General features: G+C 63.2%; 48 protein-coding genes and 1 pseudogene. 26 read left to right on the forward strand and 23 right to left on the reverse strand.

The annotated features are described in order from the left end of the window. Positions 1-456, reverse strand: a pseudogene (locus MAXJ12_RS15435) (bifunctional proline dehydrogenase/L-glutamate gamma-semialdehyde dehydrogenase); the annotation flags it as partial. Between the two features lie 148 nt (positions 457-604). Here MAXJ12_RS15435 and MAXJ12_RS15440 point away from each other — a divergent pair. Next, on the forward strand, positions 605-1057 hold the full coding sequence (locus MAXJ12_RS15440; RefSeq protein ID WP_008836845.1) for an Lrp/AsnC family transcriptional regulator: 453 nt from the start codon (positions 605-607) through the stop codon (positions 1055-1057). Between the two features lie 4 nt (positions 1058-1061). Here the strand turns inward: MAXJ12_RS15440 and MAXJ12_RS15445 are convergent, their stop codons facing one another. Together MAXJ12_RS15445 and MAXJ12_RS15450 are read right to left on the reverse strand one after the other, a co-directional pair. Then, positions 1062-2267: a cytochrome-c peroxidase gene (locus MAXJ12_RS15445; protein ID WP_040586395.1), complete on the reverse strand. Its 1206-nt coding sequence runs from the start codon at positions 2265-2267 to the stop codon at positions 1062-1064. A 7-nt stretch (positions 2268-2274) separates the two neighbouring features. Continuing rightward, positions 2275-2715: a FixH family protein gene (locus MAXJ12_RS15450; RefSeq protein ID WP_040586415.1), complete on the reverse strand. Its 441-nt coding sequence runs from the start codon at positions 2713-2715 to the stop codon at positions 2275-2277. 142 nt (positions 2716-2857) lie between these two features. Here MAXJ12_RS15450 and MAXJ12_RS15455 point away from each other — a divergent pair, with 142 nt between their 5' ends. Next, on the forward strand, positions 2858-3778 hold the full coding sequence (locus MAXJ12_RS15455; RefSeq protein WP_008836848.1) for a sugar kinase: 921 nt from the start codon (positions 2858-2860) through the stop codon (positions 3776-3778). A 13-nt stretch (positions 3779-3791) separates the two neighbouring features. Here the strand turns inward: MAXJ12_RS15455 and MAXJ12_RS15460 are convergent, their stop codons facing one another. From MAXJ12_RS15460 to MAXJ12_RS15470, 3 genes are all read right to left on the reverse strand, one after another. After that, positions 3792-4811 (reverse strand): aldose epimerase family protein, encoded by a 1020-nt coding sequence (locus MAXJ12_RS15460; RefSeq protein WP_008836849.1) that lies wholly within the window; start codon positions 4809-4811, stop codon positions 3792-3794. Positions 4812-4849: 38 nt separating this feature from the next. Continuing rightward, a complete protein-coding gene (locus tag MAXJ12_RS15465) occupies positions 4850-6307 on the reverse strand; it encodes an NAD-dependent succinate-semialdehyde dehydrogenase (RefSeq protein ID WP_008836850.1) in 1458 nt (485 codons plus the stop codon). 173 nt (positions 6308-6480) lie between these two features. Then, entirely contained in the window at positions 6481-7425 is a 945-nt protein-coding gene (locus MAXJ12_RS15470) for an AEC family transporter (RefSeq protein ID WP_008836851.1), read from the reverse strand. A gap of 103 nt (positions 7426-7528) precedes the next feature. Between MAXJ12_RS15470 and MAXJ12_RS15475 the strand changes: the two genes are divergently transcribed. From MAXJ12_RS15475 to MAXJ12_RS15505, 7 genes are all read left to right on the forward strand, one after another. Beyond that, entirely contained in the window at positions 7529-8083 is a 555-nt protein-coding gene (locus tag MAXJ12_RS15475; RefSeq protein ID WP_040586397.1) for a histidine phosphatase family protein, read from the forward strand. Positions 8084-8194: 111 nt separating this feature from the next. Next, complete coding sequence (locus MAXJ12_RS15480; protein ID WP_008836853.1) at positions 8195-8479, forward strand: acyl carrier protein; 285 nt, start codon at positions 8195-8197, stop codon at positions 8477-8479. A 43-nt stretch (positions 8480-8522) separates the two neighbouring features. Further along, positions 8523-9713 carry a beta-ketoacyl-ACP synthase gene (locus tag MAXJ12_RS15485; protein WP_008836854.1) on the forward strand — a complete coding sequence of 397 codons (1191 nt, stop codon included), beginning with the start codon at positions 8523-8525 and terminating at the stop codon, positions 9711-9713. Between the two features lie 17 nt (positions 9714-9730). Further along, the gene (locus MAXJ12_RS15490) at positions 9731-11002 is read left to right on the forward strand and encodes a beta-ketoacyl-ACP synthase (RefSeq protein WP_008836855.1); all 1272 of its coding nucleotides are present in this window, start codon (positions 9731-9733) and stop codon (positions 11000-11002) included. 157 nt (positions 11003-11159) lie between these two features. Then, positions 11160-12188, forward strand: coding sequence for a zinc-binding dehydrogenase (locus MAXJ12_RS15495; protein WP_008836856.1), 1029 nt, complete (start codon positions 11160-11162; stop codon positions 12186-12188). A 6-nt stretch (positions 12189-12194) separates the two neighbouring features. Next, entirely contained in the window at positions 12195-13169 is a 975-nt protein-coding gene (locus MAXJ12_RS15500; RefSeq protein ID WP_008836857.1) for a lipid A biosynthesis lauroyl acyltransferase, read from the forward strand. Positions 13170-13272: 103 nt separating this feature from the next. Beyond that, entirely contained in the window at positions 13273-13464 is a 192-nt protein-coding gene (locus MAXJ12_RS15505) for a hypothetical protein (protein WP_008836858.1), read from the forward strand. Between the two features lie 4 nt (positions 13465-13468). Here the strand turns inward: MAXJ12_RS15505 and MAXJ12_RS15510 are convergent, their stop codons facing one another. The 4 genes from MAXJ12_RS15510 to MAXJ12_RS15525 all read right to left on the reverse strand — a co-directional run bounded on the left by MAXJ12_RS15510 (position 13469) and on the right by MAXJ12_RS15525 (position 18579). Then, entirely contained in the window at positions 13469-14395 is a 927-nt protein-coding gene (locus tag MAXJ12_RS15510) for a dimethyl sulfoxide reductase anchor subunit family protein (protein WP_008836859.1), read from the reverse strand. A 3-nt stretch (positions 14396-14398) separates the two neighbouring features. Further along, positions 14399-15166: a 4Fe-4S dicluster domain-containing protein gene (locus tag MAXJ12_RS15515; RefSeq protein WP_040586419.1), complete on the reverse strand. Its 768-nt coding sequence runs from the start codon at positions 15164-15166 to the stop codon at positions 14399-14401. Then, on the reverse strand, positions 15163-18006 hold the full coding sequence (locus MAXJ12_RS15520) for a molybdopterin oxidoreductase family protein (protein WP_008836861.1): 2844 nt from the start codon (positions 18004-18006) through the stop codon (positions 15163-15165). The genes MAXJ12_RS15515 and MAXJ12_RS15520 overlap by 4 nt, the downstream gene beginning before the upstream one ends. Positions 18007-18147: 141 nt before the next feature. Then, a complete protein-coding gene (locus tag MAXJ12_RS15525; protein WP_008836862.1) occupies positions 18148-18579 on the reverse strand; it encodes a L,D-transpeptidase in 432 nt (143 codons plus the stop codon). 201 nt (positions 18580-18780) lie between these two features. On the opposite strand from MAXJ12_RS15525, the gene MAXJ12_RS15530 reads away from it, so the two are divergent. The 5 genes from MAXJ12_RS15530 (at position 18781) to MAXJ12_RS15550 (ending at position 25157) form a co-directional block, all read left to right on the forward strand. Beyond that, positions 18781-20061, forward strand: a complete 1281-nt coding sequence (locus MAXJ12_RS15530; protein ID WP_008836863.1) for an acetylornithine deacetylase/succinyl-diaminopimelate desuccinylase family protein — start codon at positions 18781-18783, stop codon at positions 20059-20061. A 126-nt stretch (positions 20062-20187) separates the two neighbouring features. Beyond that, positions 20188-21669, forward strand: coding sequence for an ABC transporter substrate-binding protein (locus tag MAXJ12_RS15535; protein WP_008836864.1), 1482 nt, complete (start codon positions 20188-20190; stop codon positions 21667-21669). Positions 21670-21715: 46 nt separating this feature from the next. Beyond that, entirely contained in the window at positions 21716-22663 is a 948-nt protein-coding gene (locus MAXJ12_RS15540; RefSeq protein WP_008836865.1) for an ABC transporter permease, read from the forward strand. Continuing rightward, positions 22660-23532, forward strand: coding sequence for an ABC transporter permease (locus MAXJ12_RS15545; RefSeq protein WP_008836866.1), 873 nt, complete (start codon positions 22660-22662; stop codon positions 23530-23532). Before MAXJ12_RS15540 ends, MAXJ12_RS15545 begins: the two co-directional genes overlap by 4 nt. Then, complete coding sequence (locus MAXJ12_RS15550) at positions 23529-25157, forward strand: ABC transporter ATP-binding protein (RefSeq protein ID WP_008836867.1); 1629 nt, start codon at positions 23529-23531, stop codon at positions 25155-25157. Before MAXJ12_RS15545 ends, MAXJ12_RS15550 begins: the two co-directional genes overlap by 4 nt. Here the strand turns inward: MAXJ12_RS15550 and MAXJ12_RS15555 are convergent. Further along, positions 25154-25585 (reverse strand): tellurite resistance TerB family protein, encoded by a 432-nt coding sequence (locus MAXJ12_RS15555; protein ID WP_040586421.1) that lies wholly within the window; start codon positions 25583-25585, stop codon positions 25154-25156. The genes MAXJ12_RS15550 and MAXJ12_RS15555 overlap by 4 nt on opposite strands. A gap of 125 nt (positions 25586-25710) precedes the next feature. Here MAXJ12_RS15555 and MAXJ12_RS15560 point away from each other — a divergent pair, with 125 nt between their 5' ends. The 4 genes from MAXJ12_RS15560 to MAXJ12_RS15575 all read left to right on the forward strand — a co-directional run bounded on the left by MAXJ12_RS15560 (position 25711) and on the right by MAXJ12_RS15575 (position 28312). Beyond that, positions 25711-26496, forward strand: a complete 786-nt coding sequence (locus tag MAXJ12_RS15560; RefSeq protein ID WP_008836869.1) for a TSUP family transporter — start codon at positions 25711-25713, stop codon at positions 26494-26496. Between the two features lie 46 nt (positions 26497-26542). Next, positions 26543-27379, forward strand: coding sequence for a helix-turn-helix domain-containing protein (locus tag MAXJ12_RS15565; RefSeq protein ID WP_050898833.1), 837 nt, complete (start codon positions 26543-26545; stop codon positions 27377-27379). A gap of 83 nt (positions 27380-27462) precedes the next feature. Continuing rightward, positions 27463-27891: a VOC family protein gene (locus tag MAXJ12_RS15570; RefSeq protein ID WP_040586427.1), complete on the forward strand. Its 429-nt coding sequence runs from the start codon at positions 27463-27465 to the stop codon at positions 27889-27891. 10 nt (positions 27892-27901) lie between these two features. Continuing rightward, positions 27902-28312: a cupin domain-containing protein gene (locus MAXJ12_RS15575; RefSeq protein WP_008836872.1), complete on the forward strand. Its 411-nt coding sequence runs from the start codon at positions 27902-27904 to the stop codon at positions 28310-28312. Positions 28313-28325: 13 nt separating this feature from the next. Here the strand turns inward: MAXJ12_RS15575 and MAXJ12_RS15580 are convergent, their stop codons facing one another. Together MAXJ12_RS15580 and MAXJ12_RS15585 are read right to left on the reverse strand one after the other, a co-directional pair. Further along, entirely contained in the window at positions 28326-29795 is a 1470-nt protein-coding gene (locus MAXJ12_RS15580) for a cobyric acid synthase (RefSeq protein ID WP_008836873.1), read from the reverse strand. A gap of 2 nt (positions 29796-29797) precedes the next feature. Beyond that, positions 29798-30412 (reverse strand): dimethylsulfonioproprionate lyase family protein, encoded by a 615-nt coding sequence (locus tag MAXJ12_RS15585; protein ID WP_008836874.1) that lies wholly within the window; start codon positions 30410-30412, stop codon positions 29798-29800. A gap of 117 nt (positions 30413-30529) precedes the next feature. Here MAXJ12_RS15585 and MAXJ12_RS15590 point away from each other — a divergent pair, with 117 nt between their 5' ends. After that, complete coding sequence (locus MAXJ12_RS15590; RefSeq protein ID WP_008836875.1) at positions 30530-31705, forward strand: isobutyryl-CoA dehydrogenase; 1176 nt, start codon at positions 30530-30532, stop codon at positions 31703-31705. 24 nt (positions 31706-31729) lie between these two features. Next, positions 31730-32614: a 3-hydroxyisobutyrate dehydrogenase gene (gene mmsB / locus MAXJ12_RS15595; protein WP_008836876.1), complete on the forward strand. Its 885-nt coding sequence runs from the start codon at positions 31730-31732 to the stop codon at positions 32612-32614. 294 nt (positions 32615-32908) lie between these two features. On the opposite strand, the gene MAXJ12_RS15600 is transcribed toward mmsB, so the two are convergent. The 5 genes from MAXJ12_RS15600 to solA all read right to left on the reverse strand — a co-directional run bounded on the left by MAXJ12_RS15600 (position 32909) and on the right by solA (position 37724). After that, positions 32909-33553, reverse strand: a complete 645-nt coding sequence (locus MAXJ12_RS15600) for a cytochrome c oxidase assembly factor Coa1 family protein (protein WP_008836877.1) — start codon at positions 33551-33553, stop codon at positions 32909-32911. Between the two features lie 111 nt (positions 33554-33664). Beyond that, the gene (locus tag MAXJ12_RS15605; RefSeq protein ID WP_008836878.1) at positions 33665-34075 is read right to left on the reverse strand and encodes a carboxymuconolactone decarboxylase family protein; all 411 of its coding nucleotides are present in this window, start codon (positions 34073-34075) and stop codon (positions 33665-33667) included. Positions 34076-34137: 62 nt separating this feature from the next. Further along, on the reverse strand, positions 34138-35520 hold the full coding sequence (locus tag MAXJ12_RS15610) for an aspartate aminotransferase family protein (protein ID WP_008836879.1): 1383 nt from the start codon (positions 35518-35520) through the stop codon (positions 34138-34140). A gap of 232 nt (positions 35521-35752) precedes the next feature. Further along, positions 35753-36514: a DUF72 domain-containing protein gene (locus MAXJ12_RS15620; protein WP_008836881.1), complete on the reverse strand. Its 762-nt coding sequence runs from the start codon at positions 36512-36514 to the stop codon at positions 35753-35755. A 40-nt stretch (positions 36515-36554) separates the two neighbouring features. Further along, on the reverse strand, positions 36555-37724 hold the full coding sequence (solA, locus tag MAXJ12_RS15625) for an N-methyl-L-tryptophan oxidase (RefSeq protein WP_008836882.1): 1170 nt from the start codon (positions 37722-37724) through the stop codon (positions 36555-36557). Positions 37725-37821: 97 nt separating this feature from the next. Between solA and MAXJ12_RS15630 the strand changes: the two genes are divergently transcribed. From MAXJ12_RS15630 to MAXJ12_RS15645, 4 genes are read left to right on the forward strand one after another with little or no spacing between them, the layout of a single operon-like run. Then, entirely contained in the window at positions 37822-39396 is a 1575-nt protein-coding gene (locus MAXJ12_RS15630) for a trimethylamine methyltransferase family protein (RefSeq protein WP_008836883.1), read from the forward strand. An 8-nt stretch (positions 39397-39404) separates the two neighbouring features. Beyond that, positions 39405-39788 carry a RidA family protein gene (locus MAXJ12_RS15635; RefSeq protein ID WP_008836884.1) on the forward strand — a complete coding sequence of 128 codons (384 nt, stop codon included), beginning with the start codon at positions 39405-39407 and terminating at the stop codon, positions 39786-39788. A 48-nt stretch (positions 39789-39836) separates the two neighbouring features. Further along, positions 39837-42407 carry a GcvT family protein gene (locus MAXJ12_RS15640; protein WP_008836885.1) on the forward strand — a complete coding sequence of 857 codons (2571 nt, stop codon included), beginning with the start codon at positions 39837-39839 and terminating at the stop codon, positions 42405-42407. A gap of 35 nt (positions 42408-42442) precedes the next feature. Next, positions 42443-43798 (forward strand): M24 family metallopeptidase, encoded by a 1356-nt coding sequence (locus MAXJ12_RS15645; RefSeq protein ID WP_008836886.1) that lies wholly within the window; start codon positions 42443-42445, stop codon positions 43796-43798. On the opposite strand, the gene MAXJ12_RS15650 is transcribed toward MAXJ12_RS15645, so the two are convergent. Next, positions 43765-44598, reverse strand: coding sequence for a PhnD/SsuA/transferrin family substrate-binding protein (locus MAXJ12_RS15650; protein ID WP_008836887.1), 834 nt, complete (start codon positions 44596-44598; stop codon positions 43765-43767). The genes MAXJ12_RS15645 and MAXJ12_RS15650 overlap by 34 nt on opposite strands. A 46-nt stretch (positions 44599-44644) precedes the next feature. Then, positions 44645-45658 carry a fatty acid desaturase gene (locus tag MAXJ12_RS15655; protein ID WP_040586432.1) on the reverse strand — a complete coding sequence of 338 codons (1014 nt, stop codon included), beginning with the start codon at positions 45656-45658 and terminating at the stop codon, positions 44645-44647. Between the two features lie 221 nt (positions 45659-45879). Between MAXJ12_RS15655 and MAXJ12_RS15660 the strand changes: the two genes are divergently transcribed. Further along, positions 45880-46731 (forward strand): helix-turn-helix domain-containing protein, encoded by an 852-nt coding sequence (locus MAXJ12_RS15660; RefSeq protein ID WP_040586413.1) that lies wholly within the window; start codon positions 45880-45882, stop codon positions 46729-46731. An 81-nt stretch (positions 46732-46812) separates the two neighbouring features. Beyond that, positions 46813-47835, forward strand: a complete 1023-nt coding sequence (gene bmt, locus MAXJ12_RS15665) for a betaine--homocysteine S-methyltransferase (protein ID WP_008836890.1) — start codon at positions 46813-46815, stop codon at positions 47833-47835. Positions 47836-47863: 28 nt separating this feature from the next. On the opposite strand, the gene MAXJ12_RS15670 is transcribed toward bmt, so the two are convergent. The 3 genes from MAXJ12_RS15670 to MAXJ12_RS15680 form a co-directional block, all read right to left on the reverse strand. Beyond that, positions 47864-48310 (reverse strand): hypothetical protein, encoded by a 447-nt coding sequence (locus MAXJ12_RS15670; protein WP_008836891.1) that lies wholly within the window; start codon positions 48308-48310, stop codon positions 47864-47866. Between the two features lie 325 nt (positions 48311-48635). After that, positions 48636-50651: a vWA domain-containing protein gene (locus MAXJ12_RS15675; RefSeq protein WP_008836892.1), complete on the reverse strand. Its 2016-nt coding sequence runs from the start codon at positions 50649-50651 to the stop codon at positions 48636-48638. 2 nt (positions 50652-50653) lie between these two features. Then, positions 50654-51217 carry an RNA polymerase sigma factor gene (locus MAXJ12_RS15680; protein WP_040586434.1) on the reverse strand — a complete coding sequence of 188 codons (564 nt, stop codon included), beginning with the start codon at positions 51215-51217 and terminating at the stop codon, positions 50654-50656. Positions 51218-51727 lie beyond the last annotated feature (510 nt).

Consider the following 51727-nt stretch of genomic DNA (forward strand, 5'->3'; position numbering starts at 1 on the left):
ACGGCGGACCATCGAGCGCAGCGTGCCGGCAATGCCTTCGTCCTCTTCGTCATCCAGCACGCGGCCGGTGAGCATAAGCGCCCAGGTCGACGCGTTCACAAAGATCGAGCTCGACCCTCCCGAATGCGCCGACCAGTCATGCGGCGCGATCTTGTCCTGGATCAGGTCGTCCATCGTCTCGGCGTCGGGCACGCGCAGCAGTGCTTCGGCCAGGCACATCAGCGCCACACCTTCCTTGGTCGACAGTCCGTAGGCCGAGAGAAACACTTCCATCAGGCGCGGATCGGACGAGCCCCTCACCGCCTTGACCAGCTTGACCGCCCGCGCCGAAATGGCCTGGCGCTCATCGGCCGAAAGATCGGCGGCGGCGATGAGACGGGCCAGCGCCTCCCCCTCGTCCGGCAGATAATTGGCGCGGATGGCGTTGCGGATGGCGTCAAGCGGGTGCGCGGTCATGGCGATCCTGTCGGAGCATTCAAGCGGATGGAGATGATCGGCTCAAGCTATCACAAACGGAAATGCGATTTGGACCGAAAAGCTGGACCATACAGGCCATTCGACCTATTAATGGACCCAGCATAACCGCAGCTGCGCTTGTCATTCCATGAACGAAGATCAATTGGACCGCATCGACCGCAACATCATGGCCGCGCTGTCGCGCGATGGCCGCCTCTCGATGGCGGAACTGGCGGCGAAGGTTGGCCTGTCGAAGACCCCAGTGCAGGCGCGGGTGCGACGTCTTGAAAACGCTGGCTTCATCCGCGGCTATTCGGCGGTCATCGATCGCGAGCGCATGGGTGAAGGCCATGTCGCCTTCGTGCAGGTCACCCTATCCGATACCCGCTCCGCCGCGCTCGACGCCTTCAACCGCGCCGTACAGGGAGTTCCGGAGATCGAGCAATGCCACATGATGGCGGCGAGTTTCGATTATCTGCTGAAGGTGCGCACCAAGGACATCGCCGCATACCGGCGCGTTCTGGGTGAGCGGATTTCGGCGCTGCCGCACGTTTCGCAGACATCGACCTTCGTTGCGATGGAAACGGTCAAGGACAGGTGATCCCCTACTCCGCCAGCGTCTTTAAGAACGCCACCAGAGCCGCCTGCTCCCGTTCCGACAGACCGAGCCGATGCAGTTCGGTCGTGCCGCGGGGACTGCCCGGCGCGGTGTTGTAGTGGTCCACCACATCGCCAAGCGTCGCGATCTGGCCGGAATGCATATAGGGCGGGCGGGTGGCCGCGCCCCGCAGCGACGGCGTCTTGTAGGCTCGCTTCAGCGCCTCGCCCGACTTGACCATGAAGCGCAACTCGCCGCAGGCCTCCTCGTCGCCATCGCGGAATGCGCCAAGGCAGTTGAACGGATCGGCTGCGACCTGCGCAACAGCCGTCTCGCGGCCGCGGTCTTCCGGCAGTCCCTTCACGGGCGAAACGCCGGTATTGTGAAAGTGATCGTCGGTGAAACGCGGGCCGTTGTGGCAGGTCACGCAATTCGCCTTGCCGATGAATAGTTTAAGCCCGTGGATTTCTTCGTCGGATAAAGTCGCCTCGCCTTCAGGCTCGCGCCCGGCCGCCACAGCATCGGCGAAGCGGTCAAAACGCGTCGGCTCATGCACGATCGACCGCTCAAAAGCCGCTATTGCCTTGCCGAGATTGGCAAATGCCTCGTCGATCGAGGCGCGCTGCTCCGCGCTCATACCTTTCCAGGCTGCCTTTTCAGTTTCGGTTCCCAGAGGGCCCGCATTCTTTGGCAGTCCGGAAAGATCCGGCAGCGGCCCGAAAATCCGCTCGTAACGGTCGGCGAATTCCTTTCCGATGAAATGCGCGTAGGCGGTGCGATTTCCGGCATGTTCCCGCGCGTCCTCCAGCGGCCCGAGCGCCTGCGACCACAGGCTGTCCTTGCGCCCATCCCAGAAGAACCAGGGGCTGCGCGCCACCCCGGCCAGCGGCATGGTGCGCCGGTTAGTGGTCGCGACGCCGACGGCGAGCGGACGATCGTCCTGGAACTGGCGGTCACTGGGGTGGCAGGTGGCGCAGGAGACATTGCCGTCGCGGCTGAGCCGCTGCTCGAAGAACAGCGTTGCCCCGAAGGCCGCCGCGGCAGGCAAATCCGCATAGCGGTTCGTCGGGTCCGGCGGCAGCGGCGGCAATGCCGAAAGCGATAGCGAGGCTATCATCGCCTTTTCGGCTTCGGTGAAGTCGGGTTCGTCGCAGCCACCTAGCGTCAGGGCTGCAATCAGTCCAAACGCCACTCCTGCCAGCGGCCCTCGCATCACCCGCTCACAGCGTCAGGTTGAACACGGCTTCGTCGGCGCCGGCTGGCGACGAAATGGCGAAGCGCAAGACCCACCAGCCGCCCATGTTGAACTTCACGCCCTCGACGCGGTAGCGGCCTTCGCCGATATGGGCGGTGACCTTCGGGCTGGTCGGCAGGCCGTGATTGTGGTCGGGCATGCCGCCATCGACCGCGATGCTGGCATCTTCCACCGGCGTCCCGTCCGGCTTTTTGACGGTCAGCACCCATGAATGCAATTCGCCCTGCCTGAATGATCCGGCTTCCGGCTCGACGGAGACGAGGAATACGTCCTTTTCCGATGACTTTGAGCGCGAGAGATCGAGGTCGGCTGGAGGAGCCGACGAGCCGTGCATGGCCATCATCCCGCCGGCCGCGATCAGGCCGACGACAAGAGCAGCGGCGGCATAGCGCCATATCCGGGTCAATTCTATCTCCACCACGATTCCGAGCGTTGCAAAGTAGTCGCTTCGAACAGGAACGAAAAGCCGCAACATGCCATTCCGGGGTAGTGGCAAGTCCGCTTTCGATTGGCTAAAGAACGGGCGGCGACAGCGAAGGAGGAATTGCATGGCGCATGGCATCGCGGCAGTCGGCGAGTGCATGATCGAACTGTCGAGCCAAGGCAGCAGCCTCTGGCGAATGGCCTATGCCGGCGACACGTTTAACACGCTCTGGGCCATGCGCGCGCTGATGCCCGGCCACCATGTCGACTATGTCTCGGCCTTCGGCGACGACCCGTTCTCCCATGGCCAGATCGAATTCTTCAAATCCCACGACATCGGCATCGCGAACAGTCCGATCCTGCCGGGAGCACGGCCGGGCCTCTACGCGATCACGCTCACCGGCGCGGAGCGGGCCTTTACCTACTGGCGCAACGACGCCGCCGCGCGCCGGCTCGTTGACGACCCCGCCGCATTGGCGAAAAGCCTTGAAAACCGGGAGCTTATCTACTTTTCCGGAATCACTTTGGCAATTCTGGCGGAACCGGCGCGGCGTACACTTCTTGATGCCTTGGCCAACGCGCGCGAGCATGGCGCCCACATAGCTTTCGATCCCAATTACAGGCCGAAACTGTGGCCGGACATTTCCGTTGCGCGCACGGCGATCGGCGAAGCGCTGGCCGTCACCGACATTGCACTGCCGACATTTCCGGATGAGGAGATGCTGTTCGGGGATTCTTCCCTGGAGGCGACGGCAAGGCGGATAGAGCATGCCGGGGCGGCCGAAGTCGTCGTCAAGAACGGAGAGCAGCCTGCTCTGATCCTGCATTACGGCGACACGTTCGAATCGCCTGCCATTCACGTGGCGAGCCCGGTCGACACCACCGGCGCGGGCGACAGCTTCAACGGCGCCTATCTCGCGGCCCGCCTGCTCGGTCTCGCCCCCGCCGATGCTGCCAAGCGCGCGCACCGCGTTGCGGCGACGGTGGTTCAGGTGCGCGGGGCGCTGGCGCCATTCGAATTGTTGAAAATGGCTTTCGACAGGTAGACCTTTCAGCCAGTCAGACCTGCCGGAACCGGTATTCCGTCGTCTGGCGATAAGTTTCACCCGGAAGCAGCGTCGCTTGCGGGAAATACGGCCGGTTGGGCGAATCCGGCCAGGTCTGCGGCTCCAGGCAAAAGCCTGAAAACTTCTGATAGCGCCGGCCGTCGAGCCCTGCAGCATCGGGCTTCAGGTGCTGACCGATGTAGAATTGCAGGCCGGGTTCGGTCGACCAGACTTCCATCTCGACGCCGGACGACGCGCCCTGAATCCAGGCCGCCTGCCTGAGCGGGCCGCGCGCGGCCGCCAGACAGAAATTGTGGTCGTACTCGAGTTGCTCGCCCTCGCTTTCCATGCGGATGGTGCGGGCCAGGCGGAAATCGAACGGCGTCGCATCCACAGGCTTCACCACTCCCGTCGGGATCAACGATTCGTCCACCGGCAGGTATGCCGAGGCGTTGACCGTCATCCGGTGGTCGAGAATGTCGCCGCTGCCGCCGTCGTCGAGATTGAAATAGGAATGGTGGGCAAGGTTGCAGAGCGTCGGCGCATCCGTCGTCGCGGTGAGTTCGATGGACAGCACGCCCGGATTTCGTAGCCGGTAAGTGCAGCGGACGTCGACCGCGCCGGGAAATCCCATCGAGCCGTCGGGATCGTGCAGCGACAGAGTGACGAAATCCGCTCCGGCTTTCTCCAGCGTCCACAGGCGCCTGAAATAACCATCGGAACCTCCGTGCAGTCCGTGCTTTTCAGGATGCTCGCCGTCGATCTGGCAGTGCTGGCCTGCGAGGGTGAAACGCCCGTTGCGAATGCGATTGGCATGACGGCCGACCATCGCGCCGAAATAGGGTGAGTACGCCGGATAGTCTTCGAACCTGTCGAACCCGAGCACCAGGGGGGCGTCGTGGCCGGAGAGCCGCAGATCCTGCACCATAGCGCCCCAGTTGAGAATCCCCGCCGAAAGCCCTCCGCCAATTATCGAAATTCGCTGAACGGCTTCGCCGCCATCCGTAGTGCCGAAGACTTCGTCGTCCGCCATTGCGCCCTCCCGTCGGATTGCGTTGAAGTCGAGCAGCCTCAGAGGCCGAGGCCGCCGATGCAGACATATTTGGTGTCTAGATAGTCTTCGATGCCCTGATGGCCGCCTTCCTTGCCGAGGCCCGATTCCTTGACGCCGCCAAACGGCGCCTCGACTGTGGTGATCAGGCCTTCATTGACCCCGACCATGCCGTATTTCAGCCCTTCCATGACGCGGAACGCCCGGCCGAGATCGCCGGTGTAGAAATAACAGGCTAGGCCGAATTCGGTGTCGTTGGCCAGCCTGACGGCCTCTTCCTCAGTGTCGAACTTGAAGACAGGTGCGACCGGCCCGAAAATCTCTTCCTTCATGAAACGCATCTTCGGCGTGGCGCCGGAGATCACGGTCGGCTCGAAGAACGAACCGCCAAGCGCATGCCTTTTGCCGCCGGAAACGACCTTGCCGCCATGGGACTTGGCGTCGTCTATGAATTCCTCGACCTTGGCGACAGCCTTGTCGTCGATCAACGGCCCCTGAGTGGTGCCCTCTTCAAGACCGGGGCCGACCTTGAGCTTCGCGGTGGCAGCGGCGAATTTTTCCACAAACGTGTCATAGACGCCGGCCTGCACGAAGAAGCGATTGGTGCAGACGCAGGTTTGGCCGGAATTCCTGTATTTGGCGATGATCGCCCCCTCGACCGCACGGTCGATATCGGCGTCGTCGAAGACAAGGAACGGAGCATTGCCGCCGAGTTCCATCGATACCTTCTTGACGGTCGAGGCGCATTTCTGGATCAGGATCTTGCCGATTTCGGTCGAGCCGGTGAAGGTCAGCTTGCGCACGAGCGGATTGGCGCAGATTTCGTCGCCGATCTCGCCGGCCGAACCGGTGACGATGTTGACGACGCCCTCGGGGAAGCCGACCTCTTCGCAGAGAGCGCCCCAGGCAAGGCCCGAATAGGGCGTCTGCGAAGCTGGCTTGACGACGGCGGTGCAGCCGGCAGCCAAGGCCGGTCCGATCTTTCGCGCCAGCATCGAGGATGGAAAATTCCACGGCGTGATCGCAGCTATGACGCCGACGGGCTGCTTGGTGACGATGATGCGGCGGTCGGCCCATGGCGACGGAACGACATCGCCATAGGTGCGGCGGCCCTCCTCCGCGAACCAAAGGATATAGGCGGCCGAAATCGCGACTTCGCCTTTGGCCTCGAACAGCGCCTTGCCCTGCTCCATGGTCAGCAGTTCGGCCAGCGAATCCTGGTTGTCCATGATCGCATCGTGCAGCTTGCGCAGCAGTTTCGAACGTTCCAGCGCCGAGGTCTTGCGCCAGCCTTGGAACGCCTCGTCGGCCGCCTCGATAGCGCGCCGAGTCTCCGCGGCGCCGGATTTCGGCACGGTGCCGAGCTTCTGGCCGTTGGCCGGATTGATCACGTCGATCGTCACGCCGGAATCGGCCTGAACCCATTTGCCGCCGATGAGGTTTGCCTGGCGCATGTAATGGCTGGTTTTCTGGAGCATTGGTCGCCTCTCATCAGCGCGCTGTGGCACTGTTCCGGAATTGTGGACGAATGGCGGCTCCTGCGGTCGGACCCGTTTTCAGAACCGACCATCCGCCGTTCGCGTGCGCAAACTCTTACTCCAGCGCCCGCCGCGCGATCAATCGCAATGGTCCGCCGCTTGCTGGTCCAGTCCTAGCCGAAAACCGCCTGCGCGACGGTCAGCCAGAAAGCCATGGTCACGGCCGCACAGGCCGTGGCGATCGTCAACTGGTTGGAGGCCAGCCCCTGCCCCGTGCCGAATTGCATCGCGATGAGGTAGGAATTGACGCCGGACGGCAGCGCGGCCGCAGCGACCGCGACCTTCGCCGAAAGCGGCGGCAGGCCAAGCAGCATCGCCATGCCTAGCGCCACTGCCGGCATCAGGAAGAGCTTCAGCACGGTGAGCGCCAGCGCCGGCCGAATATTGCCCGACAATCCGAATTTGCGCAGTCCGAACCCCATGGCGAATAGCGCCACCGGGCCGGCAATGTCTGCCAGCGCATCGACCAGCCGAGCAGCAAGTCCGGGCAGCGCCAAGCCCGTCACGCGCCACAACAGGCCGGCCAGGATGCCGATTACAAGCGGGTTTACGAAAATCTTGCGCAGGAATTCCCTGACGATCTGGATAGGATGGACACCGCCCCCGCGCCCGAAAACCTCGAAAAGAATGATCGACGCCATCAGCATCGCCGGCAGATGCACCGACAGGATAAGTGAGAGGATCTCGAAGCCTGCCTGCCCGAAGACGCCGAGCATGAAGGGAGCGCCGAGCAATAGAAGGTTGGAAAAGGAAGCTGCGACGCCGCCGACGACTCCCGCCTGCGCCTCGCGCCCGAAAACGCGGGTGGTTACGAGATGACCGCAGGTCCAGACCACGGCCACCGCGACAAAATAGGTCGCCCAGAGCGACCAGGGAGCCGCGCCATGGAAGTCTGCCTCTACCATCGTGCGGAACAGCAACAGCGGCAGCGCCACGCCGACGGCGAATTGCGACAGCGCGTCCCCGGTTTCGGCCTTGAGATAGCCGGTCAGCCCGGCAAGATAGCCGAGCGCGACGAGCGCGAAGACGAAGAGCACGGTTTCTGTGAGCGGAGACATGTCGCCTGATAGGCGAGTGGAGAAAGCGGCGCAACTGCCTGTCAAAGCTTGTCTTTCAATCGACTTTCGCGTCCCTATATCCATCTAGCGCCAAGGATCCTGTATGCGTCGAGCTTTGATTGTCCTTCTTTCGCTGCTCGCCTTCGCCCAAGCCGAAGCCACCGAGGCCGGCTGGGCGTTGCTGCGCGAGGGCGAGCAGGTGGTGTTGCTGCGCCATGCAATTGCGCCTGGAGCGGCCGAGCCGGCACGCTTCAACATTGAGGATTGCGGTACGCAGCGAAACCTTTCGGATCGCGGCCAGCAGCAGGCGCGCAAGATCGGTTCGCTTTTTTCCGCTCGAGCGGCCCCGACCGAACGCGTTCTTTCAAGCCGTTATTGCCGCGCGCTCGAAACAGGCAGCATCGCGTTTCGCGACGGAGAGGTAGAGCCCTTTGAGGCGCTCGACCTCTTGAGCCCGGGCGAAGAGGCAGCGGCCGCCCAAAATGAAGCCGTGATGGCCGAAATCCGCGCCTATTCCGGCTCTGGCAATCTCGTCATGATCACCCACGAGGAGAACATCAAGGCGCTTACCGGCGTCTCGGCCCGCGAGGGCGAGGCGATCATCGTGCGGCCTACCGAGCAGGGGCTGCATGTGCTTGGCCGCGTCGTCTTCAACTAATGCCTGCAGACTTCGCCGCACGGATTGGGTCTTTTCCTGCCGGGAAAAACCGATTAGAGAGCCGGACCAAACACGCGCGGAGTCTCCCGCCTGCAAATCGAAGGAAAAGCCGTGTCAACGACATTCGACAAAGTCGCTAACATCATCGCCGAAACGAGCGAGATTGACCGCGATACAATCACCCCTGACAGCCACACAATCGACGATCTGGGAATAGACAGCCTCGATTTCCTCGACATCGTCTTTGCGATCGACAAGGAATTCGGCATCAAGGTGCCGCTCGAAAAGTGGACGCAGGACGTGAATGACGGCAAGGCGTCGACTGACGAGTATTTCCTGATGAAGAACCTGTGCGCGAAGATCGACGGTCTCGTCGCGGCGAAAGCCGCCGCCTGATCTCTCCGACGGAACAGAGCGCCTGAACCCGAAACGATCGCCAATGAGCCCCAACGACGTCGTTATAACAGGCATCGGCCTCGTTTCGTCGCTGGGCGAAGGCGCCGACGCGCACTGGCAAAAGCTGACCGCCGGGCGGCCCCAACCGGTCACCGACGCCGAGCGCTATCCGCCCTACGTCATCCATCCCTTGCCCGAGATCGATTGGGGCCTGCAGATCGCCAAGCGCGGTGACCAGCGCCAGATGGAGACGTGGCAGCGCCTCGGCACCTACACCGCCGGGCTGGCGCTCGACGATGCCGGCATCAAGGGCGACGAAGCACTCTGCGCGACCATGGACATGGTGGTTGCAGCCGGCGGCGGCGAGCGCGACGAGGCTGTGGATTCCGGCATTCTCGCCGCATCCGAAAGCCGCTCCGACCGTGACGTGCTGCTCAACGAGAAGCTGACGACCGAGCTTCGCCCTACCCTCTTCCTGGCGCAGCTGTCCAACCTGCTCGCCGGCAACATCTCGATCGTGCACAAGGTCACCGGCTCCTCGCGCACCTTCATGGGTGAGGAAGGCGCCGGCGTCTCGGCCGTGGAGACCGCCGCAGCGCGCATCCGCTCGGGCCAGGCCTCGCATGTTCTGGTCGGCGGCGCTTTTCAGACCGAGCATCCCGACATGCTCCTGGGCTACGAACTCGGCGGCTATTTGCACCGTGGGCCCTGGAAGCCGGTCTGGCAGCGGCAGGGCGCCGAAGGCGGCGGCGTGATCACCGGATCGGGCGCGGCCTTTCTTGTACTGGAATCGCGCGAGCACGCTGCAGCACGCGGCCGGCATGTTTATGCGCAGCTGGAAGCCGTCGTATCCGGCCGCTCGCGGCGCAGAAACGGAGATTTCGATAGCTCGGTGGCAAGACTGATCGACAAGGCTGCCGCTCCCGCCGACCGCCCGCTGCTCGCAATGTCTGGTGCATCCGGTGCGCATACCGCCACGAAGGCCGAAAAATCTGCGCTGGATAGCAACAATTCAATCGCCTCCCGCGGCATCGCCACCCTGACCGGCCACATGAAGGAAGCGCAGTTTCCCTTCGCCGTTGCGCTGGCGGCGCTCGCTGTCGACAGGAAAGCCGGCTATCCCCCCTTCGACGAAGCTTCCGAAAAGCCGTTTGAGGGAATTCCGCAATCGGTGCTGGCGACCGCTGTTGGTTATCACTATTTCGAAGGCATGGCGCTCGTCGCAGCCGACTGAACTGCCGGAGAACCAGAATGGCAAGATACACGGACCATCTCGGCAGGCCGGTCGTGGCCGTCACCGGCATCGGCGTAGTGACTTCGCTCGGTGTCGGCAAGGCCGATAACTGGAACGCTTTGACATCGGGCAAGTCGGGCATCCACCCGATAGTCCGTTTTCCCGTCGATCACTTGAACACGCGCATTGCCGGCACGGTGGATTTCCTGGCCTCGAGCCAGAAAGGCGCCAGCGCACTTACCTACGAACTCGCGGAAACGGCCGCACAGGAGGCGGTCGCCGAGGCGGGTGTCGATGCCGGGGATTTCGGCGGCCCCCTGTTCTTGGCGTCGCCGCCGATGGAACTCGACTGGAGCGAGCGCTTCTCGCTCTACAATGCCGGCAAGGAAGGCAGCGCCGCGGATCGGCTTCTGACGGTGGCGCGAGGTTTGAATTCGCTCGACATCTTCGATACCTCGCAATTCGGCTCGATCGCCGACCGCCTGGCCGACCGTTTCGGCACACGGGGCCTGCCGATCACGCTCTCGACCGCCTGCGCCTCGGGCGCCACTGCGATCCAGCTCGGCGTTGAGGCAATCAGGCGCGGAGAATGCGAGCGCGCACTTTCGATCGGCGCCGACGGTTCGGCGACCGCCGAGGCGCTGATCCGCTTCTCGTTGCTCTCGGCGCTTTCGACGCATAACGACATACCCGAAAAGGCGTCGAAGCCTTTCTCCAAGGACCGCGACGGCTTCGTGCTCGCCGAGGGCTCGGCAGCGCTGGTTCTGGAATCCCTGGAAAGCGCGCTTGCGCGTGGCGCGAAGGTGCTCGGCATTTTGCGCGGCTGCGGCGAAAAGGCCGACGATTTCCACCGCACGCGCTCAAAGCCCGACGGCTCGCCGGCCATCGCTGCGGTGAAGGCCGCGCTCGACGATGCCGGCCTCGGCGTCGACGGCATTACCTATGTCAACGCCCACGGCACCTCGACACCCGAAAACGACAAGATGGAGCACATGTCGCTCTCGACCGTCTTCGGCGAGCGCATTCGCTCAATGCCGATATCGTCGAACAAGTCGATGATCGGCCACACGCTTTCGGCTGCTGGCGCGATCGAGGCCGCCTTCTCGCTGATGACCATGTCCGAAAGCGTCATTCCGCCGACGATAAACTACGACAATCCCGATCCGGCGATCGAGTTGGACGTGGTGCCGAACACCAAGCGCAGCGCCGAGGTGGCGACGGTGCTTTCCAATTCGTTCGGCTTCGGTGGACAGAACACCTGCCTTGTCATGGCCCGGGATCCCGTCTAGTAGCGGCCACCGGCCCTTTTTAGCACGTGCGTCCTTCGAGGCTCGCTTCGCTCGCACCTCAGGATGAGGACAGCGGGCGCAAACCTCCCTCATCCTGAGGTGCGAGCGAAGCGAGCCTCGAAGGACGCACCATCCTAGTTCCTAATCACAGGCACCTATGCGCGCACTGCAACTCATCGAAGACCGCAAGCTCGAAACAGTCGAGATCGCGCCGCCGCAGCCGCCCGCACTCGGCGAAGTGACGCTGCGTATCAAGGCTGTCGCGCTAAACCACATCGACGTCTGGGGCTGGCGCGGCATGGCATTCGCCAAGCGCAAGCTGCCGCTGGTTGTGGGCGCAGAGGCCTCCGGCGAGGTCGAGGCCGTTGGGCCGGGCGTCGCCGGGCTCCTGCCGGGGCAGCTCGTTTCCATCTACGGTGCACGCACCTGCGGGCTCTGCCGTGCCTGCCGCGAAGGCCGCGACAATCTTTGCGACCACGTTTCGGGCGTGCACGGTTTCCATCTCGACGGCTTCGCACAGGAGAAGATCAACCTGCCGGCGCGGCTTCTGGTTCCTGCCCCTCCCGGCGTGACCGACATCGGCGCGGCCGTTGCGCCTGTAACGTTCGGCACCGTCGAGCACATGCTGTTCGACAATGCCAGGCTTGAGCCCGGGGAGACAATCCTCGTCCAGGCTGGCGGCTCGGGCATTGGCACCGCCGCTATCCAGCTTGCCAAGAAGATGGGCTGCACTGTCATCACGACGGTCGGTTCTAACGACAAGATCGACAAGGCCAAGGCGCTCGGGGCCGACCATGTCATCAATTACCGCGAGGATCGCTTCGAAGGCGTCGTGCGCAAGCTGACCAGGAAGAAGGGCGTCGACGTGGTGTTCGAACATGTCGGCGTGGACACCTGGGCCGGTTCGATGCTGTCGATGAAGCGCGGCGGACGCCTTGTGACTTGCGGTTCGACATCCGGCGTCTCGACGCAGATGAACCTGATGCAGCTTTTCCAGCAGCAGCTCAAGATTCTCGGCTCCTTCGGCTGCCGCATGGAGAATATGGCCGACGCGATGCAGAAGATGGCGGCCGGCATCGTTGCTCCGGTGATCGATACCGAAGTCGATTTCGACTCTATAGACGCTGCGCTGAAGCGCATGGAAGGCCGCGACGTGTTCGGCAAGATCATTCTTCGCGTGAGCTAGTCTGCGGTGAAGGCCCTAGTCTACCGTCTGGCCCAGGCGCTGAAGCAGGCCAATTACTGGCTGACCGCGCAGGTCGCGCTTTTGGCCCTACGCCTGCTTCGCCTATTACCGACCGATCGAGCGCTGGATTTTGTCGACCGCGCTGCAAGGCGCGTAGGACCATGGGTCGGACGCCACCGCGTCGCGCTCGACAATCTGCGCAAGGCCTTCCCTGAAAAGACCGAGGATGAAATTCAGACCATCGCCTCAGACATGTGGGGCAATATGGCCCGCCTCGGGGCTGAGTATATCTTTCTCGACGCGCTGTTCGATTACGACGACCAGAATCCCGATGCATCCAGCCGCATTGAGGTCGACGGCCTCGATCACTTCAAGCGCATTGCCCAGGAGGATAGGCCCCACATCCTGTTCACAGCCCATCTTGGCAATTTCGAGCTTTTGCCGATTGCCGGCGCCGCCTACGGCATGAAAGTCACGGCTTTGTTCCGCCCGCCCAACAATCCCTACATCGCCGACTACATTCTTTCGACGCGGCGCTCGTCGATGGGCGAGTTGCTCGCCTCGAGAACCGGCGCGGCCTTCGCGCTGGCGCGAATATTGGAGGCGAACGGGACGATCGGCGTTCTGGTCGACCAGAAGTTCCGCTATGGGATCAGGACGCAATTTTTCGGCCGCGAATGCGAAACCAGCCCGCTTCTGCCGAAGCTTGCGCGCCAGTATGATTGCGACGTCTATCCCGCCCGCTGTGTGCGGCTGCCCGGCAACCGTTTTCGGCTCGAAATTGAAGAGAAGGTCGATCTGCCGCGGGATGCCGAGGGCCGCGTCAAGGTGACGGCGACTGCACAACTGCTCAATGACGTTGTCGAGCGATGGGTTCGCGAGGATCCGGGCCAGTGGATGTGGTTCCACAAGCGCTGGGGCCTTTCCAAGCGGGAGCGACGGCGGCGCAAGAAGCCTAAGGCCAATTCCGAGCAGCCCTGACCATCATTTTTTCTCGAACATTTGATCGCTGCCGCAACAAAAACAGATTTCACTCGTTTACTTATCGTGATCATATATTGTCGTGATCACGCGAGGCGAGTGCATGACCGAAAATATCGAAATCAAGCCGAGGGGCGCTAGCGCGCCGCTCTGGACGCCGTGGGGCATCCAGCGCCGCTCCGAGCGCGACGCCCAGAAGATTGCGATCCACAGGCTGGTCAGGGAGGTCGAGGAAACTCACTTCCAGAGGTCAGCCGACCATGCCGAAACTAAAGTCGAGCCGCAGAAGCGTTGAACAGTCAACCCCCGTAGTAATTCGTTACCGAATGGCGCGCCTCGGCGAAAAACAGCCAGCGCTCCATCAACACGCCCGCCGCATGGCAGCATGCGGCCAGTAGCGCGATCAACGAAGCGGACGGGCCGGCGCCCACCCCGGCCAAGGGCAGCACAAGGAGCAGCAGCACAGGCACTGCTCCCCCAAGCAAGAAGGCGATCGCCGACAGTTTGGCCGCATGCTTGCGGGCTATTTTGAAGCCCATTTCGCTTGTCAGGTAGTTTTCATTAATATGCGGCCGCTCGAACAGGCGGACGCGGCCGATCCGGCCGAGCCCCGTAGCAGTTTCCGGCGTCGAAATCGGCCGCAGCGTGCGCATGCGGTGCCGCCAGAACAGCTTTGCGATCCAGGCGGCGGCCGTGAATGTCGCCGCGAGCGCCGGCGCCAGCACCGTCGAACCCGCGCCGGCGAAGCCGAAGAAGCTCGCCAGCACAAGCCCGCCCGCCGCTGAAAACATGAGATAACAGAGCGGCGTCAGCGGCGTGTGCCACGCCTGCACCGATCTGAGCGAGGCATAGATCATCGCTGTGCAATAGACAGTGACGGCGCAAAGCAAGGTGCCGACAAGGCCCGGCAGGGCAAGGTAACGTCCGTCGAAGAGCGATGCCCATGCCGACCATGCCAACGGCACGAAGGTGATCAGCGCCATCACGCCCTCTCGCGACAGCCAGCTCGAACGCCACTGCGACAATGCCCGCCAGGCGCGCTGCGGATTGCCGAGATGCAGCGTCGAGGACAACAACCCGGTTGCGATCAGCGCCAGCGCCAGCAGATGGGCGATCTTGGTTGCCGTCGCGGCAGGGTCGAGCAGGCCGAGCCCAAGAACTGCCGCCAGTCCGTACCCGAGGCCGGACAGGGTCGTGAAAATGACGATCGAAAATGCCGGGTGCATGTATCAGATGCGCTCCAGCACGCCGTCGAGCCAGCCGAAGAAGCCTTTGGCTCCGTCCGTATTCTCGGCCAGAGGCAGCGAATGCGCGCTGTCGGCGAGCGGCTTGCGAGGCCGTGGCGGCAGGTATTTGTTGACGGGCAGCGTCCCTTGTTCCGGCATCAAATCCATGCCGCCGCGTTCCGCGACCAAGATGGACACTGCGGAAGTCGGGTCCGCCAAGTCGCCATAGTGCCGGGCATTGGCGGGACAGGTCCGCACACAGGAAGGCACCCGGTCGACCTCTTCAATCGTCTCGTTGTAGATGCGGTCGATGCACAGCGTGCATTTCTTCATCACGCCGGCCGCCAGATCCATCTCGCGCGCACCGTACGGGCAGGCCCATGCGCACAGCCCGCAGCCGATGCACATATTCTCGTCGACCAGCACGATGCCGTCCTCTGCCCGCTTGTAGGACGCGCCGGTCGGGCAAACGGTAACACAGGGCGCATCCTCGCAGTGGAGGCAGGATTTCGGGAAATGCACGATCCGTGCTTCGCCGGCCTCGCCGACGATTTCGCCACCCTCGGGGATCACTTCAAATGTATGGACCCGGTTCAGCCAGGCGCCGGAAACGTCCGCGCCGTAAGGATCCTGATCCGACAGGGCGGACCCGTAGCCGCCGGTGTTCCATTCCTTGCAGCTGACCACGCAGGCGTGGCAGCCGACGCAGACGTCGAGATCGATGACGAGGCCGAGCTTCTTCGGCGTTGGCTGAGCGGGAAGAAGCGTCACTTCGCCCACTCCTGTCCGTAGCGCAGTTCCTTTGGTCCCGAATGCCCTTCCGAGGAGACCGGCGCAAAGCGCGGTTCGCTCGCTGCGGCCGGCTCGGCCTTCTCGATACGCACACGAAGGTCGTACCAGGCCGCCTGCCCAGTAACCGGATCGGAGTTCGACCAGCGCAGGCCGTCGCCTTTCGGCGGTAGAAGTTCGTTGATCAAGTGATTCATCAGAAAGCCTTTTCTGGCTTCCGGCGCGTCGCGGTCCAGTGCCCAGGCCCCCTCCCGCTTGCCGATCGCATTCCAGGTCCAGATCGTCGAGGAATTGACGGCCTCCATACGCGCGATCTCGACCTTGATGCGGCCGTGGTGAGAAGTCAGGAAAACCCAGTCGCCGTCGATGAGACCGAGTTCGTCGCAAATGGGTCCCGGCACATAGAGCGGATTCTTCGTGTGGATCTGGCGCAACCAGGCATTCATGGAGCCCCAGGAATGGTACATCGCCGCCGGCCGCTGCGTGATCGCTTGGTAGGGATAGGTCTGGCGATCGACGATTTCTTCCTCGAAGGGCCGATACCAGAACGGCAGCGGGTCGAACGTGTCGAGGATGCGCCGGCGATGGGTTTCGGGCGCGAACGGCTCGCGCAGCCCTTCCGCCGACAGCCGGAACTTCTGCAGCGTCTCCTGATAGAGCTGGAAGGTGACCGGCTGCGGCGTATCGAAGAAGCCCATGCGGACGGCGAAGTCCTGGTACGCCCTGTTTGCATGCTTATAAAACTGCGCCTCGAGCGGGATATGCGCCGAGAAGAAGGAGCCGTTCTCGATATAGCGCTTGAGCTGGTCGGGATTGGCGGCCCCGCGGCCGACGCGATCACCGTTCGGCCCGCGAAAACCGGCCAGCGGGCCGATGCCCGGCCGGCGCTCATGGCGCACGATATAGTCGGCGTAGTCGCTGTAGAGCGCGCGGCCGTGATGATCGACGAAGCCCGGCAGCTTCAGACGCACGCCGAGATCGAGCAGTACGGTCTGGAAGCCGCGCACGTCTCGGTCGGGCTCGACCACCGGCCAGCGGATCGCATCCTGCACGGCGTCCGGCTCCGAGATCGGCCTGTCGAGCATGGAGATGCAGTCGTGGCGCTCCAGATAGGTCGTGTCAGGAAGCACCAGATCGGCATAGGCGACCATCTCGGACGCGTATGCGTCCGAATAGATGATCTTAGGGATGCGGTATTCGCCGGTCTTGGGGTCTTTGTCCTCCAGCATTTTTATCACGCCGGCCGTATTCATCGACGAGTTCCAGGCCATGTTGGCCATGTAGAGGAACAGCACATCGATCGGATAAGGGTCGCCGGCATGCGCATTGGAGATGACCATGTGCATCAGGCCGTGCACCGAGACCGGCGCGTCCCACGAGAACGCCTTGTCGAGCCGCGTCGGCTTGCCGTCGGCATCGATGAGCAGATCTTCCGGCCCGCGCGGAAAACCGAGATGCGGACCAGACAGGGGTTTGTTCGAGCCGAAATGCTCGGCCTTTCCATGCGGCGTCGGATGCGCTTCGACCGGCTTCGGATAGGGTGGCTCGAAGCGGAAGGCGCCGGGGCAATCGACCGCGCCGATCAGCACCTGCAGCATGTGCAACGCGCGCGCCGTCTGGAAGCCGTTGGAATGGGCCGACAGGCCGCGCATGGCGTGGAAAGACACCGGCCGACCGACAAAGCTGTCGTGGCGCTCGCCATTCATGTCTGTCCAGGGCTGGTCGATCGAAATGGCTTCGTCGAAGGCGACGCGGGCGATCTCGGCGGCCAGTCCGCGAATGACATCGACGGCAACGCCCGTCTCGCCGGCCACGGCCTCCGGCGCGTATTTCGGATCGAGGTATTTTTCGGCGACGAGTTGGAACGAGGGTACGGCGAAGCGACCGTCCTCGAGCGTATAGCGTCCGGACAGCGCCGGCCTTGCACCGGTCGTGCCCCGTGGAACGATGCGCTCTGTGACAGTTTCGAAAACCAACTCCCTGCCCTCCGCGTCGCGTGCGAAAAGCCCGTGTTCGGCGGTTCCCGGCGCATCGACGACCAGCCAAGGCGCGTTGGAATAGCGCATCAAGTAATCGACATCGATTTTCCGTGCCTTCAACAGCTCGTGCGCGACCGCCAGGATCAGCAGCCCGTCCGTGCCGGGGCGGATGCCGATCCAGTTGTCGGCTACCGCCGAATATCCGGTCCGGACGGGATTGACCGAGACGAACCGCGCGCCGTTCTTCTTGACCTTGGCGATGCCCATCTTGAGCGGGTTGGAATCATGGTCCTCGGCGACGCCGAACATGATGAACAGCTTCGTCCGATCCCAGTCCGGCGCGCCGAACTCCCAGAACGCGCCGCCGATGGTCATGATGCCCGCCGCCGCCATATTGACCGAGCAGAAGCCGCCATGGGCGGCGTAGTTGGGCGTGCCGAACTGTTGTGCCCAAAAGCCGGTCAGCGACTGCGACTGATCGCGGCCGGTGAAGAAGGCGAGCTTCTTCGGATCGGACTGGCGCACGCCGTCGAGCCAGCCGGTCGCAATGCCCAATGCCTCGTCCCACGAGATTTCCTGGAACTCGCCCGAGCCCCGCGGCCCCACCCGCTTGAGCGGCGCCCTGAGCCGCGCCGGCGCGTAGTGTTGCATGATGCCGGCCGAGCCCTTGGCGCATAGCACCCCGCGATTGACCGGGTGGTCGCGATTGCCTTCGATGTAGCGGATCTTGCCGTCCTTGATGTGCACATCGATGCCGCAGCGGCACGCGCACATGTAGCAGGTCGTCTTGCGTACTTCGTCGCCGACGGGCTCGGACAGCGCGACACGCGGAGTGGAATTCATTGGCGGAGCTCCTCCGCCAATGTCTACAGACGCCCTACCCCAAATGAAATGCCCGAAAACGCCATTTCAGGGGAAAATTTGTATAGACATAAGTTGCCGCAACGGATTCGTTTTTCGGCAGTGGTCGCGTATCGCTGCCAGTCAGTTTGTGACGACGATACGCGTATTGCCCGGTCCGATCTGCTTGACCAGCGAATAGAATTTCGCGGCGTTCGCGGTCGCGAGCCTCACGCAGCCATGCGAAGCCGGCCGGCCGAGGTTCTTGACGTAGTTCGTGCCGTGGATGGCGTAGCCGCCGTGGTAGAATACCGAATAGGGCATGGGCGACATATCGTATTTGCGCGAATGCCACATTTTGTGCATGCGTTTCGGCCGCCAGGTGCCCCGTGGCGTGATGTAGCCCTTGCGCGCCGTCGAGACCTTCCAGGTGTGGATGACGCGGCCGTGCTTCACAACGGTCATGGTCTGGGCGGACACATTGATGTTCGCCACCAAACTGGCCGCATGGCCTTGCGCCGAAGCGCCAAGCAGCAGCCCTGCAAATGCAAGCGCGAGAAGAATTCTGTTGTTCATTTTCGATCCCCCAAAATACCAAAAGCCTAGCGCCCCCTTCGCAATCGGTATGTGAAGAAGGTTACACCAACTTCCTAAGAATTTCCAAAACCGTGCCGACTGCCGATCCCAACAATTCCCGTGAAGGTTGCACAAGCTGGCCCACGCGCGGGCTCGCATTGCGGCTTGCCAAAGCGGGCCCAACCCTGCTCAATTTCACGCATGTATGAAAAGCTTCTCGAAACGATCGACGAGCGGGTCGACGACCTGGTCACTCTCACTACCGACCTGATCCGTTTTCCAACGATCAATCCGCCCGGCGACGCATACCGGCCCTGCGCCGAATATATCGGCGCGCGCCTGAAGAAGCGCGGCTTTGGTGTCGAATACATTCGCGCGGAAGGTTCGCCGGGCGACACGGACCGCTATCCGCGGATGAATGTCGTCGCGCGTTTCGACGGCCGCACGCCCGGGCCGACCGTTCATTTCAATTCCCATATCGATGTCGTCGAGGCAGGCGAAGGCTGGACGGTCGCCCCGTTCGCCGGCGTGGTGAAGGACGGCAGGGTCTATGGCCGCGGCGCCTGCGACATGAAGGGCGGACTTGCCGCGTCCATCACCGCCGCCGAGGCGTTCATGGATGTCTATCCGGATTTTCCAGGCGCGATCGAGATTTCCGGCACTGCCGATGAGGAATCCGGCGGCTTCGGCGGCGTCGCCTATTTGGCCGGCAAAGGCTACTTCTCCAAGCCGAAGGTCGACCACGTCATCATCCCGGAACCGCTGAACAAGGACCGCATCTGCCTCGGCCACCGCGGCGTCTGGTGGGCCGAAATCGAGACCAAGGGCGAGATCGCGCATGGCTCGATGCCGTTCCTTGGCGACTGCGCCGTGCGCCACATGGGTGCGGTGCTCGAAGCCTTCGAGAAGGACCTGTTTCCCGCGCTCGACGCCAAGCAGACGCGCATGCCCGTGGTGCCGGACGGCGCGCGCCGCTCGACCATGAACATCAACTCCATCCATGGCGGCCAGACCGACGACTTCCGGCCCGGCCTGCCCTCGCCCAACGTGCCGGACTGGTGCCGGCTGACGATCGACCGGCGTTTCCTGCTTGAAGAGAAGATCGGCGAGGTCAAAAGTGAAGTAACGGCCATTCTCGACCGGCTGAAGCGCGACCGGCCGAAATTCGACTACGACATCCGCGACATCATGGAGGTGCAGCCACTGATGACCGAGCGCGACGCGCCGGTTGTCTCGGCGGTGGCGCAGGGCATCCGCGAGGTCTTCGACCGGGAGCCCGACTATGTCATTTCGCCGGGCACCTACGACCAGAAACACGTGTCGCGCATCGGCCATTTGCACGACTGCATCGCTTATGGGCCGGGCATACTGGACCTGGCGCACCGACCGGACGAATGGGTGGGCATCGCCGACATGGTGGAATCGGCCAAGGTCATGGCCATCGGGCTGAACCTGCTGCTGCGGGGGCCGTCCGCGCGATGATCGCCCGGCCCTGTGGCTGGCGCGGAAAGATTCGGCCGCAGGCGTACCGATTGCAACAAACGCGATTTACTCCGGCTGCAAATAACGCTTCTATCCAGCCGGAATTCGGGAACGGGAGTAGATTCAATGAAAGTTTGGAAATCGATCCTCGCGGCAAGCATGCTGGCGCTGGCGACGAGCAGCGCGGCGTTGGCTGCACGAACCGACCTGGTGCTGGGCATCCCGCTGGAGCCGCCGCATCTCGATCCGACGGCGGGCGCTGCCGCCGCCATTGATGAAGTTCTCTACGCCAACGTTTTCGAAGGGCTTACCCGCATAGGCCCGAGCGGCGAAGTTCTGCCGGCGCTGGCCGAAAGCTGGACCGTTTCCGACGACGGCAAGGTCTACACCTTCAAGCTCCGCACCGGCGTCAAATATCATGACGGCAGCGACTTCAACGCCGACGACGTGAAGTTCTCGCTCGACCGCGCGCGCGCCGAAGATTCCACCAACGCGCAGAAGGCGCTGTTTGCCGCGATCGATACCGTCGAGGCGGTCAATCCGGGCACGGTGAAAGTCACGCTGAAGAATCCGCAGGGCTCTTTCCTTTACAATATGGGCTGGGGCGATGCGGTGATCGTCGCGCCGGAATCGGCCGAGACCAACAAGGAAAAGCCGATCGGCACCGGGCCATTTAAATTCCAGAACTGGGCCAAGGGTTCAGCCATCACGCTGGTCAAGGCGGACGGCTACTGGGGCGATCCGATCGCGCTCGACAAGGCCGAGTTCCGCATCATTCCGGATGCCGCCGCGGCCATTCCGGCGCTGCTTTCGGGTGACGTGCAGGCGCTGCCGAACTATCAGCTCGGCGACGCCCTGCCGCAGATCCAGGCCGATCCGCGTTTCAAGGTGGTGATCGGCTCGACCGAAGGCGAGACGGTGCTGTCGACCAACAACAAGAAGCCGCCATTCGACAATCTGAAAGTGCGGCAGGCCATCGCCCACGCGATCGACCGCAAGGCGATCATCGACGGCGCTTCCGGCGGCTTCGGCGTGCCGATCGGTTCGCACTTCGCCCCGCACAATCCGGCCTATGTCGACCTTACCGGCACCTATCCGCACGACGTCGAAAAAGCGAAGGCGCTCTTGAAGGAAGCCGGCTTCGAGAACGGCATCGAGGCAACCCTGAAGCTTCCGCCGGTCGGCTATGCGCGTGACGGCGGCCAGATCGTCGCCTCGCAGTTGCGCGATGTCGGCATCGAGCTCGAGATCATCCCGGTCGAATGGGCCGACTGGCTGAAGCAGGTGTTCACGGAAAAGGACTACGATCTGTCGATCGTGTCTCACACCGAACCGAACGACATTGAGATCTATTCGCGCGACGACTATTATTTCCAGTACGACAACCCGGCCTTCGACAAGATCATCGAGGAGTTGAACCTCACCTCCGACGAGGCCAAGCGCAAGGAGCTCTACGGCCAGGCGCAAAAAATCCTCGCCGAAGATGCAGTGGTTGGTTTCCTCTTCGAGCTGCCGAAGATCGGCATCTGGGATGCCAAGGTCGAAGGCTTGTGGACGAACTCGCCCATCCAGGCGAACGACCTGACCAAGGTGAAATGGGTGGATTGAGCGTTCGAGGGAACCCGCGAGACTTCTCATCGCCTAGTCCCCTCCGATGACCACCTATCTCCTCAAACGCCTCGCCATCGGCGCGCTGACGCTCGTCGTCGCGTCGATCGTGGTGTTTTCGGTGCTGGAGATCTTGCCCGGCGACCCGGCGCGGCTGATGCTCGGCTTGAATGCCTCGGAAGCGACGGTTCAGGTGCTGCGCGAGCAGATGGGCCTCAACCAGCCGATTCTTTTGCGCTATCTCGATTGGGCCGGTGGGCTGCTGACGCTTGATTTCGGCAAATCCTACACCTACTCGGTCCCAGTCATCGACCTGATTTCCGAACGCGTCGTGGTCTCCCTGCCTCTGGCAATCATGGCGCTCCTTCTGTCGACCGCAATTGCCATTCCCGTCGGCGTGTTTTCCGCCCAAAGGCGCGGCAGCACTGCCGATACGCTGTCGATGGGCGCCGCGCAAATCGGCGTCGCCATTCCCAATTTCTGGTTTGCGCTGATCCTAATCTATATTTTCGCCGTCTGGCTCCGGCTCGTGCCGGCCGGCGGCTTTCCCGGCTGGAACGCGGGACTTTGGCCGGCCTTCAAGGCATTGATCCTGCCCGCGGTGGCGCTCGCTTTGCAGCAGGCTGCGATCCTTGCCCGAGTAACCCGCTCGGCCCTGCTCGACGTGCTTGGCGAGGATTACATCCGCACCGCACGCGCCAAGGGCATGCCGCGCAACTATGTGCTGTGGCGGCATGCCCTGCGCAACGCGATGATCCCGTTGCTGACCATACTCGGCCTGCAGTTCGCATTCCTGATTGCCGGCACGATCATCATCGAGAACGTCTTCTATCTCCCCGGCCTCGGCCGGCTGATCTTCCAGGCGATCACCCAGCGCGACCTCATCGTCGTGGAGAGCGTCGTCATGCTGCTGGTCGCGACGGTAATCGTCGTCAATTTCCTGGTCGACCTGTCTTATGCGATTGTCGATCCGCGGTTGAGGATCCGGCAATGACGCTGCCTGCCGCAGAATTCGAGCGTGAGACCTTCGGCAGCTTCATCGCAAAAGCTTTTGCCAACCGCTCATTCGTCATCGGTTTCGTCATCACTTCGCTGATCGCAGGCATGGCGCTGCTGTCTTTCTTCTGGACGCCCTATGACGTGACCAAGCTTATCGTGGCCGACCGAATGCAGCCGCCTTCGGCTACACATCTCTTCGGCACCGACCAGTTCGGCCGCGACGTCCTGTCGATGATCATGGTCGGCTCGCGCAACTCGATCGCGGTGGCGCTGGTGGCGGTCGGCATCGGCATGGGGCTCGGCGTGCCGCTCGGCTGCTGGGCGGCCGCCCGCGGCGGCTTCCTCGACGAAGCGGTCATGCGTTTCAACGATCTGGTATTCGCCTTTCCCGCCCTGCTCTCGGCGGTGATGATCACCGCCATCTTCGGCCCCGGCGCGATAAACGCCATCATCGCCATCGGCATCTTCAACATACCGGTTTTCGCACGCGTTGCCCGCGCGGGCGCGCTTGCGATCTGGCCGCGCGAATTCATCCTCGCCGCACGCGCCGCCGGCAAGGGCAAGGCGCTGATCACTGTCGAGCACATTCTGCCGAACATCGCCAATCTGCTGCTGGTGCAGGGCACCATCCAGTTCGCGCTCGGCATTCTGGCTGAGGCTGGCCTCTCCTATCTCGGGCTCGGCGCGCAACCGCCAATGCCGAGTTGGGGCCGCATGCTGTTCGAAGCGCAGACGCTGATGATGGTCGCGCCTTATCTGGCGCTGTTCCCCGGTTTTGCCATCGTCATTACCGTGCTCGGCCTCAACCTGCTCGGCGACGGCGTCAGCGACGTGCTCGACCCCAAATTGCGGCGGCAGCGATGAGCCTGCTCGAAATCGAAAACCTGTCGCTCAAAATCGGCGAGACACCGATCCTCAGGGATGTCGACCTGTCGATCGACGCCGGCGAGGTGATGGGCCTGGTTGGCGAATCCGGTTCGGGCAAGTCGATGACCGCGCTGACGGTCATGCAGCTTCTGCCCAACGCCGCGCGCACTGAAGGCCGCGTCAGCTTCGACGGCATCGACATTCTCGCGGCCACCGAGGACCGGATGTGCGCTTTGCGCGGCGACGACATAGGCATGGTGTTCCAGGAGCCGATGACGGCGCTGAACCCGGTCAAGACGATCGGCGAGCAGGTCGCCGAAGGCATTCGCTGGCACACCGGAGCCAGCCGCGCCGATGCCGAGGAGCGCGCGCGGCAGATACTGGACCGGGTCGGCCTGCCCGAGAAGAAATTCCCGATGTCGCGCTATCCGCACCAATTGTCGGGCGGCCAGCGCCAGCGTGTGGTGATCGCCATCGCCTGCGCGCTGAAGCCGAAGCTGTTGATCGCCGACGAGCCTACGACCGCGCTCGACGTGGTGCTGCAGGCGCAGATACTGGAGCTGCTGCGCGATCTCGTCGACGAAAACCGCATGGGCCTGCTGCTGATCTCTCACGACCTCGCCGTCGTGACGCAGATGGCCGACCGCATCACCATTCTGCGCCATGGTGAGGTGATGGAGGCCGGCGAGACAGCGCAGACGCTGTCCAAGCAGGCGCACCCCTACACGCGGCAACTCGCCCTCGCTTCGACGCATGTGCCGGAGAGGCGCGTTCTTGCCCACCCCTTTGCGGGGGACAGGGCGTCGCTCCTCGAGGTCCAAAACATCTCCCGCTTTTATCCCGGCCAGCGACTGTCGATGTTTCACAAGGCCGAGCCGTTCCGCGCCGTAGACGATGTCTCGTTCTCGATCGCTCCCGGCCAGTCCACGGCGCTCGTCGGGCGCTCCGGCTGCGGGAAGTCGACGCTGGCGCGCATGATCCTGGCGCTGGACAGACCGTCCGGAGGCGAAATCCGCTTCATGGGGGAGACGTTGACCGGCAGAGACGAGGCGGCGCTGAAGCCGGCGCGGCGCAACATGCAGGTAGTGTTTCAGGACCCCTACGGCTCGTTCAATCCGCGCCACAAGGTCGAGCGGCTGGTCGCCGAACCCCTGCATCTCTTGGAAAAACAGCCCAGCCCGGCCGAGCGGCGCGAGGTGGTGGCGAGCGCGCTGCACGAAGTCGGCCTTCGCGCCGAAGACATGGACAAGTATCCCCACGAATTTTCAGGCGGCCAGCGGCAGCGCCTGTCGATCGCCCGCGCTATCATTACCAGGCCGAAGCTGGTCGTCGCCGACGAGCCGGTCTCCGCCCTCGACGTTTCGATTCGCGCGCAGATCCTCGATCTCTTTGCCGATCTGAACGGCCGCCTCGGCGTCGCGTATCTGTTCATCACCCACGACCTGACGGTCGCCCGCGCCATCACGGACGACGTGATGATCATGCATGAGGGAAAGATCGTCGAACGCGGCCCGACCGGCGAAGTGCTCGACCATCCGCAATCCGAGGCGACCAAGGCGCTCGTTGCCGCAGCGCCCGACCTGCACCGGGCCATTGCCCGCCGGCTTCAGGAGCAGGGTTAGCCCGCCGGCTTCACCACATCAACCGGGCTGATGCCCAGGATATCGAGCGTGCGGCGAAGCAGCCGCACTTCGTTTTCGGCGAGCTCGGAATCCGCCTTGGCGATCTCGGCCATGTGGCGCGCCAGCAATTTGCGGCGCTCGACATCGAGTTCGCCAAACAGCGCCAGTGCCTGCGCGCCGCTCGTCTCGTAGCCGAAATCATTCAGGTATTCGACGACACCGTCGAGGCTCTCGTCGCTGATCCCGAACGCCTCGCGGCAGATGCGGCGGAAAGTATCCATCTCGCTGTCGCTGACCGTCCCGTCAGCGAGGATCATGCGAAACAAAAGCAGGAGCTCGGCTGACAGGACCGGATCGTCCGCCACCTTGCGAACGCCGGGGTCGCCATCAAACAGCGTCCGTATGCGGGCCAGCACTCCTGTCGCCATCGAATTTTCCTTCTCGCGCGCCATGCAGAATACGTAGCGTGAAACGCGGCTTGCGCAAACTGGCCGTGTGTGGTCGAACGCTGCATATTTTTCACGGACCCCTCCGGCCAAGCGTTCCCCACAACATGTTCGATCTGGCCACCGAGACCATTGCCCTGCTCGCCCTTGCGGCCTTCTTCGCCGGCTTCATCGATTCGATCGCCGGCGGCGGCGGCCTGATAGCCGTCCCGGCGCTCCTGCTGGCTGGTCTCTCGCCGGTCGAGGCGCTCGGCACCAACAAGCTGCAAGGACTGTTCGGCTCAGGCTCGGCGACGATCGCCTATGCCTCCAAAGGGCATGTCGATCTGCGCAGGCAATTGCCTTCGGCGCTTCTGTCTCTCTGTGGAGGCGTTGCAGGCGCGCTTCTGGCGACGATCCTGCCCGGCGAATTGCTGCGCATCGCCCTGCCGTTCGTGCTGGTCGCCATTGCGCTCTATTTCGCCCTGAAGCCGAACATGGACGACATCGATCGCGCCCAGCGCCTGTCGCCGTTCCTGTTCGGGCTTCTGGTCGTTCCGGTGATCGGTTTTTACGACGGCGTCTTCGGTCCGGGAACCGGCTCGTTCTTCATGCTCGCTTTCGTCGCGCTCGCCGGATATGGTGTGCTGAAGGCGACCGCCCATACCAAGCTGCTCAATTTCGCCTCCAATATCGGCGGTTTCGCCGCTTTCGCTTTCGTCGGCGCGGTATCGTGGAAGATCGGGCTGATGATGGGCGTGGTGCAGTTTCTCGGCGCCCGTGTCGGCGCGGGGCTGGCAATCCGTAATGGCGCGAAGCTGATCAAGCCGCTGCTGGTGATCACCTGCATCGCGCTCGCCGTACGGCTGATGATGGATCCCACGCATCCGCTGCGCACCATGCTGGGTTTTTGACGGACGTTTCGGGCCTTGCTAGGCTCCACGACAGTGGAGGCCGCATATGATCGCCGAGCCTGATGCCCCGCCGATACCTGCACCGCCACCAGCCGGCCAGTACAAGATGGTGCAGCGTGCGCCATGCCCGAGGCTGGACGGGATAATCTCCCGGTTGACCGGCTATTGCGAAGTGGCCGCCGGCCACTTCCGCCAGGTGGAGGCAGCATCGCTGGTGGTGCCTCTCGTGATCAACTTCAGCGGCTCGTTTGCGATCGGGCTTGGCCGCGCTCCCGGCGACAACGAACATTTCGGCAGCTTTGCGGCCGGCCTCTTTGCCGGGCCGGTGGTGATCGATTCGTTCGGAACCGCAAGCTGCGTCCAGATCGACTTCACACCACTCGCGGCGCGCCGTTTTTTCCGGATGCCCATGACCGAACTGACCGACCGCATGGTGACGCTCGACGACGCGCTTGGCGCGGACGGACTGGCGTTGCGCGAAAGGCTGGCGAACGAGCCCGACTGGCATCGACGCCTCGATCTTGCCGAGCGTTTCGTCGAAACTCGCATCGCCGCCGCGCCGCCAAACAGGCCCGAAGTGGCTTGGGCATACGGCAACGTGCTTTCCACCGGCGGCCGCATGCCAGTGACCGCCATAGCCAAAGACATCGGCTGGAGCCGCAAGCACCTCGCCGGGCAGTTTACCGCCGAGACCGGGCTCGGGCCGAAGACATTTGCCCGCATCGTCCGCTTCAACCGCGCGCTGACGCTCGGCCAAGCCGGAACCAGCGGCTGGGCCGGCATTGCCGCGGAATGCGGCTATTCCGACCAGGCGCATCTGGCGCGGGAGTTTCGCGAAATGGCAGGCGCAACGCCGGGCTCGTGGAAGGCGCCAATCGCCTGATGCGGTAACATTTCTTCAAGACTGCCAGACGGCCGGCTGACAATCTGGGCCTATCGCAACCAATCCCGAAGAAGGATGTCATGATGCCCGAAAACATCGAAGCACCCCGCATTTACGCGACCTTCCGCTACAACGACGCAGCCAAGATGATCGACTGGCTGGTGAAAGCCTTCGGCTTCACCGTGCACGCCAGATACGCTGACGCCGACGGCGTAATCCAGCATGCGCAATTGGCCTTTGGCTCCTCGATGATCATGGTCGGCAATGTGCGCGATGACGCCTATGGCAGGATGGTCGGCGGTCCCGGCTCCCAGGGCGGCAAATCGGTCTATGTCGCCGCCGATAACCCGGACGAAATCTATGCGCGCGCCAAGACGGCAGGCGCGAAGATCCTGGAGGAGCCGACCAATCGCGACTATGGCAGCCGCGATTTCGTTTGCGCCGATCCGGAGGGCAATGTCTGGTCCTTCGGCACCTACTGGCCGAAGGCGAACGAACCGGCGATGAGCTGAGGGCGTTGGGATGGGCGACGACCGGCACAAGGCGCGACTGCCAGTAATGCTATCTCCGGGCGAAGGCCGCATCTACCGGACGCCGACCATGCGCGCCGTCTTCAAGGCCGACGGCGAGGAGACCGCGAACCGCTATTCAGTCTCCGAATGGTGGCTGCAACCGGGCAGCGATGGTCCAGGCGCCCATTCTCACGAAGCGAACGATGAGATTTTCTGGGTTATCGAGGGGACGCCCTCTTTGCTGGTCGGCGACGAGTGGATCGACGCTCCGGCCGGAAGCTGCATCGTCATCCCGGCCGGGATCACGCACGATTTCGCGAACAGGACCAACGCCCTCGCCGGACTGTTCAACGTGTTCATCCCCGGTGGCTTCGAGCCACAAATGCCGGCAATCGTAAAATGGTTCGAGGAGAACCGTTGAGAGTTGCAGCGTATCAGCGCGCGGCGGCGAAGATCGCGTCACAGTCGAGATGGGTTTCAAGCTGGGCGGATATCTCGTCCAGCGCCCGTTCGATTTCGGCGCGATAGTCGACGCCGCCGCCCCTGACACCCAGGCTTTCGAGGAAGCGCGCGCGAAACCGGTCGGCGCCGAACAGCCCGTGCATGTAAGTCCCGAAGACCTTGCCGTCCGCCGATGTCGCGCCGTCCTCGACGCCGTCGATGACGGCTGCCGGGCGCAGGCAGTCCGGACCCGTGGTCTTGCCGAGATGGATCTCGTAACCTTCCACCGGCACACCGAAATGCGTCGAGTGCGCGGTCACGTTGCGCACCGTTTTTTCCGGCTCCATCACCGTCTCGATGTCGAGAAGGCCGAGCCCTTCCGCCTCTCTCACGCTGCCCTCGATCCCTTCGGGATCGCGCACGGTCCGGCCCAGCATCTGGTAGCCGCCGCACAGGCCGACGACATGGCCGCCGCGCCGCCTATGCTCGAGAAGGTCGCGGTCCCAGCCGTTTTCGCGGAATTTCATGAGATCGCCGATCGTCGATTTCGAGCCGGGAATGACGATCAGCCCGGCATCCTGCGGCAGCCTCTCGCCCGGCCGCACGAACACCACCTCCACCTGCGGTTCGGCGCGCAGCGGGTCGAGATCGTCGAAATTCGCGATGCGCCCGAGCACCGGCACTGCCACCTTAAGCGCACGGCTCTCGCCCGCTGCCAGTCGCTCCAGGACGACCGAATCTTCGGAGGGCAGTATTGCCGCCGCCTTCAGCCACGGCACGACGCCAAAGCAGCGCCAGCCGGTGAATTTCTCGATTGCGGCGATGCCGTCATCGAACAGAGTGACATCGCCGCGAAACTTGTTGATGAGATAACCGACAATCATGCGCCGGTCCTCCTCGGGCAGGATCAGATGCGTGCCCGCGACCGACGCGATGACGCCGCCACGGTCGATGTCGCCAACCAACACGACGGGGACATCGGCTCGCGTGGCAAATCCCATATTGGCGATGTCGCGCGGCCTGAGGTTGATTTCGGCCGGAGACCCCGCCCCTTCGACGATGATCAGGTCGGCGCCCTCCCCGACCTTCTTCCACGAATCGAGCACGGCCTCGAACAGCCGGGGCTTCAGCGTCTGGTAATCGCGCGCCCGCGCTTCGCCAAACACCTTGCCTTGAACAATGACCTGCGCGCCGACATCGCTTTGGGGCTTGAGCAGCACCGGATTCATGTGGATCGACGGCGCCACGCCGCAGGCCATCGCCTGCAGCCATTGCGCGCGGCCGATCTCGCCGCCGCCCGGCTCGCCCGGAATATCGGCGACTGCGGCATTGTTCGACATGTTCTGCGGCTTGAACGGCCGCACCTTCAGCCCGCGATTTCGCGCGGCGCGGCACAAGCCGGCAACCAGCACCGTCTTGCCGACATCCGAACCCGTGCCCTGCAGCATGATTGCCCTGACCATGGTCAGCACCCGCCCGCTTCGACCGAACCGGTTACCGTCGAGCGCTCGGCCAGCGGTCCACCGCGCCAGAGATACAGCGCCAGCAGCGGCTCGCTTCCGGTTCTCATCGCATGATTGACGCCGGACTCATGATGAATGACTTCCCCGGCTTCCTGCCGCCGGAACGGCTCGTCGGCCATGCGCCATTCCGCGCCGCCGGTCAGCGGAATATAGATCTCCTCGGCGACGTGGTGATGGTCCGGATAAAGAATGTCCGGGCCGAGGATCAGGAAACCGCCCGCCGCGGCATTACTGGCGAAATGCCCGCGCGTGCCGAACGCTTCCAGCCAACCGTAATTGTCTATGAAGCGCTTGCCGAAATCGGCGGCCGTATAGGTCTGTCCCCAACGGAATGCATGGCGGTGCTCGGCCAGCAGGCCGGCAAGCCGCCGCGCCGGCGGAGGCACAAGCTCGGCCGCCCGATCGAGATGCGCGAGGCATGCAAGCGGATTCGGCTCAAGCGGCCGCGACGGCATCGACCAGTCGATGCCGCGGGCGAAGCCGCGAAGGGTCTCGTTGTCAAACCCGGTCAGATAGCCGCGGAAAGTCCGGAGCAGTTCATCGAAAATTGTCGTCACGCCGGGTCTCCGGAAGCGTTTTCATGCACATCGGCTCCGCATCGGAGCGGGTTGCGCGGGCGCATCATTGGTCTAGATTGATCCTCACGCATAGCCAAAAACGTCAGGGAGGACGCCATGGACGCCGCTGTAGGCCCGACCGCTGGCCAGTTCGACTTGAACGAGGATCAGCGCGCCATCCAGGAAATGGCCGAGGCCTTCGCCGCCGATCGCGTCGCTCCCAATGCGCTCGAATGGGACCGCAACCGTCATTTCCCGAGCGATGTGATCCGCGAAACCGGTCCCCTAGGGCTGGGCGGCATCTACATTGCGGAGGACGTCGGCGGCTCCGGCCTCGGCCGCCTCGACGCGGTGCTCATCTTCGAAGCCCTGTCGCGCGCCTGTCCCGGCTTTGCCTCATTCATCTCGATCCACAACATGGCTGCGTGGATGATCGACAAGTACGGCAGCGAGGAACAGCGCCAGCGGCTGCTGCCGAAGCTGACCTCGATGGAATGGCTGGGCAGCTACTGCCTGACCGAGCCCGGCTCGGGTTCGGATGCGGCAGCGTTGAAGACAAGGGCGGTACGCAGCCCCGGCAACGGCGGCGACTATGTCGTGAACGGCGCCAAGCAATTCATCTCGGGCGCCGGCGACAGCGACGTCTACGTGACCATGGTGCGCACCGGCGAGGAGGGTCCGAAGGGCATCTCGACGTTGGTCATCCCGAAGGATGCGCCGGGTCTGTCGTTCGGCGCACTCGAGAACAAGATGGGCTGGCACATGCAGTCGACCCGCCAGGTGATTTTCGAGGACTGCAAAGTTCCCGCCGAGAACCTTTTGTCGGGTGAAGGCGCGGGTTTCGGCATCGCCATGGCCGGGCTTGATGGCGGCCGGCTGAACATCGCCGCCTGTTCTCTCGGCGGTGCGCAATCCGCCCTCGACAAGGCGATCGCCTACACTGCCGAGCGCAAGGCTTTCGGCAAGCCAATCAACCAATTCCAGGCGCTGCAGTTCAAGCTCGCCGACATGGAAACCGAATTGCAGGCGGCGCGGATTTTCCTCTACACGGCCGCCGCCAAGCTCGACCGCAAGGCGCCGGACGCCGGCAAATGGTCGGCAATGGCCAAGCGCCTCGTCACCGACACCGGCTTCAACGTCGCCAACGACGCGCTGCAACTGCATGGCGGTTACGGCTATCTGCACGACTACGGCATCGAGAAGCTGGTGCGCGATCTGAGAGTCCACCAGATTCTTGAAGGCACCAACGAAATCATGCGCGTCATCATCGCGCGCTCGCTGGTTGGGCGCTGAACCAGAAAATATCGGGAGAGACTGATGACGACGATCGGCTTCATAGGCCTCGGCAATATGGGCAACCCGATGGCCGCCAATCTGGTCAAGGCCGGATACGCGGTACATGGCTTCGACCTTGTCCCGGAGAACCTTAAAACGGCGCGCGACAACGGCGTGGTCGTCATGGCGAACGGCGTCGCGGCGGCCAAGGATGCGGAGATCGTCATCACCATGCTGCCGGCCGGCAAGCATGTCCTATCAGTCTATGAGGACATCGCGCCGAAGGCCGCCAAGGGAACACTGTTCATCGACTCATCGACCATCGATGTCGATTCGGCGCGCAAGGCGCACGCAATCGCCGGCAAGCACGGCTTGCTGTCGATCGACGCGCCGGTTTCGGGCGGCACCGGTGGAGCGGCCGCCGGCACCCTCACCTTCATGGCCGGCGGCTCGAAGGAGGCTTTCGCCAAGGCCGAGCCTGTTCTGCAACCAATGGCCGGGCGCATCGTCCACTGCGGCGATGCCGGGGCAGGCCAGGCAGCAAAAATCTGCAACAACATGATCCTTGGCGTCTCTATGATCGGGGTCGCCGAAGCGTTCGTGCTCGCTGAGAAGCTCGGCCTGTCGCATCAGGCGCTGTTCGATGTCGCGTCGACCTCATCCGGCCAATGCTGGTCCCTGACGACTTACTGTCCGGTGCCCGGCCCGGTGCCCAACTCCCCCGCCAATCGCGACTACCAGCCCGGTTTTGCGGCGGCGCTGATGCTGAAGGACCTGAAACTGGCACAGGAGGCCGCGCAGCAATCCGGCGCCGTGACGCCGCTCGGGGCCGAAGCCGCCCAGCTCTATGCGCTGTTCAACGCGCAAGGCCACGGCGGAGCGGATTTTTCCGGCATCATAAAGTTCCTGCGCGGCGATTCCGCCTGATCTTCGCCGGCTGCAAGATTCTTCGGCAAAAGGTCCAAAATCGTTGCAAATTTAGGTTTGCTTAAGCTCTCGATAACCACGCAGTAACAATGTCCGGCTAGAACGAATTCAAGGGCGGTCATTCGCAGCCGCCCCACCGCTCCGGATCAGGTCTCGCGTACCGGAGCTGTTTACTTTCGCAGCGTCTGTGTCGCGAAGGGCCATGCGTTTGTTGGCAAAGCCGTGTTCCTCCGTAGCCGGACGAGCGCGGTCTTTGCCGTAGTCACCCCATCAGCCCGAAATTCATCTCTCGCATCATATCCCCATAGCGGCGTCGGGGATCTGGATATTGTCCTTGTTGACGAGGACGATCGGCGCATCGGAACCGTCGACTCTGATGACAAGCAGGCGCATGTCCCACTCCCCTCCCCGCCGCACAGCGTGCGAGATCGCCGAGCCGGTTCCCTTGTCCCCATGGAGCGGAATGTCGAGCTTCGCGTCCCCGGTGCCGTCCGCATTGACGCTGACATTGCCGCTGATCCAGTAGCTGTCCACCACATCGGTTCCGATGGCCGCCTTCACGCGATCGTCGGCGCGAACCTGATCCATCGTCATCTGGTAAGCGTCGCTGCTCTTCATCATGTATGGAATTCCGCCGATCAGGCCTGCAACACCACCGATCACTGCGATCCAGATGAGCAGGCCGGCGATCGCCCAATTGCGCTGGGCCCTGCGGAAATGCTCCGTGTCGCGCCAGTAACGGTTGCGCCAGGCCCAACGGCTGCCCCGCGCGCCGAGCACGAAGATCATGACGATATTGACAACCGGTATCAGCGCCAGAAGCGCGATGTACGTACTGTTCCCGATCCCCCAGATCCAGTTCAGGAAGAACGCACCCCAATTCCAGCGATCGAGTTCCGACGGGATTTCGGCCGGTTGGTTGAGCGGTTGATCGGCCATTCTGGTTCCCGTTCGTTTATAGCGGGCGAATGCTAGCGCATGATCCCGAAAGTTGCAGCCAGGACGCCTTGAAGGAAAACGCCGCCCGATATCGTCAGAGTCGCGATATCGTCAAGGTCGCGGCTCGAATTGCACGTCGACCGGCGGACGCAGCGCGTTCGCGAGGCGGTTCGTCTGGTTGGCCATGCCGACCACGGCAAGAAGCTCCATCATCTGCGCTTCGCTCATGCCCAGCTTGCGCGCCGATGCCGTGTGCGAATAGGTGCAGTATTCGCAGCCGTTCGTCGCCGATACGGCGATGTAGATCATCTCCTTGACCAACGGATCCAGCGCACCCGGCGCCATCACTTCCTTGATCGTTTCCCAGGTTCGCTTGAGGACGGCCGGATCGTGCGCGAGCACCTTCCAGAAATTATTGACCCAGTCGACCTGGCGCGTCGCCATTATGTCATCATAGACGGCGCGCACGGCCTCGTCGGCCATCTCGTATTCGATAAGGGGTACGAGCGGTTTTCCGGTCATCGACAAACTCTCTTCTGGTGCGGGCAAGAACCGCCGTCCTGCCCGTGGCGGCGTCTGCAGCCCTAGTCTGCCCTGCGAAGATCGGCCTCGGCAAGGTCCAGCGCTTTCAGAATGCGGTCGCCGGCCATATCGATCGTATCGCGGGTCCAGATCAGCGGCGGCGAGAGTATCATCGTATCGCCAGTCGCCCGCATCATCATCCCTTGCGCGATCGCGTGATCGCGGACGGTGACAGCGGCGCTGCCGGCCGGCTGGAAACGCTCGCGCGTCGCCTTGTCCTTGACGATCTCGATCGCGCCCATCAGACCGACGCTGCGCACTTCGCCGACCAGTCCATGGCCGGAAATCCGCTCCTTCAGAATCATTGCGAAATAAGGGCCGGTGTCGGTCCTGACACGCTCGACCAGACCCTCCCGCTCGATGATCTCGAGGTTCTTGAGGGCCACCGCGCAGGCCACCGGATGACCGGAATAGGTGTAGCCGTGATAGAACTCGCCGCCCTTCTCGACCAGCGTCGAGGCGATCCTGTCGCCGACCAGCAGCGCCGAGAGCGGTTGGTAGCCCGAAGTCAGCGCCTTGGCCGTGGTGATCGTGTCGGGCTCGATGCCGAAGGTCTGGGCGGCGAACCATTCGCCCGTCCGGCCGTAACCGGTAATGACCTCGTCGAGCATCAGGAGCACGTCGTATTTTCGGCAGATGCGCTGGATTTCCGGCCAATAGCTCGCCGGCGGGATCTTCACGCCGCCCGCCCCCATGATCGGTTCGCCTATGAAGGCTGCGACATTGTCCGCGCCCGCTTCCAGGATGGCGTCCTCGACGGCCTTGGCGGCGCGCAGGCCGAAATCATGGTCGCTCTCGCCCGGCAGCGCGAGCTCGTATGCGTAGGGCATCATCACATGCACGATATTGGGCACCGCCCCGCCAAGCTGGCTGTGCATGCCGTCCATACCGCCGAGCGAGGTTCCCGCCACCGTGGAGCCGTGATAGGCCATGGTGCGCGAGATGATGCGGTTCTTCTGCGGCTTGCCTTCAAGCACCCAGTAGTGGCGGACCAGCCGCAGCGCCGTGTCGTTGGCCTCCGATCCAGACGAGCCGTAGAACACCTGGTTGATATTCTTCGGCGCGATGTCCGCAAGCTTCTTCGCAAGCAGCACCGGCGTCGGTGTCGAGCATTTGAAAAAGGAGTTGTAGTAAGGCAGTTCCTTCATCTGCGCGTAAGCAGCCTCGGCAAGCTCGTTTCGGCCATAGCCGATATTCACGCACCACAGGCCGGCCATGCCGTCGAGCAGCTCGTTGCCCTCGGAATCGTAGATGAACGGCCCCTCAGCGCGGGTGATCATGCGCGAGCCTGCGCCACGCAATTCCTTATGGTCGGTGAACGGGTGAATGTGATGGGCGGAGTCGATCGCCTGCAGCTGCGAGAGCGAATAGTTCTGGTAAGTCATGGGGTTGTTCCTTCCAGTTGAATCGATCCGGCAACAGCCGGGTGCGAATTCAGCGGAAGGCAGGCGGCGAATAGCCGATGCGAGCGCAAAGCCGCAGCAGCTCGGCGTGCAGCGTTCGCCGCGACGGAACCGAAGCGAATTGCGAACGCACCTGGGTAAAGCGTGCAAGGCTCATGACAAGACTGTAGCGGAAGGAGTGCGAACCGTTCAAGCGGCTGTGGTGAAGGCGAGCTCAGCCCTTGCCCAGAAGTGCAAGCAGCTTTTGCGCATCGGCGGGTGCTGCGCTTTTCACGTCATTGTCGAAGAAGCACCACACGTCGCGACCCTCCTTGCGCCACTTCCGGATGTGCCTCGCCCATTTCTTCAGCGCTGCGTCGGAATAGAAGCCATGGTAGCGGCCGCTGGATCCATGATTGCGCACGTAAACCCAGTCGGCGGTGACTTCCAGCGGCGCCGGAGCCGAGGCATGGTCGGAGATGCACAGCGCCATGCCATGGTCGCGCAGCAGCTCGAAGGTGGGCTCCTCGTACCAGCTCGGATGGCGGAACTCGAAGCTGCAGGAATATTTCTTCGGCAGGCGCTTGATGAAGGCCGCCAGCCGCTCCCGGTCCGCCTTCATCTGCGGATGCAACTGGAACAGCACCGGCCCGAGCTTGTCGCCCAGCAGGTCGAGTCGCGAGGTGAGCAGGTGAAGCGAGTTCTCGTCGACATTCAGCCGCCGCCAATGTGTGATGAAACGCGAGGCCTTCCAAGCATAGCGAAAGCTCTCTGGCGCCGCAACGCGCCAGTTCACGACCGCCTTCTCGGTCGGCGTTCGATAGAATGGCGCGTTGAGTTCGGTCGAGTTGAACTGCGTGACGTAGTAGGCGAGCGCGTCCTTCTTCTTCACCTCCTTCGGATAGAATGGTCCCCACCAGTCCGCGTAGTGCCAGCCCGACGTACCGACGCGGAGTTCAGCGTCGCCTTTCCTGCTGCTGCGGCTCTTGCTCGTCATCGACGTTTGAACGCGGCAAGCGCCGATTGGTGGCAGGTCTTCAGCCGCGGTAAGCAGTGGACGGCGAGCGGGCGAACCGCCCGATCTCGAAACGGCTGATGTTGTGTCGCGTTTCGCCCTCAATCGCCAGATCGGCCAGCACCTCGCCGATGACGCTCGCGAATTTGTAGCCGTGGCCCGAACAGGGCGACGCGATCACGATACGCGGGTCGGTAGGCGAAAGGTCGATGACGAAATCCTCATCCGGCGTCTTGGTGTAGATGCAGGTTCGCATATCTCTCAGCGGCCCTGCGGCTGCAGGCAGGTAGGTTTCGAGAAAGTCACGCATCCGCTTCTCGTCGGCCGGGCCGGCATCCTGCTTGGCCTCATCGGCCCGCGACCAAGTCCCGCTTGCGTGATGGGAGGCGCATTTGAACCCGCTGCCCAGGAAATCCGGAAAGCCGTAGGCGATGTCGTCCTCACCGTCGATGATGAACACCGGCAGCATGCCGAGGCGCACGGCGTCCGGGTCGCGCGGCGCAAACCAGCAAAGCACCTGCCGGCTGAGCGTCAGGTGCGGCTTCAGTTCGGGCACCAGTTCGCCGATCCAGGGGCCGGCGGCGATCACCGCGCTTGCAGCCTCGATCGTCCGGTCCCGCAGCACGATCCGCACGCCTCCGGAGGTCGGCTCGACGCCGAGGACAGGCGTATTCTCCAGCACTTCCGCGCCCGCCGCGCGCGCCAGCTCCAAATGCCGTGCGTTGGCGAGTTCGGGTCGCAGGAAGCCGCCCTCGGGCTGCCACACGGCCGAATAGTCGCCCGGCAACGTGAATTCCCGATAACGTCTTCGAATCTCGCCTGCGTCGAGCACCTCGTGTTCCAGCCCGTGCAGGCGGCTCGCCGCCAGCGACCCCTCGACAATGACGCTGCCCGGCTTGCCGATTTCGAGCACGCCGGTGACGGTCAGCACCTTTTCCCCGGCAAGTTGCTCGAGTTCGCGCCAGTTCTCATAGGCGCGCCGGGCGAGCGGTACATAGCTGGGATGCTCGAAATAACCGAGTCGAATAGCCCGCGACTCGTCGTGCGACGAACCGCGATCGTGACCGGGTTCGAACTGCTCGATCCCCAGAACCCGCTTACCCCGCCGTGCAATGTGGAACAGGGCAGCACTTCCCATCGCGCCCAGGCCGATGACAACAACATCATGGGCGATTCGCTTCCCTTCCGGCATGTCGCATCCCTCGCGCTAGTGGTCGCCGCCTCCGCAATGATGGCGGGACCGCCGGTCCATTATGCCGGCCAAATCCCGCATTGCCACGAGGAAGTCCATGACCGCTGCCCTTCACTCTGCCGAACAGGCGCCCGTCGGCCGCGCCCGCCACGGCGGACGCGCCGGAAAGCGCGCCGGTGGGGCCTCGGCCTTCGAGCAGGCGCCTTTCCGGCAACTGAAAATCCCGTTCGCGCCGACAAGGCTGGTTTCCGACGATGAACTGGAATCCATCCACGTCGCATCGCTGCGTGTGCTGAGGGATATCGGTGTCGACGTGCTGCATGAAGGGGCACGCAAAATCATGAAAGAGCATGGCGCGGCCGTGCGTGAGGGTGTTGAGCGGGTTCATTTCGACAGCGACATGATCCTCGAACTGATCGCACACGCCCCTTCGGAATTTACCGTCCATGCGCGCAACCCGGCGCACAATGTGCGCTTCGGCGGCAACAACGTGACCATTGCGATGATGGCATCCGCGCCGAACTGCTCGGACATCGACAGCGGCAGGCGACCGGGAAATCAGGCCGACTATCGGAATTTCCTGCGGCTGGCGCAGATGCACAACATCATCCACTGCATGGGCGGCTATCCGGTGGAGCCGATCGATATCCACCCTTCGGTGCGCCATCTCGAATGCATCCGCGACCTCGCGACGCTGACCGACAAGGCGTTCCACATCTATTCGCTGGGTAAGGAGCGCAATGTCGACGGCATCGAGATCGCCCGCATCGCCCGCGGCATCTCCCGCGAACAGATGCTCGACGAGCCCTCGGTCTTCACCATCATCAACACCAATTCGCCGCTGAAGCTCGACGTGCCGATGATGGAAGGCATCATCCAGATGTCCTCGGCGGGCCAGGTCGTGGTTGTCACGCCGTTTACGCTCTCGGGCGCTATGGCGCCTGTGACGATCGCCGGCGCGCTGGTGCAGCAGAATGCCGAGGCGCTCGCGGGCATCGCGTTTTCGCAGATGGTGCGCAAGGGCGCCCCGGTCGCCTATGGCGGCTTCACCTCCAATGTCGATATGAAATCGGGCGCGCCTGCCTTTGGCACGCCGGAATACATGAAGGCGCAATTGATCGGCGGCCAGCTCGCCCGCCGCTACAACGTCCCCTACCGCACCTCGAACACCTGCGCCGCCAACACTGTCGACGCGCAGGCGGCCTATGAGAGCGTGTTCTCGCTGTGGGGCGCGATTCAGGGCGGTGGGAATATGATGATGCACGCCGCGGGCTGGCTCGAAGGCGGGCTGCGCTGCTCCTACGAGAAGACCATCCTCGACATCGACATGCTGCAGATGGTCGCCGAGTTCCTCACGCCACTCGATCTGTCCGATGACGCGCTCGGCTTCGAGGCGATCCGCGACGTCGGGCCGGGCGGCCATTTCTTCGGCACCCAGCATACGCAGAACCGCTACAAGACTGCTTTTTATTCGCCGATTGTTTCCGACTGGCGCAATTTCGAGACATGGGCGGAAGCCGGCAGCCCGACGGCCGTCGAAAAAGCCAACCGCGTCTGGAAAGAGCGGCTGGCGACCTACGAAAAACCCCACATGGACCCGGCAATCGCCGAAGAACTGGACGCCTTCGTCGAAAAGCGCCGGCTCGAAGGCGGCGCACCGACGGATTTTTGAGGTTTGAAATGAAGATGAAGCCCATCAACGCGCCTGACGCGCCGCAACCGCTCGGCGGTTATGTCCAGGCGATGGAAGTGACCGGCGCGACGCGTACGCTCTACATCAGCGGCCAGATTCCTCAGGCTGCTGACGGTAGCGTGCCGGAGCGATTCGAGGACCAGGCGCGCCTCGTCTGGGAAAACGTGATCGCTCAATTGCACGCCGCCGATATGACACTCGACAATCTGGTCAAGGTCACGATTTTCCTTTCCGACCGCAAGTACACTGCCGATTACCGCAAAGTCCGGCAGGAGGTGCTTCAAGGCAGGCAGATCGGGCTGACAACGATCATCACCGGCATCTTCGACGAGAAATGGCTTCTGGAGATCGAAGCCATCGCCGCCGCCTGACGCCGCTTCCATTCCTGACTCGATTTACGCACAAACGGACGCAATTTCATGAAATCCCACGCAAAAGCGGTTGTCATCGGCGGCGGCGTCGTCGGCGCTTCGGTTCTCTTCCATCTGGCGAGGGCCGGCTGGACGGACGTCATGCTGATCGAGCGCTCCGAGTTGACCTCGGGTTCGTCTTGGCATGCCGCCGGCGGCTTCCACACGCTGAACGGTGATCCCAACGTCGCCAAGCTCCAGGCCTACACCGTGCAGCTCTACAAGGAACTGGAGGAGATTTCCGGCCAGTCCTGCGGCCTGCACCTGACCGGCGGCGTGATGATGGCGGATACGCCCGAGCGCATGGACTTCCTGCGCCTCACCCACGCCAAGGGCCGCTATCTCGGCATGGAGACCGAGTTGATCACGCCGTCCGAGGCCAAGGCGATGTTCCCGCTGATGGACGAGACGAATTTCGTCGGCGCCATGTGGGATCCGGTCGAGGGCCATCTCGACCCGTCGGGCACCACCCATGCCTACGCCAAGGCCGCAAAAAAGCTCGGCGCGGAAATCGTGCTGCGCAACCGCGTCGTCGAACTGACGCAGGAGGTCGACGGCACCTGGAACGTCGTCACCGAACAGGGCACGGTGAAGGCCGAGCATGTCGTGAACTGCGGCGGCCTGTGGGCGCGCGAGATCGGCCGCATGGCCGGGCTGGAGCTGCCGGTTCTGGCCATGGAGCACATGTACCTCCTGACCGAGCCTATGCCCGAGGTCGAGGAATTCAACCGCTCGACCGGTCGCGAGATGATCGGCGTCATCGATTTCAAGGGCGAAATCTATACCCGGCAGGAGCGCAATGGCGTGCTGCTCGGCACCTACGAGAAGGCGGCCAAGCCGTGGTCGCCGGTGGAGACGCCGTGGAGTTTTGGCCACGAACTGCTGGCGCCGGACCTAGACCGCATCGCGCCGTCGCTGGAAGTCGGCTTCCGCCATTTTCCGGGCATCGAAAAAGCCGGCATCAAGCAGATCATCAACGGCCCGTTCACTTTCGCGCCTGACGGCAACCCGTTGGTCGGTCCTGTGCAGGGCCTGACCAATTACTGGACGGCTTGCGCGGTCATGGCTGGCTTTTCGCAGGGCGGAGGCGTCGGCCTGGCCCTGTCCAACTGGATGGTGCATGGCGACCCCGGCTTCGACGTCTGGGGCATGGACGTTGCCCGCTTCGGCGAATGGGCGACGCTGCGCTACACCAATGCCAAGGTCCGGGAAAACTATTCGCGCCGCTTCTCCATACGCTTTCCCAACGAGGAACTGCCGGCGGCAAGACCGGCGCAGACGACGCCGCTCTACGACATGATGGTGGCCAACAACGCCGTCATGGGCGACAGTTGGGGCCTTGAAACCCCACTCTGGTTCGCGCCGAAGGGCACGGAACCCGAGGACATCGTTTCCTTCCACCGCTCCAACGATTTCGAGCATATCGGCAATGAAGTGCGCGCGACGCGTGAGCGCGTCGGCGTCACGGAAATCGCCAATTTCGCGAAATACGAAGTCGCCGGGCCGGGCGCGGAGGATTTCCTCAACCGGCTGATGACCAACCGCATGCCGAAGGCCGGGCGCATCGTGCTGACGCCGATGCTGAATGAGTTCGGCAAGCTGATCGGCGACTTCACCATCGCCAAGGCGGCCGAAGAGCGTTTCATGATCTTTGGTTCTTCCGCCGCACAGAAATACCACATGCGCTGGTTCGAAAGGCATTTGCCCAAGGACGGCTCGGTCCGGTTGCACCGCTTCGACCAGACGCTGGTCGGCCTGTCGATCGCCGGCCCACGCTCGCGCGACCTTTTGACCAAGCTGGTCGATGCCGATGTCTCGAACAAGGCGTTCCGCTTCATGGATTTCCGCGAGATGGCTGTCGGCGGCGCGCCCTGCATGGTCAACCGCGTCACCTATACCGGCGATCTCGGTTACGAAATCTGGATGGCGCCGGCCTATCAGCGGCTGGTCTATGCAGCAATCAAGCAGGCGGGCGAGGAGTTCGGGATCGTCGATTTCGGCATGCGCGCGCTGCTGTCGATGCGGCTCGAGAAGAACTTCCCGACATGGTTCCGCGAGTTGCGGCCAATCTACGGCGTGTTCGAAGGGTCGATGGATCGCTTCATCAAGCTGGACAAGAACGATTTCATCGGACGCGAGCAAGCGGCAAAGGAACAGGTGGAAGGCCCGAAGCTGCGCCGCGTTTCGTTCATGGTCGATGCGATCGACGCCGATGTGATGGGCGATGAGCCAATCTGGGCGAAGGTTTCGACCGACTATGGCACCGTCGAGAAGCCGCACGGCTTCGGCGCGCCGCGCTTTGACGGCTCGGGCAAGGAAGTGCGCGGTTCGATGGCCGCTAATGATTCTTCCGGCATTCGCGGCATCGTCGACGGCGAGTGGCGAGTTGTCGGCTGGGTCACATCCGGCGGCTACGCGCATTACGTCCAGAAGTCGATGGCGCAGGGCTATGTGCCGGCCGCCCTCGCCCAGAACGAGAGCGACGGCCTGTTCGAGATCGAGATCCTGGGGCGCCGCCGCCCCGCCCGCATCAACATTGCGCCGCCCTTCGACCCGAGCGGCGAGAAGATGCGGACGTAAGCGTTACCCTCACGATCCCTCAGGTCCCGAGCGACATGGAAAATGCTCCCAAAGGTACCTTCGGTCGCCACCGTAAGATCATGCCGTTCGATGCGGCAGCGCTCGATGTGTTGCAGACGCAATCCCGGCAAAAAGCAGCCGCCCTGAACCAGCATATTCTCGGCTATGGCGTGCTGGCCGAAACCGAATGGGCGGCGGCGGGCCTACCAGCCCCCGACCTGCCTGCCATGCGAAAATACCGGCTGGAGCGCATCCGCGCCGAGTTGAGACGGCGCGACTATGCGGGCGTCCTGCTCTACGATCCGATCAATATCCGCTATGTCACGGACGCGACCAACATGCAGGTCTGGGTGACACACAACGCCACTCGCTACTGTTTTGTCGCCACCGATGGCCCGATCATCCTCTTCGATTATCATCATTGCGAGCATCTCTCCGATCACGCGGGCGTAGTGGACGAGGTTCGGCCCGCCGTCTCCTGGATCTATTTCTATGGTGGCGAACTCGTGCCCAGACGCGTTGAACGCTGGGCATTGGGCATCGTCGACCTTTTGGCCGAGCACGGCGGCGGCAACCGGCGGCTCGCGGTCGACCACATCGACGCAGAACCGGTGGCGGAACTCGCGCGGCATGGCATATCCGTCCACAATGGCGAGCGGATCATGGAACGCGCCCGCATGATCAAATCGCCGGACGAGCTTCTGGGCATGCGTCGCTCGATCGCCGCCTGCGAGGCAGCAATGGCTGAAATGGAGTCTGCGCTGAAGCCGGAAATCTCCGAAAACGAGTTATGGGCGGAACTTCATCGCGGCAACATCGTGCGCGGCGGCGAGTGGATAGAAACGCGTCTGCTTGCCTCCGGCCCGCGCACAAACCCGTGGTTCCAGGAGTGCTCGTCGCGCATAATCGAGGATGGAGATCTCGTGTCATTCGACACTGATCTCATCGGCCCCTACGGGTTTTGCGCCGACATCTCGCGCACATGGCTCTGTGGCGACGGCGCTCCGTCCGACGAGCAGCGTGACCTGTACCGCATCGCCGCCGACCAGATCGCCGCAAACCGCGAACTGCTGAGGCCGGGCGTGACACTGAAGGAACTGTCCGACACCGCGCGGCATCCGCCCGAGGACTGCATGCCAAACCGCTATGGCTCGCTCTATCATGGCGTCGGCCTGGCGGACGAGTATCCAGGTATTCCACACCGCGTCGACTGGAAGGAGGATACGCCCGACGACGTCCTTATGCCTGGCATGGTTCTGTGCGTCGAAAGCTATACCGGGCGGCTCGGTGGGCGCGAAGGCGTCAAGCTCGAGGAGCAGGTGCTGATCACCGAAACCGGCTCCGAGCAGCTTTCGCGCTATCCGCTAGATGCGAGGCTTGTCGCCAACTGATCGACGCTGGCCAGCGCGGCCCGGAGCCTTGCCAGAAGATCGTTGGAAACACCTGCCGCGGTGATGTAAGGCAAGCCCTTGCGCCGCTTCGTCCAGCCGATGACCTGGACGTCCCGAGCGGCCCGCTCGAAACGCTGGGCCATCGCCCAGGTTCGGCAATCAATTGCGCAGACATCTGCCCGGCCCTCGGCGACAGCGACGATCGAATCGCGATGGCCTTTCGTTTCCAGGCGCTCAGAGAAGATGCCGAGGTTTTCGCCCATCGCCTCCAGATCGCGCGTGATCGCGATGATGCCCGACATGGAGTCGCTGCTATTGAAGGCGAAGCACCGGTTGCGCAGCAGATCGAGTGGAATGGCGGCGCGGCCGCCGGCTGCGGGCGATGCGTGCGCCTGCCCTTCACTCCGCCGCATCAGGATCGCGCTCGAATACAACTCGCCCTGCCCGCCTTCGAACCCGTCATAGCTCGGCTGGCCGATAACCTGCACATGGCGCGACAACCCCTGCTCCATCGGCCCCCAGCAGGTCTGGGCGAAAAGCAGTTGCGGGTGGAGCCAGACGGCGCGGAAGTCGAATTCATGGGGCGGCAGGCTTGCCGGATCGGGCATGATGACCTCACCGTCCGCGCCAAGTAGGCCGCCGGGCACAGACGGCAGATCCGCATTGCTGCGAACCAGCCTTTCCGGCGCATCCCCGCCTGCGACCCGAAACGCATCGCGCAGCCGCGCCCATTCGGCATCGGTTTCGGCCCCGCTTTCGGGCCAGTCATACATCGGCAAGGCGGCTATGAATTCACTCATGCGCGCATATCGACCGATGAATTAGGCTGATGCAAGCTATCGCCACTCATTCCTTCGGCGGCTCGGCCGGCACGGGAACGGTGCCAAGGCCATGTACGGAGCGGCCGCGAACGCGCGGCTTGAAGGCGCGGCCAGCTTCCGGCGCGCGGCGCAGCACCGGATGGACGACCGGCTCCTTGGCGCGGAAGGCGAACTCCTTCATCAGCGCCAGATAGTTCGGGAACACGTATCCCCTGTTCATCGCAATCCATTCCTCGCGGCGTTCGGCAAATAGCTTCGGCAGCCGATACCATGCCACGGTCGGGCTTTTGTGATGCACGAGATGCAGATTGTTGTTGAGGAACAGGAAGGCGAGCGGTGAGCGTTCGACAATGATCGTGCGCCCGTCCGGCCGCTCCGACCATTGGTGCTCGGCGAAGGTGCGCATCGAGATGAAGGACTGTCCGAGCCAGACCGGCACCAGTATGTAGAGCCAGAGCGGTATGGCGAATACGAAGACGATTGTCGGCAGCACGATCGCCAGGCCGGCCGCATGCAGCAGCCAGGCCTTGCGCGCCGCACGGTCGCCGTCGGCGATCAGTTTTGCTTCCGATAGCAGGAAACCTGCCGTGCCGAGCACCGGTCCAAGCACGAACCGCCCGGCCATCGTGTTGTTCACGGCGAGCAACGTCTTCAGCGCCGCCGGCAGTTCCCGGTATTGCCAGAGGGCGCGATAGTAGCTTTCGGGATCGTCGAACGGATCGGTCAGGCTCTCGTCGGCATGGTGGCGCAGGTGCAGCGCCCGGAAACGCCGGAACGGATAGACCAGCCCGATCGGCAGACCGATCAGCGCTTCGTTGATCCAGAGTTTTCGGGTCGGATGGCCGTGAGCGGCTTCATGCATCAAGGACGACTGCATCGCCAGAAGCACGCCAAGCACCAAAAGGGAGACGACTGGATATGCCGGCCACAGGAAGAACGCCGCCCCCGCCCAGGAGGCATAGGTTGCAGCGATCAGCCCCACCGTCGGCCATTCAATGACCGGCGCCCCGCTTCGCCGCTTGCCCGCAATTCTCGCCATGCTCTCGATCACTACCTCAGTCGCCGGAGTGCAAATCACTCCTGACACGAAGTTGTCAGCAGGGCCGGCAAGCTTCAACGAGACAATGCGCACATAATGTTTATATTGCGCATCTTCAGCAGCACATGTTATGTATTGTAAACAAATGTTTGAATTTTCGTTCCTCTTCAGGTCCATACGTGTCCCCTGCGAGGAATTTTTAACCCGATCGGGAGGCGAAATTGGATAAGCGCGATTTGTCAGGGGTGTTCCGCCAGCGCCTCAAAACACTCGTTCAGCGCGCGGGGCTCAATCAATCGGCCTTCGCCGAATCGGTCGGCATCGACCGCTCGGCGCTGTCGCAACTGCTTTCCGGCGCCACCACCCGCCTTCCCCGCGCCGAGACGCTGCTGACGATCGCGGCCGAGCACCGTGTTTCGCTCGACTGGCTGATGGGCCTTAGCCAGGACGAAGCGCTCACCGGTGAAATCCGCGCCAGCCTCGAAATCGAGGAGGCCTATGGCGGCTTCGACCGGACGTTGCTGGCCAAATGGCATGGCGAAGCCGCGGGCACCAAGATCCGTTATGTGCCGGCCGGCATACCTGATCTCCTGCGCACCGAGGCGTTGATCGACTACGAATCGGACATCTCCAACAGAAGCCGGGAAGCCCAGGCCGACGAAACGCAGTACCGCATCGACTACAACCGCCGGCCCGAGACCGACATGGAGGTCTGTATGCCGCGGCATACTCTGGAGATCTTCGCTCGCGGGCTCGGCGTGTGGGACGGATTTCCCGACGAGGCGCGACGCGAGCAACTCGAGCACATGGCGACCCTGCTCGACGACCTCTACCCGACTTTCCGCCTGTTCCTCTACGATGGACGCATGCGCTATTCCGTGCCCTATACGATCTTCGGGCCGTACCGCGCAGCGATCTATGCAGGCGACATGTATATCGTGCTGAACGCCACCCAGCCGGTCCGGGCGCTGACCCGGCATTTCGACGACCTCATCCGCGCCGCCGAAATCAATGCGCATGAGGCTGCGGCGTTCGCCCGGAACCTCTCGAAAACGGCGCTTTCGGCAGCATAGGAGAGCATGCTCTCCATTGACTAGACATAAAGACTTGTTTATATCGTTATCCTTCTGGAAGTACTCAAAGGCGATTTCACCATGACCAATCCGATCGACGCGCTGCTGGCCGAAAAGGGCGTCCTGCTCGCGGATGGCGCGACGGGCACAAATCTGTTCGGCATGGGCCTGGAAGCCGGCGAGGCGCCGGAACTCTGGAACGAGACCGCTCCGGAGAAGATCACGGCGCTGCACCAGAATTTCGTCGATGCCGGCGCCGACATCATCCTCACCAATTCGTTCGGCGGCACGCGCCACCGGCTGAAGCTGCATCATGCGCAGGACCGTGTGCACGAGTTGAACAAGCGTGCGGCCGAGATTGCACGAAGCGTCGCCGACAGGGCCGGGCGCAAGGTCATCGTCGCGGGCTCCGTCGGCCCGACCGGCGAACTGCTCCAGCCGCTCGGCGCGATGACCTATGACGAGGCGGTTGACGCCTTCGCAGAGCAGATCAGAGGCTTGAAGGAAGGCGGCGCGGAAGTCGCCTGGATCGAAACCATGTCCGCGCCCGACGAAGCCAAGGCCGCCGCCCAGGCGGCGATCGATGCCGGCCTGCCCTACACCTACACCGTTTCCTTCGACACCGCCGGCCGCTCGATGATGGGGCTTGCGCCGAAAGACATTCACGGCGTCACTGAAGGGCTTCCCGAAAAGCCGGTCGCGGTCGGCGCCAATTGCGGCGTCGGCGCGTCCGACATCCTGTCGTCGCTGCTGGATATGACCGGCGCGAAGCCGGAGGCGACGGTGATCGTCAAGGGCAATTGCGGCATCCCGGAATTCCGCGGCACCGAAATCCACTATTCCGGAACGCCCGAACTGATGGCCGACTATGTCAGGCTGGCGGTTGACGGCGGCGCCAAGATTGTCGGCGGCTGCTGCGGCACCTCGTTCCAGCATCTTGCGGCGATGCGCCATGCGCTCGACGCGCACCGCAAATCGGCCCGCCCGACGGTGGAGACGATCGTCGAGCGCATCGGACCGATGCGCAACAAGCAGGCGAGCCAGAGTGGCGGCACCGGGGAGACCAGCGACGCCCGCCGCGAGCGCCGCCGCGCACGGGCCTGATACCGGTCCGGACCCGGGTCCCTCCTCGTTAGCCACCGCGCACCGCTTCGATGAGCACGCGGTGGTAGTGCTGTTCGCGTTCTTCCAGCCACGCGTAGGCACGCGGCCAGCTTGCAGGATCGGTGACAGGGTGCGGCAGGTTGGTGAGGTAGCAGCAGCCCTCATAGCCGCGCAGGCTGGCATCCAAAGCCAGGCCGAGATCCGGCTCATAGGCTTCTAGCCGGTTCGCCGTTGTCGCAAAGCGTTCCCCGCGCTGTCCCCTGACGAACAGGCCAACGCTTCGATTCGTCAGGTACAGCGAGAGGACGAGATCGTCCGACACCCGCCGCCAACGCGAATAGAGGCTGCCATGCTCGATCCGGACGTCCTTCCGGTGGGCGATGTAGCCGTTCCAGAAGGTCTTGATCTCGGCAGCGGATATCGAGCGCAGCCCGGTCCGCGCGATATCCCATTCGTCAAGCGCACGGTTCGACATGGACTTGCCTGTTCGTTTGACTTGTACCGGCCATTTGTCTGCGGAACACGGAATGCGGGCCCATGACTACAGGATCACGATGGAAATCCATTCGATCGTGACCAGTACCCGAACTCGGAAGGCCCTTTTTTCGCCAGTTCATCCGCAATTTCTCCCGCATGCCGAGGCCAGAGAATATCACAAGGCCCATATGGGTGGACAAAATCGCGGCTCCGCACGAAAGGCCGGCGGGAACAAACGTCCTCGCCGGCCTGCCTCGCCCGCCCATCGGTCAGTTCCCCGTATCAGAAGGACGCCGTCTGAAGGGAACCGGCCGTTATCGCCGCTACCGCTTGCCGCTGTCCAGCGCCGAGGCGAGGCGCACCAGCGAGAGGAATTCCGACCTGTAGCCATAAGGATCGGCTCCACGGGCGGCGGCGGCGATTTCGATGATCCTGTCGTAGCCCAGCTTTTCCGTCTGGTCGGCGTTGCGCAGCTTCTGGCCGAAGGCTGCGACCGCAACCGAGAAGCGCTGGTCGTCGCTGACGGCGGCGAGCGACGCCGCCTCGTTTGCTGCCGTCACCGGCGTCGTGATCAGCTTCGACACGTCGCCGTCCGGCAGCTTGTAGCGGATCTTCACGAAGGCATATTCACCGGCATTTTGGACGCGGGGCGAATGATCGGCCGCCGCCGAGCCGTAGCGCAGATCGTCGATCATCACTGCCGGGCTGCCCTTCGGCGTGATCTCGTAGATCGCGGTCACGGAATGGCCGGAGCCGATCTCGCCGGCGTCGACGCGGTCATTGTTGAAATCCTCGCGCTTCAGCGCCCGGGTTTCGTAGCCGATCAGCCTGTATTCCGAGACTTTTTCCGGATTGAACTCGACCTGGATTTTCACATCCTTGGCGATCGGGAACAGCGTCGAGGAGGCATCCTGCACCAGGACCTTCTGGGCTTCGGCGAGCGTGTCGATATAGGCCGCGGTGCCGTTGCCGTTCTGGGCGATGGTCTGCATCGTCTGATCGTTGAGATTGCCGCGGCCAAAACCGAACACGGACAGGAACACGCCGCTCTCGCGCTTTTCCTCGATCAGCCGCTTCAACTTGCCATCATCGCTCTGGCCGACATTGAAGTCGCCGTCGGTGGCGAGCATGACGCGGTTGACACCGCCTTCGACGAAGGATTTTTCCGCCAACCGATATGCTTCCTTGATGCCTGCCTCGCCGGCGGTCGAGCCGCCGGGCGTCAGCGTGTCGATCGCCTGAAGGATCTTGTCGCGTTCGGACACCCTGGTCGGCTCCAGCACCGTTCCGGCCGCGCCCGCATAGGTCACGATCGAGACGGTATCGTCGGGCTTGAGTTTGCCGACCAGAAGCCGGAAGGCGGAACGGAGCAGCGGCAGCTTGTCCTGTTCGTTCATCGAACCGGACACGTCGATGAGGAAAACCAGATTGGCCCTGGGCTGCTCGGCAGGCTTCACGTCGAAGCCCTTGATCGCGACATGCATCAGCCTGGTGTGGTCGTTCCACGGCGTCGGCATGACGGTGACCGTCGGGTTGAACGGGGTTTCGGCGGTCTCCGGCCCTTTCCAGTCATAGGGAAAATAGTTGATCATCTCCTCGACGCGAACCGTGTCGGGCTGCGGCAGGACGCCTTCCTTCAGCGAACGCCGGACGAAGGAATAGGACGCGGTGTCGACGTCGACGGAAAAGGTCGAGACTGGGGTTTCCAGCGCGGAGCGGACCGGGTTGGTCTCGAATTCCTGGACGCGGTCATTGGATTCCTCCATCGGCATGATTGCGTCGGCCGGCGCGTACACCATCCGGTCGGGCTTCGATCGGTAGTTGCCGGCAAAGCCGACCGCGCCGCTCATTGGGGCGACGCTCTCGGCCGCAGGCGCTGGCATTGCCGTGGCGCTCTTGTCCTGCCGTTGGGCGACAGCCGGCGCGGATTTCGGTTCGGCATACAAGCGAGCGGCTCCACTCTCGGCGTCGGCCTCGTGCCGTTCGCGCGGCGTCGCCGGGCGTGCCGCCGGCGCCTCGGTCACCTCGCGGTCCGTGCCGAACACGAAGGGCGATTGCGGACGGTCCATCAGATAGAATGTGGCGTAGCCGGCGACCGGCAGGGCGACCAAAGTCGCCAGCGCCGGCGCTGCGTAGAGCTTCTTCTGCATCATCCCACTCCAGAGTTGTTGTATCCGGTCGGTGAGACGAAGACCCGGCCGCGATCCTTGGCCGGCGGGGGAAGAATTTTCGAGATCGTAAGCGGCGAGCGCCGCCTGCAGCGCGCGCGACTTCGCGTCGCGGCCGGGAGGCGGCGCGGAAATCGTCCGCAGCATGTCGAGTTCGTCGTTATTCGCCATGGTCACACTTCCCCGGCCGAGCGCGTGAGCAGCTTCAGCCGTTTCTTCGCTTCATGGATGTGCCAGGAAACCGTCGCCTCCGCGCAGGCCATAGCGTCGGCCGCCGCGGCGTGGCTGAGCCCTTCGCCATAGACGAGCAGCACCGCGTCGCGCTGCTTGTCAGGCAGTTCGCGCACCGCCGCCCAGAGCCGCTCGGCCTGACCGTCGGGCTCCGGGACCGCTTCGCCGCCAATCAGCATATGGACGCCGAAGGCCTGCACCTTCACCGCCTCGCGAGCGCTCTTGCGCATCATGTCGCGGCCGGCGTTCAGCGTCAGGGCATAGAGCCATGTCGTGAACGCGGCCCCGCCGCGATAGGAGCGGATCGTCCGGCCGAGCCGCGCGCAGACTTCCTGCGCGATGTCCTCGGCGTCGGCCTTTCGGCCACACCAGCGGTAGGCGACGCGATAGACAAAATCATAGTGCCGTTCGACCAATTGGCCGAAAGCCGCCTTGTCGCCGTCCCCTGCCCGCCCGATCAGTTCCTGGTCGGAGGCTTCTTCGCTTTGTTCCAGCATCATCGCCATCATCGCATGGTGGACGAAACGATTGCGGCGTTCCTTGGGGTGGTGGGAAGAATTATTTTGGAAGGGGATCGGGAGGGTCGCTGCGGCTTCTCCCTTCTCCCCTTGTGGGAGAAGGTGGCCGACCCTGAGCTTGTCGAAGGGAGGTCGGATGAGGGGTGTTGGACGGAGTGCCCATTCTGGTGATCTCGAGCCTCCCGGTCGATACCGTTGAAGCTCCATTTTCCCCTGCCTCATTCCTTCCAACACCCCTCATCCGTCTTGGCGCTTCGCACCATTCCACCTTCTCCCACAAGGGGAGAAGGTGGAGGCGCGCTTCATCATCGCCACGCCCGGTTTTCACCGTCTGGCCATTGTCGAAGAACACTCCTCATTCGCGAGGAGTAGTCGGGAAGCGGGGCGCTTGGCCTTGCCTTCCTAACTTTATTTACGTGGCGCAGCTTCCGCGCCCCGCCGGTGTCTGTCGCCCGGTCGACCGGTCACGCGCCCCGCTCCATGTACATTCCATGGACA

The organism is Mesorhizobium alhagi CCNWXJ12-2, assembly GCF_000236565.1.
GTDB classification, from domain to species: Bacteria; Pseudomonadota; Alphaproteobacteria; order Rhizobiales; family Rhizobiaceae; genus Allomesorhizobium; species Allomesorhizobium alhagi.

Coding starts and splice junctions, on each gene's coding strand:
- MAXJ12_RS15440 (WP_008836845.1), top strand. CDS start 605: ATGAACGAAGATCAATTGGACCGCATCGACCGCAACATCATGGCCGCG.
- MAXJ12_RS15445 (WP_040586395.1), bottom strand. CDS start 2,267: ATGCGAGGGCCGCTGGCAGGAGTGGCGTTTGGACTGATTGCAGCCCTG.
- MAXJ12_RS15455 (WP_008836848.1), top strand. CDS start 2,858: ATGGCGCATGGCATCGCGGCAGTCGGCGAGTGCATGATCGAACTGTCG.
- MAXJ12_RS15460 (WP_008836849.1), bottom strand. CDS start 4,811: ATGGCGGACGACGAAGTCTTCGGCACTACGGATGGCGGCGAAGCCGTT.
- MAXJ12_RS15465 (WP_008836850.1), bottom strand. CDS start 6,307: ATGCTCCAGAAAACCAGCCATTACATGCGCCAGGCAAACCTCATCGGC.
- MAXJ12_RS15470 (WP_008836851.1), bottom strand. CDS start 7,425: ATGTCTCCGCTCACAGAAACCGTGCTCTTCGTCTTCGCGCTCGTCGCG.
- MAXJ12_RS15475 (WP_040586397.1), top strand. CDS start 7,529: ATGCGTCGAGCTTTGATTGTCCTTCTTTCGCTGCTCGCCTTCGCCCAA.
- MAXJ12_RS15485 (WP_008836854.1), top strand. CDS start 8,523: ATGAGCCCCAACGACGTCGTTATAACAGGCATCGGCCTCGTTTCGTCG.
- MAXJ12_RS15490 (WP_008836855.1), top strand. CDS start 9,731: ATGGCAAGATACACGGACCATCTCGGCAGGCCGGTCGTGGCCGTCACC.
- MAXJ12_RS15495 (WP_008836856.1), top strand. CDS start 11,160: ATGCGCGCACTGCAACTCATCGAAGACCGCAAGCTCGAAACAGTCGAG.
- MAXJ12_RS15505 (WP_008836858.1), top strand. CDS start 13,273: ATGACCGAAAATATCGAAATCAAGCCGAGGGGCGCTAGCGCGCCGCTC.
- MAXJ12_RS15510 (WP_008836859.1), bottom strand. CDS start 14,395: ATGCACCCGGCATTTTCGATCGTCATTTTCACGACCCTGTCCGGCCTC.
- MAXJ12_RS15520 (WP_008836861.1), bottom strand. CDS start 18,006: ATGAATTCCACTCCGCGTGTCGCGCTGTCCGAGCCCGTCGGCGACGAA.
- MAXJ12_RS15525 (WP_008836862.1), bottom strand. CDS start 18,579: ATGAACAACAGAATTCTTCTCGCGCTTGCATTTGCAGGGCTGCTGCTT.
- MAXJ12_RS15530 (WP_008836863.1), top strand. CDS start 18,781: ATGTATGAAAAGCTTCTCGAAACGATCGACGAGCGGGTCGACGACCTG.
- MAXJ12_RS15535 (WP_008836864.1), top strand. CDS start 20,188: ATGAAAGTTTGGAAATCGATCCTCGCGGCAAGCATGCTGGCGCTGGCG.
- MAXJ12_RS15540 (WP_008836865.1), top strand. CDS start 21,716: ATGACCACCTATCTCCTCAAACGCCTCGCCATCGGCGCGCTGACGCTC.
- MAXJ12_RS15545 (WP_008836866.1), top strand. CDS start 22,660: ATGACGCTGCCTGCCGCAGAATTCGAGCGTGAGACCTTCGGCAGCTTC.
- MAXJ12_RS15550 (WP_008836867.1), top strand. CDS start 23,529: ATGAGCCTGCTCGAAATCGAAAACCTGTCGCTCAAAATCGGCGAGACA.
- MAXJ12_RS15555 (WP_040586421.1), bottom strand. CDS start 25,585: ATGGCGACAGGAGTGCTGGCCCGCATACGGACGCTGTTTGATGGCGAC.
- MAXJ12_RS15560 (WP_008836869.1), top strand. CDS start 25,711: ATGTTCGATCTGGCCACCGAGACCATTGCCCTGCTCGCCCTTGCGGCC.
- MAXJ12_RS15565 (WP_050898833.1), top strand. CDS start 26,543: ATGATCGCCGAGCCTGATGCCCCGCCGATACCTGCACCGCCACCAGCC.
- MAXJ12_RS15570 (WP_040586427.1), top strand. CDS start 27,463: ATGCCCGAAAACATCGAAGCACCCCGCATTTACGCGACCTTCCGCTAC.
- MAXJ12_RS15575 (WP_008836872.1), top strand. CDS start 27,902: ATGGGCGACGACCGGCACAAGGCGCGACTGCCAGTAATGCTATCTCCG.
- MAXJ12_RS15580 (WP_008836873.1), bottom strand. CDS start 29,795: ATGGTCAGGGCAATCATGCTGCAGGGCACGGGTTCGGATGTCGGCAAG.
- MAXJ12_RS15590 (WP_008836875.1), top strand. CDS start 30,530: ATGGACGCCGCTGTAGGCCCGACCGCTGGCCAGTTCGACTTGAACGAG.
- mmsB (WP_008836876.1), top strand. CDS start 31,730: ATGACGACGATCGGCTTCATAGGCCTCGGCAATATGGGCAACCCGATG.
- MAXJ12_RS15600 (WP_008836877.1), bottom strand. CDS start 33,553: ATGGCCGATCAACCGCTCAACCAACCGGCCGAAATCCCGTCGGAACTC.
- MAXJ12_RS15605 (WP_008836878.1), bottom strand. CDS start 34,075: ATGACCGGAAAACCGCTCGTACCCCTTATCGAATACGAGATGGCCGAC.
- MAXJ12_RS15610 (WP_008836879.1), bottom strand. CDS start 35,520: ATGACTTACCAGAACTATTCGCTCTCGCAGCTGCAGGCGATCGACTCC.
- MAXJ12_RS15620 (WP_008836881.1), bottom strand. CDS start 36,514: ATGACGAGCAAGAGCCGCAGCAGCAGGAAAGGCGACGCTGAACTCCGC.
- solA (WP_008836882.1), bottom strand. CDS start 37,724: ATGCCGGAAGGGAAGCGAATCGCCCATGATGTTGTTGTCATCGGCCTG.
- MAXJ12_RS15630 (WP_008836883.1), top strand. CDS start 37,822: ATGACCGCTGCCCTTCACTCTGCCGAACAGGCGCCCGTCGGCCGCGCC.
- MAXJ12_RS15635 (WP_008836884.1), top strand. CDS start 39,405: ATGAAGATGAAGCCCATCAACGCGCCTGACGCGCCGCAACCGCTCGGC.
- MAXJ12_RS15640 (WP_008836885.1), top strand. CDS start 39,837: ATGAAATCCCACGCAAAAGCGGTTGTCATCGGCGGCGGCGTCGTCGGC.
- MAXJ12_RS15645 (WP_008836886.1), top strand. CDS start 42,443: ATGGAAAATGCTCCCAAAGGTACCTTCGGTCGCCACCGTAAGATCATG.
- MAXJ12_RS15650 (WP_008836887.1), bottom strand. CDS start 44,598: ATGAGTGAATTCATAGCCGCCTTGCCGATGTATGACTGGCCCGAAAGC.
- MAXJ12_RS15655 (WP_040586432.1), bottom strand. CDS start 45,658: ATGGCGAGAATTGCGGGCAAGCGGCGAAGCGGGGCGCCGGTCATTGAA.
- bmt (WP_008836890.1), top strand. CDS start 46,813: ATGACCAATCCGATCGACGCGCTGCTGGCCGAAAAGGGCGTCCTGCTC.
- MAXJ12_RS15670 (WP_008836891.1), bottom strand. CDS start 48,310: ATGTCGAACCGTGCGCTTGACGAATGGGATATCGCGCGGACCGGGCTG.
- MAXJ12_RS15675 (WP_008836892.1), bottom strand. CDS start 50,651: ATGGCGAATAACGACGAACTCGACATGCTGCGGACGATTTCCGCGCCG.
- MAXJ12_RS15680 (WP_040586434.1), bottom strand. CDS start 51,217: ATGGCGATGATGCTGGAACAAAGCGAAGAAGCCTCCGACCAGGAACTG.